The following is a 57,671-nucleotide window of genomic DNA, read 5'->3' as shown; positions in this document are numbered from 1 at the left end:
CGCGGCATCGTGCCGATCGGCGGCGAAGACGATCCGGTCGACTCGCGCCCACAGTGCGGAGGAAAGGCACATCGGACACGGCTCGCACGACGTGACCAGGACGCAGCCCTCGAGCGAGAAGTTGTCCAGCTGCTTGCAAGCGGCACGCATCGCGCTCACCTCGGCGTGCGCCGTCGGGTCCAGGTTCGCGGTGACCTGGTTGTTGCCGATCGCGACCACCTCGCCGGCCTTGGCGACCAGCGCGCCGAACGGACCGCCGCCGTTCGCCACGCTGTTGGTGGCCAGCCTGATCGCCTCGTTCAGCCAGGCGCGCTCGAGTTCCTGGACGCTCGTTTCTTGGGTGTGCGCGGTCATGGTTACTCCTTTTCGGGGACGGGTGGGGACTGCCCGGATGCTCTGCCCGTGCGGGACACCGCACCCGGGGCAACACGTGGGGCCCGCGGGTGCCGCCTTCAGATCAGCACTGCCGACGGCACCTGCGGGAGATCGTCACGGCTGGACGCCGCAAATGTGCTCCGGCTTGACAGGGGTGTGGGTCAGGTTCAGCCCCGTCGCATTGCGGATGGCGTTCACGACCGCCGGAGTGGCGGAAATGGTGGGAGGTTCGCCGACACCACGCACCCCGTAGGGCGAGTTCGGGTCAGCCCTCTCGATCACATCCACCGTCATCGGAGGCGTGTCCAGAATGGTCGGGATCAGGTAGTCGGTGAACGACGGGTTGCGGATCATGCCGTCCTTGACCTGGATCTCCTCCATCACGGCGAGGCCGAGCCCCTATGTGGAACCACCGTGGATCTGCCCGACGACGGCGTCCGGGTTGATCGCCTTGCCGACGTCCTGGGCCCAGTCCAGCTGCACGACCTTGACTGGGCGACCCGGTCGAGGACCACCTCACGGACGGCTTCACACGCGTTCCTGACGGCACCGCCGGTGATGTAGGTCTGCCGGGAGGCCGAACTCGACCCTGCGTCGCCGACGTTGGTGTCGGCCGGGTGGATGTTCACCCGTTCCACACCGAGTTCGCTGCGGGCGATCTGCTGCTGCACGGTGCTCAGGCCCTGCCCGACCTCGGCTGCCGCCGTGTGCACCGACGCGACCGGTTCGCCGCCGATGGCCTGCAACCGCACCCGCGCCGTGGAGTAGTCGTCGACGCCTTCCGCGTAGGAAACGTTCTTGATGATCACGCTGTAGCCGACGCCCCGCACCATGCCTTCGCCATGCGTGATGTTGGAGACGCCGCCCGGCATGTCCCGGACGTCCAGCGACATGGTCCGGTTCTCCGGCGGCAGCGGGATCCGTTCGAGCCGTTCCAGCAGCTCGGCGACCTCAACGTGCCGACCGGATAACGTCTCAGTCAAGGCTTTCTCCTTCGTACGGCGAGATGCCAGGAGGATCGAACGGCATGGCTGCAACTTGCCTTGCCCCTTTGCAACTTGTGTGAGGAGTACACAGCCAACTGAGTGGAGTCAGCCAGGAGTAAAAGACATGAAAGCGCCCGCAGGCACTTCGTAGACTTCTACTACCGCCGGTCAGACCTTCGGCTTTGGTCAACCCCATTGCTTCAGCGGTAGTTCGTCATCAGGCCGGCGGAGGTGTCGGCCCCCGGATGCGACTGCCCCGCTGGTTGTTGAGGCCCTTCAGGAATGGTGTGGCTGGCTGGAGGACCTGGCGGAACGGTTCGCGGACCCAGCCCCGCCGAGGAAGACCTCGGTGACCCCGATGGACCACTGGTACCGGCACGGCGGGCCAAAACAGGCATCGGACGATCCCTGAAACGACGAAGATCCCGCCCGATCTTTCGATCAGACGGGATCTCGGCACCATTCTTGAGCTGACTCAAGAACAGTCGTGTTGTGGACCTGAGGGGATTTGAACCCCTGACCCCCTCGATGCGAACGAGGTGCGCTACCAGTCTGCGCCACAGGCCCTTGCAACGAGTGAAACCTTAGCATCCCGATCGGGGTGCTTGGAAATCCGTTCCTCGCTGGTCAGCCGCGCCGGTGTTCCGCAGGCCCGGCGCCGCTCGCGCCGAGGGCCTCACTCGTTGGCCGCGCGGGGCCGGTCCTCGTCCGCGTACTGGTCGAAGAGCGGGGTGCGGCCGTGGTCACGGGAGCGGCGGGGTGGGGTGGTCCGCTGGCGCGGCGGGGCGGGCGGGGTGGGTTCGGCAGTGGAGGAGCGGGCCGAGCTCCAGGTCTCCGGGTCCGTGACATCGATGCCGCTGGTGGCGCGGGGGGCGACCGGGGCGGTGACGTACGTGGGGAGCGGGACCGGGACCGGGTCCCAGCTGTCGCCGCGGCCGGGGCCGGGGTCGCGCTGCTGGTCGACCCACTCCGCGTGGTCGGTCTGCTCGACGAGGGCGCGGCGGCCGGCCTCCTGCGGGGAGACCGCGGGTGGGGGTCCCCCCGGACGAAGTCTGGGGGAGGGTTCCGGCTCGGGGCGGTCCTGGGGCTCCTCGGCCGGTTCCGCGGCGGCGTCCGGCTGGCGGCGCGGGCGGTTCTCCCGCAGACGCTGCGCCGCGGCCTCCGCTCGACGCCGGTCCATGACGTACATGAAGCGGCGCCGCTCCTTCGCACGCAGATGCACGATGTACGCGCTGAGCAGGACCGCCGGGACGCCGGGCGCCCAGAGGAAGCCGAGCCCGCCGACCGCGGCGACGATCGCGCCGAGGGTGAAGGCGAGGAAGAGGATCACGGTGGTGCGCCGACGGCGGGCGAGGACCTTCGAGCGCCGAGCGCGCGCGGCGGCCGCAGAGCCGTTGGGCCGCGGGGCAAGCTCCTTGCGCGCCGGCACCGCGGCCGGCACCTCGAGCCGGGCCTCGGTACGCGCCGGAGGCGCGGCGAACTCCCGGACGTCGACGGAACTGAATCGGTCCGTCTCGGCATCCGGGTCGGCGTCGGCGGGCGCCTCGTCCTCCGCGGTGCGCTCCCGCAGCTCCTTGGCGTACCGGCGCTCCATTCCCGCCCGTCCGGACAGCAGCCGGATGGCGGTGCTGAAGCGTTCCGTCGGACGGGCTTCGTTGAGCTCGTCCTGCCTGCGGAGCCACATCGGCACCAAGTAGGCGGCCCAGGCCCCGACGATGACTGCGTAGATGAGGCCGCTGCTGCTCACGCTTCACACCGTAGAGGGGTTCGCACGAGGGCATCGGCCAATTGGCCCGGTGTGTCGCACGATCTGGCTGATATCACTGACTTTTTTTGTGATTCTTCAGATCACTGCGTGATCGAGCGCCGACCGAATTCGAACAATTATTTTATTTCTCATGCCGCGCGGGTCGTGCCTGGTGCCAGCGGCGCAGCAGACCCTCCGGGACCTCCTCGGCCGTGAGCGCGAACACCAGATGGTCCCGCCAGGCACCGTCGATGTGGAGATAGCGGGGGCGCAGTCCCTCTTCGCGGAATCCGAGTTTCTCGACGACTCTGCGGCTCGGCGCGTTCTCGGGGCGAATGCAGACCTCGATGCGGTGCAGCCCGACGGTCCTGAAGCAGTGGTCGACGGCGAGTGCGACGGCCGTCGGCATCACCCCGCGGCCCGCGACATCACGGTCGACCCAGTAGCCGACATGGCCCGAGCACATCGAGCCCCAGGTGATCCCGGCGACGGTCAGCTGGCCGACGAGCACTCCCCGGTACTCGACGACGAACGGAAGCATCCGCCCGGCGTTGGCCTCGGCCCGCAGATGGCGGACCATCTGGCGGTACGTGGGGCGCTGGGCGATCGGGCCGCCGGGCGCGGGCGGCGGGATGGTCGCCTCCCAGGGGCGAAGCCACTCCCGGTTGCGCCGGTTCACCTCGCGCCAGGGTCGTTGGTCGCGCAGCCTTATCGGGCGGAGGGTGACGTCACCGTCCGTCAGGACCACGGGCCAGAAGGGTGCGTTCAGTGGGGACTCCCCGCGGCGCCGGCAGGGGCAGCAGGGTCCGCCGGTCTGGGATGGTCGCCGCCGTGCATCTGGTCGACGGCGTGGGGCAGCAGCCGGGCCAGGACCGCGAGCCCGTCACGGACCCCGCCCGACGACCCGGGAAGATTGACGATCAGCGTGCGGCCCGCGATGCCCGCGAGGCCCCGGGACAGCGCGGCCGTGGGGACCTTCGCCAGTCCGTACGCGCGGATCGCCTCCGGGATGCCGGGGATCTCGTAGTCGAGGACCCGGCGGGTGATGTCGGGCGTGCGGTCGGTGGGCGAGATGCCGGTGCCGCCGGTGGTCAGGATGACGTCGTACGCCGCGGCCACCCCGTCCCTCAGGGCTGCCTCGACCGGGTCGCCGTCCGGGACCACCCGGGGGCCGTCGACCTCGAAGCCCATGCCCGCGAGACCCTCGGCGAGGAGCGGTCCGCCCTTGTCCTCGTACACACCGGCGGAGGCGCGGTTGGAGGCGGTCACGACCAGGGCGCGCCGAACCGGGCGGACGGGCTCCCCCCGCGGGGGCGGCGCACCGTGGGCGTGGCTGTGGACCTCGCCACCGCGCGGGCTCACTGCCCGGCCTCCGTGCGCGACCAGTCGCCGGACTTGCCGCCGGTCTTCTCCTCCACCCGGATGTCGGAGATGACCGCTGCCTTGTCGACCGCCTTGACCATGTCGACGACGGTGAGCGCGGCCACGGAGACCGCGGTCAGGGCCTCCATCTCGACGCCCGTGCGGTCCGTGGTCTTCACCGTCGCGAGGATCTCGACGGCGTCGTCGGCCACGGACAGGTCCAGCTTCACCCCGGAGACCGCGAGCGGGTGGCAGAGCGGGATCAGGTCGGGGGTGCGCTTCGCGCCCATGATGCCCGCGATACGGGCGGTGGCGAGGGCGTCTCCCTTGGGCACCCCCTCGCCCCGCAGCAGCTCGACGACGCGCGGCGAGACCAGGACCCGGCCGCTCGCACGGGCGGTGCGCGCGGTGACGTCCTTCCCGGAGACGTCGACCATGCGGGCCGCGCCTGCCTCGTCGATGTGGGTGAGTCCTTGCTGCGCGCTCATTGCTGTGGCTCCCGGTCACTGTGTGGTCAGACACGGTACCGCCACGGCACAGCACTCACCCGAGCAGGACCACCTCCGTCTCGGTGCCCGACTCCACGGAGGTGACGTCCTCGGGGACCACGATGAGCGCGTTTGCCTGTGCGAGGGCGGCGATCAGATGGGATCCGCTGCCGCCGACAGGGGTGACGGTGCCCTCTTCCGCATCGTAGGCACCACGCAGGAACTGGCGCTTCCCGGCGGGCGACGACACTGCCTTGCCGGTGGTGCGCAGCTCGGCGCGCACGCGCGGGCGGTGCAGATCCTTCAGGCCCATCAGGGCACGGATCGCGGGCCGTACGAACAGCTCGAACGAGACGTACGAGGAGACCGGGTTGCCCGGCAGGGCCAGCAGCGGCGTGTGGTCCGGGCCGATCGAGCCGAATCCCTGCGGCTTGCCCGGCTGCATGGCGATCTTGCGGAAGTCGATCCCGCTGCCGGGCTCGTCCTCGTCGCCCACGGAAGAGAGAGCCTCCTTGACGACGTCGTACGCGCCGACGCTGACGCCGCCCGTGGTGACCAGCAGATCGGCACGGATCAGCTGGTCCTCGATGGTGGCGCGCAGCTCGGCGGCGTCGTCGGTGACTGCGCCCACCCGGTAGGCGATGGCTCCGGCGTCACGGGCGGCCGCGGTGAGCGCGAAGCTGTTCGAGTCGTAGATCTGGCCCTTGCTCAATTCCTCGCCGGGCTGGACGAGTTCGCTGCCGGTGGAGAGGACCACGACGCGTGGACGGGGGCGCACGCGCACGGTGCCACGGCCGATGGCGGCCAGCAGGCCGATCTGTGGCGGGCCGAGGACCGTGCCCGCCGCCAGGGCGAGATCGCCGGCCTGGACGTCGCTGCCGCGCGCGCGGACGTGCGCACGGGGCTCGACCGGCCGGTACACCCGGATCTCGCCGCTCGCGCCCTCGGGGGCGGCACCGGCGGGCCGCATGGTCGTGGCCGCTCCCGCGCCGCTGCCGCCGTCGGTCCACTCGACGGGGACGACCGCCTCGGCGCCGGGCGGGAGGGGCGCGCCGGTCATGATCCGGGCCGCCTGACCGGGGCCGACCTCTCCGCCACCGGTCAGCCCGCCGCTGCCGGCGGCGACGTCGCCGATGACCGTGAGGACCGCGGGGAACTCCTCACCTGCGCCCGCGACGTCGGCGACCCGGACCGCGTACCCGTCCATCGAGCTGTTGTCGAACGGCGGCAGGGCGACCTGGACGGTGACGTCCTCGACGAGGACGCAGCCCTGGGCGTCGGGCAGCTGCAGGTCGATCGGCTCGAGCGGGTGGATCGCGCCGAGGATGTCCTCCAGGTGCTCGTCCACCGACCAGAGGGACGGCCGGCCGCCGGGCGCCGGGTCGCCGGACGGGGCTTCGCCGGCCGCCGGGTCACCGGCCGAGGCGTCGCCGGGTGAAGCATCGTCGGGCGAGGTGCCACGAGCCGAGGCATCGTCGGCCGCCGGGTCACCGGCCGGGTCGGCTGCGGCCGAGGCGTCCGCGACCGGGCGGACTGCGGGCGAGACGTCCGCGGCCGACGTGTCATCGCCCGAGGCGCCCGCGGCCGACGCGGCCGACGTGTCACCGGCCGGATCGGCCGCGGCACCGGCGGACGTGCCCCGCGACCGGGTGGACAGGTCCGGGCCCGGACCCGCGTCGGAGCCCGCGCCGGGTGTTGCCGTACTGCTCAATGTGCCACTTCTCCCGTGCTGCTCAAGTGCTACATCTCCTCGGCGACGTAGCGGCGAAGCCAGGCTCGGAAGTCCGGGCCCAGGTCTTCACGTTCGCATGCGAGTCTGACAATGGCACGCAGGTAGTCGCCGCGGTCGCCGGTGTCATAGCGTCGGCCCTTGAAAACGACCCCGTGCACGGGCCCGCCGACCTTCTCGTCGGCGGCGAGCTTCTGGAGGGCGTCGGTGAGCTGGATCTCGCCGCCGCGGCCCGGCTCGGTCTTGCGGAGTATCTCGAAGACGGCCGGGTCGAGGACGTACCGCCCGATGATCGCGTAGTTGCTGGGCGCCTCGGCCGGGTCGGGCTTCTCGACCAGGTCGGTCACCTTGACCACGTCGTCCTCGCCGGTGGCCTCGACGGCCGCGCAGCCGTAGAGGTGGATCTGGGAGGGCTCGACCTCCATCAGGGCGATGACGCTGCCGCCCTCGCGCTCCTGGATCTCGACCATGCGCGAGAGCAGCGGATCGCGCGGATCGATCAGGTCGTCACCGAGGAGCACCGCGAAGGGCTGGTCACCGACGTGCGGGGCGGCGCACAGGACGGCGTGGCCGAGGCCCCTCGGGTCGCCCTGGCGCACATAGTGCATGGTGGCGAGGTCGCTGGACTCCTGAACCTTGGCGAGCCGCTGGGCGTCCCCTTTGCGGGTCAGCGCCTCCTCCAGCTCATAGTTGCGGTCGAAGTGGTCCTCGAGGGGGCGCTTGTTGCGTCCGGTGACCATGAGGACGTCGGAGAGACCGGCGCCCACCGCTTCTTCCACGACGTACTGGATGGCGGGCTTGTCGACGACAGGCAGCATCTCTTTGGGAGTGGCTTTTGTTGCGGGCAGGAACCGGGTTCCGAGGCCTGCGGCGGGGATGACAGCCTTGCTGATCCTGGGGTGCGACTCAGTCATGCGGAGCACCATATCCGTTGCGTATGGGCGGAAGATTAGCCTCCGGTTAACTTTCTTCTCATAAAGGCGTATTGGCTGGGATTTGTGAGGTTGCTGTGGGTACCGACATGTCCGGAAAGAACGCGGTACGACGTGAACTGCTCGACGCACGACGCCTACTGTCCCCCGAAGACGTCCTGGAGGCCTCCACGGTTCTCGCACGGCGCGCGCTCGAGCTTCCGGAACTGGCCACGGCCCGTACGGTAGCCGCGTATGTGTCGGTGGGCCGCGAGCCGGGTACCCGCGCGCTGCTCGACGCGCTGCGCGCCCGGGGGGTACGGGTGCTCCTCCCCGTGCTCCTGGACGACAACGATCTCGACTGGGCGGTGTACGAGGGATCTGAGCATCTGGTGCCCGCGCGGCGCGGCCTGCGGGAGCCGGACGGGCCGCGGCTCGGCCACCGGGCGGTGCTGGAGGCGGACACAGTACTGCTGCCCGGGCTCGCGGTGGACGAGCGCGGTATGCGGCTCGGCCGCGGCGGCGGCTCGTACGACCGGGTCCTCGCCCGCCTCGAAGCGGCCTCCGCGAGCCCTGCCCTGGTGGTGCTCCTGTACGCGAACGAGGTGGTCGCGCGGGTCCCGGAGGAACCGCACGACCACCCCGTACACGCGGTGGTGACGCCGGAGGGCGTCCGCCGCTTCACGGCCTGACGGCGCGCTGCACGACACCAGTCAGGAGCAGCATCGTTCCGGAGCAACGTCAGCCAGGAGCAGCATCGGCCCGGAGCAGCATCGGCCCGGAGCAGCGGATTACGGCTTGAGCACCAGGGTGTCCTTCGTCGCGGCCGCCACCGCCTGCCGGCCGTAGGCCCATTCGAGCAGTTCGCCCTTGGCCCACTTGTCGGTCTGGTCGGTGTAGTGCGCGTTGTAGGCGTGCCCCGAAGCACCGGTCAGATTGATCCAGCGGGACTTGTCCCAGTCGCCGACATTGACGATCATCCGCATCGACGGGACCCAGATCACGTCGTAGCCGCCCGCCGCGTTCCAACCGGTCGCGTTGACCGCGGCCTCACCGCCGCCCAGGTTCCACGGCCCGCGGTTGAGCATCCACTGGAGGGCGCCGGGCCCCGAGGTGCCCAGCGTCTGGTTCTTCAGCGTCAGCTGGTGCAGCCGGCCCCAGCTCCAGCTGGAGACGTCCTTGCCGAGCTTGGCGGTGAGCTCCCAGCGGGCGTCCGCCATGGCCCGCTTGAGCAGGTCGTCACGGGTCGCGCTGCCGGGCGCCTTACGGCTCGGCGGGGCCTGCCACCACTCGCTGGTCTCGTTCTTCAGCAGCCCTCGGACCACCTCGTACCAGCGGTCACCGCCGTCAGGCTGGGCCGACTCGGCGTCCCGCTGGCCGCACTCGCGCACCAACCGGTCCAGATCGTCGACCGGGCCCGTGCTGTCGGCGGGACGGACATTGAGGCACTCGCCCTCGACGCGCAGCTCCTTGGGCAGCTTGTTGCCGAAGGCGAGCTTGAGGACGTTGCGCCAGACCGCGTTGAAGTAGGCCGCGGCGCCGGAGTCCGGCTCCTGGGTGTAGTCCCAGCCCTCCAGCAGCTTCTGCGCCTCGCGGACGTACGGGTCGGAGATGTCGATCTTCAACAGATAGGGCGTGAGCAGCTTCGCGATCTCACTGCTGTTGTCCATCTGCATGGTGCGCATGTCGTCCGTCGAGATCTTCCCGCCGTCCTTGGTCTTCGACTCGATGAGGTCGTTTATGCGCTGGCTGCGGGAGCCGTAGCCGTAGTCCTTGGTGATCAGGTACGGGTATTTGCCGGCGTCCACGACGGACTGGTTGGCGGTGACGATGTAGCCGCGCTTCGGGTTGTACTCGAACGGCAGCTCGTCGAAGGGGATGAATCCCTTCCAGTCGGACGTCGGGTTCCAGCCCGGGACCGGCATCGAGCCGTCGAAGCCCTTGGCCCGGACCGGGATCTTCCCGGGCGCCTGGTAGCCGATGTTGCCCTTGGCGTCGGCGTAGATCAGGTTCTGGGAGGGGACCTCGAAGTCCTTCGCGGCGGCCTGGAAGCCCTTGAAGTCCTTCGCGCGGTTGAGCTCGAACACCGCGTCCATGGACTTGCCCGGGTCCAGGGCGGTCCAGCGCAGCGCCACACCGTAGCCGTGGCCGCGGTCGGGGGAGGGGGTGGAGTTGCTGACGGGCGCCCGCTCGCCGACCCGCTCCAGCTCGTTGCTGCGGTCGGAGACCAGAGGTCCGTGATCGGTCTCCCGGACCGTGATGGTCTTGCTGGCACCGCCCGCGACCTTGATGATCTCGTTGCGCACCTTGAACGGCTTGGTCCTGCTGCCGGACAGGTACCCGGTGTTGGAGACCTTCTCCAGGTAGAGGTCGGTGACATCGGCGCCGAGGTTGGTGAAGCCCCAGGCGATGTCCTGGTTGTGGCCGATGATCACGCCGGGCATGCCGGAGAACGTGTAGCCGGCGACGTCGTAGCCGCACTTGGCGGAGACTTCACGGCAGTGCAGGCCCATCTGGGTCCACAGGGAGGGCAGCTGCGGCGCGAGGTGCGGGTCGTTGGCGAGCAGCGGCTTGCCGGTCGTCGTGTAGCGGCCGGAGACGACCCAGGAGTTGGAGCCGATGCCGTCGCCGTTGGGGCCGAGCAGCGCAGGGATCTGGTCGAGGGCACCGGAGAGGCCCGCGAGCTGCGTCTGGAAGCCCTGGTCACCACCGCCCGAGCCGTTGCCCGAGCCATTGCCCGCGGACCCGCCCGCCGACGAAGACGAGGAGGAGGAAGAAGAGGAGGAGGGCGACGAATCGGCGGCCGGGTCCCACTTCTTCGCGTCGGTGTTCACGCCGCCGCGCTGGACGATCGGCTGGTGCAGGTCGTACGGGTACGCCGGGTACAGCTCCTTGATCTGCTGCTCGCTCAGCCTGCTGGTCATCAGCGAGCGGTCGATCTCGTCCTGCATATTGCCGCGCAGGTCCCAGGCCATCGCCTTGAGCCAGGCCACCGAGTCGACCGGCGTCCACTTCTCGGGCCGGTAGTCGTTGGTGAAGCCGAGAGCGGCGTACTCGACGGAGATGTCCTTGCCGTCGCGACCCGAGAGATAGGCGTTGACGCCGTCCGCGTACGCCTGGAGGTTCTTCTTGGTCTCGGCCGAGAGCTGCTCGTCGTACTCCTGCTGCGCCACACGGCGCCAGCCGAGCGTGCGCAGGAACGCGTCCGTCTCGACCTGCCCCGAGCCGAACATCTCGGACAGCCGCCCTGCGGTCACATGGCGCCGTACGTCCATCTCCCAGAAGCGGTCCTGCGCGTGGACGAAGCCCTGGGCGCGGAACAGGTCCTCGTCGCTGTTGGCGTAGATCTGGGGGATGCCGTTCCCGTCACGCCTGACGTCGACGGGGCCCGACAGCCCCTTGAGCGTGATCGTCCCGGTGGTCTGGGGGAAGGAGGCGCGAACGGTGCTGACGCCCCAGTAGGCGCCGCAGCCCACACCCGCGACGAGCGCCAGCACCAGGGCGAGCACGATCAGACGGGCGCGTCTCCCCTTCTTCTTGCCGGGCTTCTCGGCGGAAGGGGCGCTTGTGTTGGCGGGCATCGCTGTCCTTCGAGGGGCAGGGTGGTCCTGGGAGTGCTGGAGCAACCATAGGCGCAGCGCTCAACGCGTCCGGACGCGGTATCAGTAACGCGATACCAACAACCGCCACTCGAACTGAAGATCGACCAAATCGAGTCGACGTAAAGAAGTCGTTAAAGATTAGGTAAGGTAACGAAGTGTCGCGTGCCGGAGGAACCGTCCGGCAGCAAATGCGAGGGGAAGGATCGGCCCGCTGACTGTCCACCAGCTCAATGAACTCCTGCTCATCTGCTCGCTCGTCCTGCTCATCGCCGTCGCGGCGGTGCGCATCTCCTCGCGAAGCGGGCTCCCGAGCCTGCTGCTCTATCTGGGCATCGGGACCGCCATCGGGCAGGACGGCATCTTTCACGTCAAGTTCGACAATGCCGGACTGACGCAGGTGATCGGCTATGCCGCACTTGTGGTGATCCTGGCCGAAGGCGGCCTGGGCACCAAGTGGAAGGAGATCAAACCGGCGCTGCCCGCGGCGGTCGCACTGTCGACCGTCGGCATCGCCGTGAGCGTGGGCGTCACCGCGGCAGGAGCGCACTATCTGGTCGGACTGGACTGGCGGCCGGCGCTCATCATCGGCGCGGTCGTCTCCTCGACGGACGCCGCCGCGGTCTTCTCCGTCCTGCGGAAGGTGCCGCTGCCCTCCCGCATCGCCGGCGTGCTCGAGGCCGAGTCGGGCTTCAACGACGCCCCCGTCGTCATCCTGGTTGTCGCGTTCTCGACAGCCGCTCCGGTGGACGATTGGTACGTCCTCGTCGGCAAGATCACCCTGGAGCTCGCGATCGGCGCCGCCATCGGACTCGCGGTCGGCTGGCTCGGCTCGTTCGGGCTGCGCCATGTGGCACTGCCCGCCTCGGGCCTGTATCCGATCGCGGTCATGGCGATCGCCGTGACGGCGTACGCGGCCGGCGCCATCGCCCACGGCAGCGGCTTCCTCGCCGTCTACCTCGCCGCCATGGTGCTCGGGAACGCCAAGCTTCCGCACTGGCCGGCCACCCGCGGATTCGCGGACGGTCTCGGCTGGATCGCCCAGATCGGCATGTTCGTCCTGCTGGGCCTGCTGGTGACCCCGAGCGAGCTGGTGCGCGACTTCTGGTCGGCGGTGATCATCGGGCTGGTGCTGACGATGGTGGCGCGGCCGCTGTCGGTCGTCGTCAGCCTGCTGCCGTTCCGCATGCCCTGGCAGGAGCAGGCCCTGATGTCGTGGGCGGGGCTGCGCGGCGCCGTACCCATCATCCTGGCGACCATTCCCCTGGTGCCGCACATCACGGGCAGCGAGCGGATCTTCAACATCGTCTTCGTGCTGGTCGTCGTCTACACGCTGGTACAGGGGCCGACGCTGCCCTGGTTGGCGAGGGCGCTACGGCTCGGCGAGGGCCCCGAGGCGGCGGACCTGGGCATCGAGTCGGCGCCGTTGGAGCGGCTGCGCGGACACCTGCTGTCGGTCGCTATCCCGGACGGGTCACGCATGCACGGCGTGGAGGTCGGGGAGCTGCGGCTGCCCGCCGGGGCCGCGGTCACGCTCGTCGTACGCGAGGGCAAGAGTTTCGTGCCGCTGCCCTCGACCGTGCTCCGGCGCGGCGACGAGCTGCTGGTGGTGGCGACGGATCCGGTACGGGACGCGGCCGAGGCGCGGCTGCGGGCGGTGGGCCAGGGCGGAAAGCTTGCGGGGTGGCTCGGGACCGGGGGGACGAGGAGGACCGGGGGCTCCAGGGGCGCCAGGGGCGCCGGAGGGACCAGGGGCTCCTGAGCATCCGGGGCTCCACCCGGGCTCCAGGGCTCCAGGGCTCCGGAAGCCACGGGAAGCGAAGCTCCGGTTAATCGCAGGTGCAGATCTGGATGCGTCGGCAATTTCACAGGTGGGGCCCGCTCCACCCCTGTACCATGAAGGCACACTGATCGACCAACTCTGCCTGACGCAGAGCTGGCGCGACCGTATGGCGGCCGAGCGTCCCCCCTCAGTGGGTCCCGGTATCTACCGCAGTTCCGCGCAAGAGGACAGCTCTCGGCGGCTCCCGACACCCAGGGGAGCGCTACCAGGCGGCAGAAAGGCAAGGGCCGTGGCGTCCACGGTCGCTTCTGGCACGTCTTCTGACACGTCCGGCTCCGGCACCTCCAGCACTGGGGCGCCCAGCTCCGGGGTGTCCGGCTCCGGCACGTCCGGACGGCGCCCTGGCTACGGACAGCTGCTCCGCACCCCTGGAGCCTGGACGTTCCTGCTTCCCGGATTCGCTGCCCGGCAGCCGTTCGCGATGCTCACCATCGGCATCGTCCTGCTCGTGCAGCACACCACCGGTTCGTACGGGAGCGCCGGCGCCGTCGCCGCCGTCACCGGTGTCTCCATGGCGCTCTTCGCCCCCCAGAGCGGAAAGCTCGCCGACCGCTTCGGCCAGCGCGCCGTCCTGATCCCCGGCGTCCTCGTGCACGCCGCTTCCGTGAGCGCGCTGACCGCGCTGGCGCTCGCGGGCGCTCCCCTGTGGGCGCTCTTCGCCGCGGCCGTGCCGACCGGCGCCTCCGTCCCGCAGATCGGCCCCATGGTGCGGGCCCGCTGGGCGGCAAGGCTCGGGGGATCGCCGCTGATGCCGACGGCCGCGGCCTTCGAGTCGGTGACCGACGAACTCACCTTCGTGGTCGGACCGGTCCTGGCCACCGCCCTGTGCACCGGCGTCCACCCGGCCGCCGGTCTGATCGCCGAGGCGGGGCTCACGCTGGCCGGCGGTCTGCTGTTCGCGGCCCAGCGCCGCACGCAGCCCGCGTACGGACGTCCGGCTGCTCATGAGCGCACGGAACACACCTCCGCGCTCTCCGTGCCCGGTGTACGGGTCCTGGCCGTGGCCTTCCTGGGCATCGGCTCGGTCTTCGGCGGCATGCAGGTCTCGCTGACCGCGTTCTCCGAGGAGATCGGGCAGCCCGGCATGAACGGACTGCTGTACGGACTCTTCGCGGCCGGCAACATGCTGGCGGGCATCGCCGTCGGCGCCATCGCCTGGAAGTCCGGTCCCCGCCGTCGCCTGGTGCTCGGCTACGCGGGCCTGACGGTCGGCGCGTCCCTGCTGTGGGCGGCGCACTCCGTGGTGCTGCTCGGCGCACTGGGTCTGGTCGTGGGCGTGTGCATCGCGCCCGCGCTGATCAGCGGCTTCACGCTGGTCGAGCCGCTGGTGCCGGCGTCGGCCCGTACCGAGGCCTTCACCTGGCTGACCGGCGCCGTGGCGCTGGGCCAGGCGGGTGCGGTGACGGTCGCCGGACGACTGGCCGACGCACACGGCGCGAGCGCCGGATTCCTGGTGCCGCTGGTGGGCACCGCGCTGGCTCTGGTCACTCTGCTGGCCCTGCGGTCGCGGCTCGCGCCGCGCGCGCAGAGCCGGACGGTCGCACGTGGTATCGGTCACCGAGTGCCCGTGACGGTGGACTGATCCGACGGAATACGTCACTATGGACCGTCGTTAGCACTCATCGAGTGAGAGTGCCAGGAGGAAGACAAGTGCCGACCTACCAGTACCAGTGCACCGAGTGCGGCGAGGGCCTCGAGGCGGTGCAGAAGTTCACCGACGATGCCCTGACCGTATGCCCGAACTGCCAGGGACGCCTCAAGAAGGTGTTCTCGGCCGTCGGCATTGTCTTCAAGGGCTCCGGCTTCTACCGGAACGACAGCCGCGGTGCGTCGTCGAGCAGCACGCCGGCGTCGTCGTCCGCGTCCGCCGGTTCGTCGGCCTCGTCCTCGGCGTCGGCGTCGTCCGCGAGCACGAAGTCGTCTTCGTCGGACTCGAAGCCTGCGGCGTCGAGCTCCTCTAGCTCTTCCAGCAGCGGTACGACGGCTGCCTGATTCTCGCTTGCCAGGGGCCCCATCGTCTTCGGACGCTGGGGCCCCTGGGCGTATTCCGGCGCCAGTTCGGGCGCGGCTACTGTGATCGCCATGGCCAACGCAGAGAGCGCGCAGCGCGCGGAAATCGGTGTGATCGGTGGCTCGGGTTTCTACTCGTTCCTGGAGAACGTGACCGAGGTCGAGGTACCTACGCCGTACGGCAGCCCCAGCGATTCCCTGTTCTTCGGCGAGATCGCCGGCCGCCGGGTCGCGTTCCTCCCCCGGCACGGACGTGATCACCGCCTCCCTCCGAGCCGCATCAACTACCGCGCCAATCTGTGGGCCCTGCGGTCCGTCGGTGTGCAGCAGGTGCTGGGGCCGTGCGCGGTGGGCGGGCTGCGTGTGGAGTACGGGCCGGGCACCCTGCTCGTCCCGGACCAGCTGGTGGACCGTACGAAGGCCCGCGACGACACGTTCTACGACGGTGAGCCGCTGGCGAACGGGGAGGTGCCGAAGGTCGTCCATGTGTCGCTGGCCGACCCGTACTGCCCGTCGGGGCGCTCGGTGGCGCTGGCTGCGGCGCGCGGGCGGGACTGGGAGCCGGTCGACGGCGGGACGCTGGTCGTGGTGGAGGGCCCGCGCTTCGGGACCCGCGCCGAGTCGCGCTGGCACGCGGCGATGGGCTGGTCCGTGGTCGGGATGACCGGGCACCCCGAGGCCGCGCTCGCCCGTGAGCTGGAGCTCTGCTACACGTCGATGACGCTGGTGACGGACCTCGACGCGGGGGCCGAGACGGGTCAGGGCGTCTCCCACGAGGAGGTCCTGAAGGTCTTCGCCGCAAATGTCGACCGACTGCGGGACGTGCTCTTCGACACGGTGGCCGGTCTGCCGGCGAACGGGGAGCGCGACTGCCTGTGCAGGAGCGCGCTGAACGGGCTGGAGACGGGGATAACGCTGCCGTAGCCGAGATGCCGCAGCGGGAACGAGGCATCGGCCGACGGTGCTGACCACCCGTCGGGGTGAGCCAGTTGTCCACAGGCCGGGGACTGTCCACAGGGCCGAGCGGGGCAGCGCGTGAGCGGGGATCGTGGGGTGCGTTCGGTGCGTGCGGGGCGTGCGGGCGTTCGGTGGGAGCCAATGGCGGCTCGCGCCGCTCGCACGACACCTGCGCCACCTACGTGTCCTACGACTCCCACGACTCCCACGACTCACGACAGGCGGTCACGACGATGTCGACGCTCTCTTCCTGCGGACATGCACGTTCCGGGCCGATGGCCCTTCCTGCGGCACCGGCCCCGGAGCCGCGCGGGGTACCGGCGTTCGCCCCGCTGAGGGTGCGGGGCGGGCGCCACTGGCAGCGGATGAGGCTGCGGCGCGTGATGCGGCGCAGGCGGCGCGCACTGGCGGCCGGGCTGGCCGTGACGGCTGCGGCGCTGGCCGCATGGGGGCCGCGCGCGCCGGTCGACGCGGGGGCGCGGGATGAGCCGGGCGCGCTGTCCCGGCACGCCTCGCGGCCGGTGGACTTCGTGTCCGCGCCGGTGCGTATCGCGGACGCGGAGACGGTCCGGCTGCTGGAGCCGGGCGACCGTGTGGACGTGATCGCGACCGCCAACTCCCCGGTGGGCGCGGGCTCCGAGGCGCACATCGTCGCGACGGGCGCCCGGGTGGCAGAAGTTCCCGGGGCGCGCAGAAGTTCTCCGGACCGCGAGACCTTGCCGGACGACATGGCTCCGCCGGACGGCAAGGCTTCCCGAGACCGAGAGGCTTTCCCGGACGGCACGACCTTCCCGGATCCCGGCAGCGAGGCTGCCCCGGACGGTGATGCTTTCGCGGACGGCGAGGCTTTCCCCGACGGAGGCGCGTTGATCGTGCTGTCGGTCCCCCGCCCCGTCGCGGCAGCACTGGCCGGCGCGGGAGCGACGTCCCGTCTGGCGGTGACGCTGTGCTGACACGCACGCGAGCGCGGGAGCGCGCAGGGATCGGGCTGCGGAACGCCCTTGCCTCACGGGCGGGCGGCCGGAGTCAGAGCGGGCGGTCGGAGTCAGAGGTGGTGCGGCGGCTTCTCGTCGAGGAAGCGCGCGAGATCGGCGGCGCTGTCGCCGCTGCTCGGAGGCCGCTCGCCCCACCCGCGGTCCGTATCGTCCGAGGACTGCTGGTCCAGCGGATCGTCGAAGATCAGCGCCGGCGTAGGAATCGGCTGCTGCCGGGGCTCCTCCGCATCGCGCGGTCCGGGGGTGGGGGCGGTGCTCATGCGTCAAGACTACGCCGGGGACAGCAGGGGTCACCGGTCCTGCGGATCGACCAGCCAGAGGCCGAGGACCACCAGGAACGACAGCACGAGGAACCCAGCACCCCACCAGGCGGTACCGGTGTCCCCCTTCATCCACTCGTCGACGATGACGGTCAGCCCCCAGAGCTGGCCGACGACGACGGAGAGGACCAGGGCCAGGCGTGCGGTGAGCTTCGACGAGCGTTCGGGTTCCTGCTCGGATCCGGCCCCGGGGCCCGGTCCGGTGTGCCGGATCCGCGGGTCGCCGTAGCCACTGGTGGGGCGGATCTGCGGGTAGCGCTCGCGGACGGGCCGGTTCAGCCGGGGCTGGGCACTGCCGGGACGATAAGGGGGCTGCGGCGGCGGCGCGGGGCTGCCGGGGGGCTGCTCAGGAGTGGTCATGTGTGGGTAGCCCTCTCCGCGACGCCGGGAACTGCGCCCGGACAGCCGAGCCTGGCCGCCATGTCCGGGCGGTCCTTGAGGAGTTGCCGGCACAGGCCTTCCTGGAGGGTCTCGCCGGAGCGGGTGGTGCCGACCGCCCAGACGCTGCCGTCCACCTCCTCGATGACGATCACCTTGGGCAGCGCCCTCGGCGGGGGACCCGCGGTTACCTCACCGGTACGGGCGTCGAAGATCCCTTCGTGGCAGGGGCAGTACAGCTCGCCCGCGCTCCCCCGGTCCGCGCGCCAGAGCACGGCACAGGCCAGGTGGGTGCAGACCGCCGAGTAGCCCACGAGGCTGCCGTCCCCGAGCCGTACGGCGAGCGCCCGGTCCTCGGGGCCGGGGTAGCGGAAGGCGACCGACTCCCCGGGCAGCAGCTGGTCGGCGATCCTCTTGGGATCGGGCGTTCCCTCGCTGTCCCCGTGTCGGTGCAGTACGCCTGCGGCGACGCCGATGCCGCCCACGGCGAGGCCGCCGGAGACCGTGGCGACGATGCGGAGGTAGTCGCGGCGGGTGGTGAGGGAGTCCGCGGCGATCCGGTCCTGGAGAGCCTCCTGGGCGGCGTCCGCAGCTGCGGGCTCGCCGGCCGGCGGCTGTTCGGTGACGCTCATCGGACGTCCACCCCGTTCACCTCCACCACGGGCAGTCCGCCGGGGACGGGCCACTGGACCTTGTCGACGGGTACGACCATGGCGACCCCGGTGCTAACGGTCGTACGCCCGAAGGTGAAGGAGTCGGCGACCTGGACGCCGGGACGTTCGGCCTGGAGCTCCTCGAGGGTGCCGTAGAAGAGGGCGCCGGTGGGGCAGACGGTGGCGCACATGGGGGCGAGGCCGTAGGCGGTGCGGTCGTAGCAGAGGTTGCACTTCATCTGCAGCTTCGCCTTGAGGTCGATCTTCGGGACACCGAAGGGGCAGGCGTTGACGCAGTTGGCGCAGCCGATGCAGCGGGTGGTGTCGGCCTGCTGCACCACGCCGTCCGCGGTGACCAGGATCGCGTCGGCGGGACAGACCTCGGCACAGGGGGCGACCGGGTCCTCGCAGTGCATGCACACCGTGGGAAGGGAGGCGACGGAATGACCCTCGTCGGGGTAGTCGAGATGGATCATCGATTTGCCGCGGTGCGAGTCGCATTCACGGCACGCGGAGACACAGGCCTGGCAGCCGATGCAGCGCCCCGGGTCGATGAAGATCGTTCTGCCCATCATGGCTCTCGTCAGCTCCTCTCCGCGGTGCCGCGGCCCTGCGGGGCGGTGGGCGGCCGGGGGTCGGTGCGGGACACCTGGACCTCCGGGTACGCACGGTGGCCGGGTGCGGTCGGGGGTTCGGGTACTTCGTCGATCTGCTCGGCGCGCTCGATACGGCAGGCGCAGACCTTGTACTCGGGGATCTTGGAGCGGGGGTCGAGGGCATCGATGGTGAGCGCGTTGGCCGCGGTGGGGACCGGCCAGTGGTACGGGACGAAGACGGTGTCGGGGCGGATGGCCTCGGTGACCAGGGCGGGGAAAACCGCGCTGCCGCGGCGGGTGACGACGCGGACCGGGTCGCCGGAGCGGAAGCCGTGGGAGGGGTGGATCTCGGCCCAGGGGCGCGGGGTCTGCTCGACGAGGGCGCCGAGCCTGCGGGTCTGGTTGCCGGAGAGGAAGTGGGCGACGGTCCGTCCGGTGGTGAGCGTCATGGGGTGCTCGTCGTCGTACGGGTCCATCGGCGGGTGCCATTCGACGACCTGCATATGGATCTTGCCGTCGGGGTGGTAGGTCTTCCCGTCCTCGAAGAGGCGGGGGGTGCCCGGGTGGTCGGTGGAGGGGCACGGCCAGGCGATGCCGCCGGTCTCCTCCAGGCGTTCGTAGGTGATGCCGTAGTAGTCGTTGACCGTTCCGGCGGAGGCGATCCGCAGCTCCTCGAACACCTCGCGCGATCCCGCGAAGGCGAACTTGTCGCCGGCACCCAGGCGCTGGGCGAGCCGGCACATGACCCAGGTGTCGGTCCGTACGCCGGGGGGCGGGTCCTGGGCCTTGTTGTGCTTGATGACCCGGGCCTCGGCGTTGGCCATGACGCCTTCGTCCTCGGCCCAGGTGGTGACGGGGAGGACGACATGGGCGTTGGCCGCTGTCTCGGAAAGGAAGAAGTCGGATTGGACGTGGAATTCAGTGGCGTCGTACCCCTCCTTGACCACGCGGTAGTTGGGGAGGGAGACAAAGGGGTTGTTGCAGATGCCGATCAGGCCGCGGATCTCGCGGCGCTGCATCTGCCAGATCATTTCCATCATCGAGGTGCCGGCGGGCGGGAGTTCGGACTCGTCGATCCCCCAGATCTCGCAGATCTGCCGCCGGTGCTCATCGTTCGTGATCGAGCGGCCACCGGGGAGGAGGTCGGACTTCTGGCCGTGCTCGCGGCCGCCCTGGCCGTTGCCCTGCCCGGTGATGGTGCCGTATCCGGCTCCGGGCTTGCCGATGTTGCCGGTGGCGACGCAGAGATTGATGACGGAGAGACAGTTCTCGACGCCCTGCGAGTGGTGCTCGATGCCCCGGGCGTGCCAGGCCATGGCCCTGGGGGCGCGGGCGAACACCCGGGCGACCTGGACGATCTGCCGCTCCGGGATGCCGCAGATCTCCGCGGCCCGCTCGGGGGGATACTCGGCGACTGTCTCGCGGACCTCTTCCCAGCCGGTGGCATGGGCGGTGATGAAGCTTTCGTCGTCGAGTTCCTCACGGATCACGACATGGAGGACGGAGTTGAAGAACGCCGAGTCGGTGCCGGGTTTGATGGCGACGTGGATGTCGGCGGTGCGGGCGATGGCGGTCTCACGCGGGTCGACGACGATCAGACTGGCGCCGCGGTCCCGCGCTCCCCACAGGTACTGCGTCATCACCGGAAAGCACTCGCCCACGTTGGAGCCCGCGATGAGGAGGCAGTCGGTCTGGAGGATGTCGGCGAAGGGGTTGCCGGCCCGGTCGATGCCGAAGGCAAGCTTGTTGGCCCCGGCGGCGCTGACCATGCACAGCCGGCCGTTGTAGTCGACGTGCCTGGTCTTGACGGCGACCCGGGCGAACTTGCCGACGAGATACGTCTTCTCCGTGTAGAGGCTCGCGCCCCCCAGCACCCCGACGGCGTCGTTGCCGTACGCGGCCTGGATGCGCTGGATCTCGGCGGCGGTGAAGTCGAGGGCCTCCTCCCAGGAGGCCTCCCGGAACGGCTCGTCGCGGGACCGTCTGAGCAGCGGAACGGTGAGCCGGTCCGGGTGGTTGACCTGCTGGTACGCGTTGATGCCCTTGGGACACAGACGCATCCGGTTGATGTCGTGATTGCGGGGTTCGACGCCGAAGACCTTGCCGCTGCGGTTGACGCGCAGATACATGCCGCACTGGACGCCGCAGAAGCAGCAATGGGTGGGGACGAGCGTCTCGCCGGTCTGGCCGGCGCGCCACTGGTCGGCGGGGATGCCCCCGGCGTCCCGGAAGTTACGGGTGCCGGGAGGCGCGAGGGAGGGGTCCAGCGGGATGGGCTGCTGCGTCACTTGAAGCCCTTCTTGACGTGGGTGAGGTAGGCGTTGCCGCGCAGCACCCGCTTGCAGCGCGGGCAGTACTCGGCCCAGTCGTCGAAGTCGAGCTTCAGATCGCGCATGGTGCCCTGCAGGTTCTCGACGTAGGGGGTGGTGTCGATGGGCTCCCCGCAGCGGCGGCAGGTGAAGACCTGCTCGTCCTGCCGGGCCGTGTATTTGAACAGCTGCATACCGACGGCAGCCGGTCGCTGGACGATGTGGAAGAACTTCCCGAAGGGCAGGTAGATGAGGGTGAAGACCACCGACACCATGTGCAGGATCGCCAGGAACTCGTAGCCGCCGCCGTGCAGGAAGATCGAGGAGAAGGTGAGGAGGAGACCGGTCACCGAGATCACGATCAGGGCGATCAACGGGACCAGGTCATAGGCGAACCGCTGGCCGGTGATCGCACCGCGGTCCTTCATCCGCCGCCACAGGAAGTATGTGGCTCCGGCGATGACGAGCACGGCGGCGAGGTCGAGGCCGTGGAACACGGCCCAGCCGAAGAAGCTGAGCGAGTCGAACCCGAGAACCTTGAGCCCCCAGATCCGCATCTCGTAGCCGGGGCCCGAGCCGGTGGACGAGGTGAAGGTGAACCAGCCCCAGGAGAGTGGGAAGGTGATCAGCGCGGCGAGGACACAGCCCCAGAAGATCAGCTGGTGGGCGGCCCAGCGGGCGTGGGAGCGGGCGCCGAGGAACTTCTGGAAGCCGAGATAGGTCGCGATCATCCTCGGCAGCGCGGTGGGGGCCCTGCGGAAGTTGCCGACCGAGAAGAAGCTGCGCCATCCCTGCCCGAAGAGCCGGCGGGCACCGGGAGAGGAGATCCAGACCGTGTAGCGGTAGGTGATGCCGAAGGCGAGGAAGACCGTGGCCACGGCGTACGGAAGGAGGGCGGAGTCGAAGTCGGTGAGGAGCCGGCTGCCGAAGACGATCGCGATGATCAGCAGTACGGAGACGGCGGCACCGGCGAGCGACGCGCGGCGGCGCACGACGCCGGGGGTCTCCTGGCAGCCGGAGGTCTCCCGCGGGCCGGGTGCCTCCGGGGGTGCGCCCGGTGCGGTGAGCGGTCTTTCCGGACTCTGTCGTGGCTCGGTCACGCCGCCACGCTAGGTGGTTTATAGGTGTTGGACCTGTTTTGATGCTCAGGGGGGTGAGGACTTCGCTCAGATGGCGTTCAGAGCGCGGCGGCGCATGAAGGCAGGCCCATGAAGACAGGGCTCATGGAGACAGGTGCGTCAAGACAGGTGCGTGAAGACAGGCTTATGAGGACAGGCTCATGAAGCCACGCCCGTCAGGACACGCCCATGAAGACGGACGAGAGTGCGCGTCTCGCCACCCCGCTCCGCTCGCTCTGATGTGCTGGACGCATGACCTCCACTTCCGCATCGGCCGCGGGCGGCGGCTCGAGGGCGGTGCGCCCCATGCGTGCACGCCGCCGCGACGAGGCGCACCGCGCCGCGACCCCGCTGGAACTCTTCTTCGACCTCTGCTTCGTCGTCGCCGTTTCGCAGGCAGGGATGCAGCTGGTTCACGCCGTGGCCGGGAACCACGCCGCGGACGGCGTGATCAGCTACATGATGGTGTTCTTCGCGATCTGGTGGGCCTGGATGAACTTCACCTGGTTCGCCTCCGCGTACGACACGGACGACGTCCCGTACCGGGTGGTGACGCTCATCCAGATCGCCGGTGTGCTGATCCTCGCGGCCGGGATCTCACGCGCCTTCCTCAACCAGGACTTCCTGGTCGTCTTCCTCGGCTATGTGGTCATGCGGCTCGCGCTGGTCACACAGTGGCTGAGGGCCGCTGCCTCGACGCGGGGCGCGGAGCGGGCGACGGCGCTGCGGTACGCCGTGGGGATCACCCTCTGCCAGGTCGGCTGGCTGGGACTGGTCCTGTTCCCCGAGAACGTACGGGTGTGGGTGTTCCTGGTGATGGCGGTCGCCGAGATGGCCGTACCGCCGATCGCCGAGCGTTCGCTGGCCACCAGTTGGCACGCTCACCACATCGCCGAGCGCTATGGCCTGTTCACCATCATCGTGCTCGGTGAGACGATCCTCGCTGCCACGGTGGGCGTGCGTTCGGCGCTCGACGAGAGCGACGAGCTGGGGGCTCTCGCGCCGATCGCGATGGGCGGGCTGCTGATCGTGTTCGCGGCCTGGTGGATCTACTTCGCCGTCCCCGCCCATGACCGGCTGTCCTCCAACAGGGAAGCGTTCCTGTGGGGTTACGGCCACTACGTGATCTTCGCGTCCGCCGCGGCCATCGGCGCGGGCCTGGAGGTCTCGATCGAGACGGCGATCCACAAGTCCCAGATCTCGGTGACGGCCGCGGCGGCCGCGGTCACCCTGCCCACGGCGGCGTTCCTGCTCACCGTCTGGCTGCTGCACGCACGCCACTTCAAGCGCGGCATCCTGCAGCAACTGACCCTGCCCGTCTCCGCACTGGCGATCCTGGCCTGCACCTTCGCAGGCGAGTGGGCGGTGCTCGCGGCCGGTCTGGTCGCGGCGGCCACCGTCGCGGCCGGCGAAACGCTGGCGCATCGCGCAAGCCGCCACCGGCCACCGGCCGTCACCGGCCCCTCGGCAGGGTGATCGATGCCACGGGCCGGCTCCGTCCGGGTCCGGTTCGCCGTACCGGCACGCGTGATACCCAGGGTCCATGGCAGACAAGGCACCGAACGACGCACTGACCGACGTGGCCGGCCTCCGGGTCGGTCACGCCCGCCTGTCCGGGGAGGGCTCCCTCAGCGGCACCACCGTCGTCCTCGCACCCGAGGGCGGGGCGATCGCCGCGGTGGACGTACGAGGAGGCGGCCCCGGCACCCGGGAGACCGACGCGCTCGACCCCCGCAATCTGGTGCAGCGCGTCGAGGCGGTGGTCCTGACCGGCGGCAGCGCATTCGGCCTGGACTCCGCGTCCGGCGTGATGGCGTGGTTGGAGGAGCAGGGCCGCGGTGTCCGGGTGGACCGCGAGCCCGGCCACGTCGTGCCGGTCGTCCCGGCCGCCTGTGTCTTCGATCTGGGCCGCGGCGGCGACTGGCGGGCCCGGCCGGACGCGGCGACCGGACGTGCGGCCGTGGAAGCGGCGGCGCGTACGGAGCCGGGCGCGCCGGTCGAGGAGGGCGGCGTCGGTGCCGGGACGGGCGCGGTGGTGGGCCGCATCAAGGGCGGCATCGGCACGGCGAGCACCGTACTGCCCGATGGGACCACGATCGCCGCGCTGGTCGTCGCCAACGCGGCGGGCTCGGCGGTCGACCCGGCCACCGGCGTGCTGTACGGGCAGCACTTCACGGGCGAGCGTCCGGTCCCGCCCTCCCCCGAGGTCCACGCAGCGGCCCTGCACCGACTCGCCGAGACCGCGGAGCTGGGCGCCCCACCGCTGAACACCACGCTCGCCGTCGTCGCCACCGATGCCGAACTCACCCGCGCCCAGGCGCAGAAGCTCGCCGGGACGGCGCACGACGGCATCGCGCGCGCCGTGCGCCCGGTCCATCTCCTCAATGACGGCGACACTGTCTTCGCCCTCGCCACCTGCGCCCGACCCCTCGACAGCCGTCCGCTCGCCCTCAACGCAGTCCTCGCGGCGGGCGCGGACGTCGTGACGCGGGCCATCGTGCGCGCGGTGCTCGCGGCACGGAGCGTGGCGGGGCCGGGCGGCGAGTTCCCCTCGTACGGAGAGCTGTACGGACGGGGCACGGACAAGGCGCAGGGCAAGGCCCAGGGCACGAACCAGAGTGGGGACTGACCGACAGCGCACGGGAGTTGTGAGGGCGCGCGCGGGCGCGCGGAAACGCGGAAACTTTGTGCCCGCGCCGTTCGTTTTCCCGAACCCCGGACGCGATGTCCGACCCAGGGACTACGTTAAGCAGTCACCAAGTGACGTATGGCAACGGCCTGGAGAACCATCTTGAACGATCCGTGCGAGACAACCGAGACGCACCTCGAGCGCCTCCTGGGTCGGGCACTGAACTCCTTCGATCTTCCCGACACCATGGTCGACCGGCTCGAATCCGCGCTGACGCATGCCAGTTCACTGCACTCCTCGCACCACAGCGCGGCCCTGCACCGCACGACCTACCGGCACACGTATCTGCTGGCCGACGGCTCCACCCTCACCCTCTGGGAGCTGGTGCACAACACAGGACGGGACGGTGTCCGGCAGCACGAGCTGTATACGGAGGAGGCGGAGGCGCGGCTCGCCGCGTCCCGGCTGCGCACCGCGCGTCAGGAGCGGCGGGACGGGGCGGACGGCAGCGGCTTCGACGACGGCCTCGACGCCGATCTGGAGCTGCTCGACCGGCTGCTGGCCCCTCCTCCCGTCGCACCCGCGCACAGATACGTCCCCGACGACTCCCCGGACCACGCCCGTCGGCTGTTGCGCCGCGCCGAGAACCCGGACCGGCCGGGCGATGTGACAGCCCGCCTGCTGCGCGCGGCGTTCGCGCACCACATCAGCCAGGCGTTCGGCCGGCAGTGCCTGGTCGACGGGCGGGACGCGGGGTTCACGCTCTACGAGCACGCATTCCTGCTGCTCGACGGCACGGAGCTGAGCCTGTGGGAGGTGGAGCACACGGCCACACCCGACGGCCGCCACATGTGCGAGGTGTACGCCGACGAACGCACCGCGCGCGAAGCGATGGAGCTTCGCGCGCGGGTGCGCTGACGGACGGGCCCGGGCGCCTGGGGCGCGGACTCGGACCGCCGCAGGCCCGGGGCGCGCCTCAGACCGCCGCGACCACCGTGGGCTTCTCGGCCGCGGCAGGGGCGGACTGAGCGGCCTCTGACGTCTTGCGCATGCCCTTCAGCAGGATGACGAGACCCGCGCTGACCGTGGTGCCGGCGAGGATGGCGAGCAGGTAGAGGAACGGGTTGCCGATCAGCGGGACCACGAAGATGCCGCCGTGCGGGGCGCGCAGGGTGCAGTCGAAAGCCATCGACAGGGCGCCGGTGACCGCGCCGCCCACCATCACCGACGGGATGACCCGCAGCGGATCGGCCGCGGCGAACGGGATCGCGCCCTCCGTGATGAACGAAGCGCCCAGCACCCAGGCCGCCTTGCCGTTCTCGCGCTCGGCCTTGGTGAACAGCTTGCCGCGCACGGTCGTCGCCAGCGCCATCGCCAGCGGCGGCACCATGCCCGCGGCCATCACGGCCGCCATGACCTTGAGGGAGCCGTCGGTGGCGTTGGCGAGGCCGCCGACGGCGAAGGTGTAGGCGACCTTGTTGAGCGGACCGCCCAGGTCGAAGCACATCATCAGGCCGAGGATCACGCCGAGGATGATCGCGTTGGCTCCGGTGAGGCCGTTCAGCCAGTTGGTGAGGGCCTGTTGGAGCGTGGCGAGCGGCTTGCCGATCACCAGGAACATCAGGAAGCCGACGACCACCGAGGAGACCAGCGGGATCACGACGACCGGCATGATGCCGCGCAGGACGTCGGGCACCTTGACCTTCTGGATCGCGAGGACGACGGCGCCGGCGAGCAGTCCGGCGGCCAGTCCGCCGAGGAAGCCCGCCTTGATGGTGATGGCGATCGCGCCGCCGACGAAGCCCGGGACGAGGCCGGGCCGGTCGGCCATTCCGTACGCGATGTATCCGGCGAGGACCGGGATCAGGAAGCTGAACGCGAGCCCGCCGATCTGGAAGAGCAGCGCGGCCCAGCTGGTGTGGTCGCCCCAGACGAAGACGTCGGCCACGGACTTGGCATTCGCGATCTCGTAGCCGCCGATGGCGAAGCCGAGGGCGATGAGCAGGCCGCCTGCGGCGACGAACGGGATCATGTAGCTGACGCCGGACATCAGCCACTTGCGGAGCTTGGTGCCGTAGCCCTCGCCGGGCTCGCCGCCGCGCTCGACGGGGCTGGGCTCCGCGGCGTCGGTCACCTCGCCGCGGGCGGCCTCGTCCCGGTGGGTAGCCTTGTCCCGTACCTCGGCGATGAGCTCGCCGGCCCGGCTGATCCCGGCCTTCACACCGACGTCCACGACGGGCTTTCCGGCGAACCGTTCCCTCTCCCGTACGGGAACGTCGTGCGCGAAGATCACTCCGTCCGCGCCCGCGATGACGGCGGGGTCGAGCCGGGTGAATCCGGCGGACCCCTGGGTTTCGACGGCGACCTCGACACCGGCTTCCTGGCCGGCCCGTTCCAGAGCTTCCGCGGCCATAAAGGTGTGGGCGATACCGGTGGGGCAGGAGGTGACGGCGACGATCCGGAACCGTTCGGCCGCTTCCGCCGGCCCCCCGGGGCCCCCAGTACCAACGAGGCCCTCCTGAGCCTCCTCCGCCGGCCCCTCGCCCTCAACGGCCGTGGTGGACGCCGCCGTTGGCGCCGCATCCGCCACCGCCGTGGCCGCCGCCTCCGCCGCCTCGGTGGCCGCCGCCTCGGACGGCTCGATGTCGCCGCGGACGAGCGCCGCGGCAGTGGTCGTCGAGGCCGTCGCGCGGAGGGCGGAGGTGAAGTCCGCGTCCATCAGGCGACGAGCGAGGGAGGAGAGGATCGTGAGGTGGGCGTCGTCGGCACCGGCGGGCGCCGCTATCAGGAAGATGAGATCGGCGGGGCCGTCAGGGGCGCCGAAGTCGACGGGGGTGGAGGGGCGGCCGAACGCCAGGGTGGGTTCGGAGACATGCGTGCTGCGGCAGTGGGGAATGCCGATGCCGCCGTCCAGGCCCGTCGGCATCTGGGCCTCGCGCGCGGCGACGTCGCCGAGAAAGCCGTCGAGGTCGGTGACGCGGCCGAGCGCGACCATGCGCTCGGCGAGCGAACGGGCCGCCTCTTCCTTCGTTGCGGCGGCCAGGTCGAGGTCGACCAGGTCCGCGGTGATCATGTCGCTCATCGCGGGCTCCCTTGCTCCATGAGTGCGCGGTCCAGGGGGACGTCCGCGGTCACCAGGACCGCGGCGGGATCGAGGTCGGACGGCGTGGGCATCACGCTGCCCGGAAGTTGCACGGCGGCGGCGCCGTGGGCGACCGCGGCGACCAGGGCGGGCACGCCCTCTCCGCCGGCCGCCAGAAAGCCGGCCAGGGACGCGTCACCGGCGCCGACGTTGCTCCGCACGGCGGCGACCGATGCTGCGCCGTAGAGGACAGCCGTGCCGGAGACGAGCAGCTGCCCGTCCGCGCCCAGGCTGGCCAGCACCGCTCCCGCACCGAGCGAGCGGAGCTCCTCCGCAGCCTTCACGGCGTCGCCGACCGTGGCCAGCGGGCGGCCGACCGCCTCGGCGAGCTCGTCGGCGTTCGGCTTGACGACATCGGGGCGGGCGGAGAGCGCGGCGAGCAGGGACGGCCCGGACGTGTCGAGGGCGATCCGCGCGCCCGACTCATGGGCGAGGGCGACCAGCTCGGCGTACCAGGAGGGGGCGAGGCCGCGCGGCAGGCTGCCGCAGCAGGCGATCCAGGCCGCGGAAGAAGAGTGTGCGGAGACCGCCGCCAGCAAGGACCGTGATTCCGCGGGCGTCAGTCTCGGACCCGGCGCGTTGATCTTCGTCAGGGTGCCGTCCGGCTCCGCCAGCGCAATGTTGGAACGCGTCGCACCCTCGACCTCCACCGGCGCGACCTCGATCCCCTCGCCCGCGAGCAGCTCCGCGACGAGCGCGCCGGGCGCTCCGCCGAGCGGCAGTACGGCGACGGTACGGCGCCCGGCGGCCGCGACCGCCCGCGAAACGTTGACGCCCTTGCCGCCGGGGTCCATGCGTTCGCCGGTGGCTCGCAGCACTTCGCCGCGCTCGAGGGCCGGGACCTCGTAGGTCCGGTCCAGCGACGGGTTCGGCGTGACGGTGAGAATCATGTACGTACTACTTCCGTGCCCACGGCTTCGATGGCCGCGGCGTCCTCGGGGCTGAGCCCGCTGTCGGTGATGAGGAGATCGACGTCGGAGAGGCCGGCGAAGCGGGCGAAGTGCTCCTCGCCGTGCTTGGCGGAGTCGGCGAGGAGCACCACGCGCCGCGCCGCCGAGACGGCGGCGCGCTTGACGGCGGCCTCGGCGAGGTCGGGCGTGGTCAGCCCGCCGTCCACCGAGAAGCCGTTGGCCCCGAGGAAGACGACATCGGCGCGGATCTCCCCGTACGCCCGCAGCGCCCAGGCATCGACGGCGGCGCGCGTGCGCTGCCGGACCCGGCCGCCGACCAGATGCAGGTCGATGCCGGGGTGGTCGGCGAGCCGGGCGGCGGCGGGCAGCGCGTGGGTGACGACCGTGAGCGAGCACTCCAGCGGGAAGGCCGCCGCCAGCCGCGCCACCGTGGAGCCGGCGTCGAGGATGACGCTGCCGTCCTCGGGCAGCTCGGCGAGCGCGGCCCGCGCGATGCGGTCCTTCTCGTCGGCGGCGGTGGACTCCCGCTCGGAGAGGTCCGGCTCGAAGTCGAGCCGCCCGGCCGGGATGGCTCCACCGTGCACGCGCCGGACGAGCCCGGCCCGGTCGAGCGCCTTGAGATCGCGCCGGATGGTCTCGGCGGTCACCTGGAACTCGTCGGCGAGAGACAGCACTTCGACCCGCCCGCCCTCACGGGCGAGCCGGAGGATCTGCTGCTGGCGCTCGGGAGCGTACATGTGGGTTTACGTCCATTCCATGCCCGAACCTGTGGTTTCTCCGCCAGACTACGCCCCGATTAGCGCAAAGTAAACAGACTCGGGCAACGGACGGACACATTCGGGCCCTGCACACGCGGCGACCCCGGCGTCCACTGCGGCCGCCGGCACCAGCACCGGCACCGGCAAGAGCGGCCCCCGGCACGGGCAAGGGCGGCTCGGCACACACGAGGGCCCGGCACCGGGGAACGTCCCCGGCACCGGGCCCTCGTCGCTGCGTGCGCTCAGTGCGTCAGCGCCGGCTCCCGCTCGCCCTCCGGCAGCTCGCCGTCCGGCGCCCCGGCCTCGCTGACGGCCGCTCCGCCCTCCAGGTGCTGCTTCGGCCGCGCCGGCAGCGCGAACATCACCACGAAGATCACCGCAAGCACCGCCACGACCCACCACAGCGAGCCCTGGAACGCGTCCGAGAACGCCGCACCGACCTCGCCCGGCGACGCCGGCCGCTTGTCGTCGATGACCCCGAAGAAGACCACCGAGACCAGGCCCAGCCCCAGCGCGTTGCCCATCTGCGTGGTGGTGTTGATCAGCCCGGACGCCGAACCGGCGTGCTCACGCGGGACATCGGACAGCACCGCGTCCGTCAGCGGAGCGACGATGAGCCCCATGCCGAGACCCATGATCACGAGCGGCGCGATCATCTGCCAGGAGTGGATCTCCGTGCCGTACCGCCCGGCCTCCCAGATGTAGACCAGCAGCCCGGCCGCCATGGTCAGCGCACCCGCCTGCAGCACCTTCCGCCCGAAACGCGGCACCAGCTTCTGTACGGACATCCCGGCCGCGAGCGACACGGCGATGGAGAACGGCACACCGGTCAGACCCGCCTTGAGCGGGCTCCAACCCAGGCCGACCTGCATGTACAGGGTCCAGACCAGGAAGAAGATGCCCATGACGACACCGAAGGTCAGCTGGACCGCGATACCGGCGGCGAAGCTCTTCACCTTGAACAGCGACAACTCGACGAGCGGCGAGCCGTCCTTGCGCGTCTTCCGCTTCTCGTACGCCACGAAAACGGCGAACACGAACGGGCTGCCCACCATGCACAGGTGGCCCCACAGCGGCCAGTCCAGCTCACGGCCGCGCGTAAGCGGGTAGATCAGCATCAGCAGGCCGAGCGTGGCGAGCGCGACGCCGACCAGGTCGAGGCGGAGTGCCTTCTCGGCACGCGACTCGGTGATGAACTTACGGCCGAGGAGGACGCCGGCGATACCGACCGGCAGGTTGATCAGGAAGATCGGCCGCCACTCCAGACCGAACAGGTTCCACTGGGTCAGCAGCGCGCCGAGCAGCGGACCGGAAACGGCCCCGAGCCCGACGATCGCGCCGAACATGCCGAAGACCTTGCCGCGCTCGTGCGGCGGGAAGGTCACATGGATGATCGCGAGCACCTGCGGCACCATCATCGCGGCCATCGCGCCCTGCAGCAGTCGCGCGGTGACCAGCATCTCGACGCCGGAGGCGAAACCGCACAGCGCGGAGGCGAACGTGAAGCCGGTGATACCGATCAGGAACAGCCGCTTGCGGCCGAAGATGTCGCCGAGCCGACCGCCCGTGATCAGACCGGCGGCGAACGCCAGCGCGTAGCCGGCGGTGATCCACTGGATCGCGCCGAACGAAGCGCCGAGATCGCGCTCGATCGACGGGATCGCGATGTTGACGATGGTGACGTCGACCAGGTCCATGAAGGCGGCCGTCATCACGATCGCCAGGGCTATCCAGCGGCGCCGGTCGGCAGCGGCAGCGGAGTCGGGGGCGGAGACGGGGGCCGTATCCCGTACGGCGTCGTGGGAGCTCATGAGGAGGAAGCTAATCGGGATATAGGTCAGCTGATGTCCTAGAAGGTGGGCAGTCTGGAACGTATGACAGACACACCGGCACGACTGCTGAATCTGCTGTCCCTCCTCCAGACCCCGCGCGAGTGGCCGGGCAGCGAGCTTGCCGAGCGGCTCCAGGTCAGCCCGCGGACGATCCGCCGGGACATCGACCGGCTGCGCGATCTCGGCTATCCGGTCGAGGCGACGAGAGGTGCGGTCGGCGGGTACCGGCTGGTCGCGGGCGCGGCCATGCCGCCGCTGCTCCTCGACGACGAGGAGGCCGTCGCGATCGCGGTGGGGCTCCGGGCGGGCGCCGGCCATGCGATCGAGGGCGTCGACGAGGCATCCGTACGCGCCCTGGCGAAGCTGGAGCAGGTGCTGCCGTCGCGGCTGCGGCACCGGGTGTCGACGCTCCAGAACGCGATGATCCCCTTCACCCGCGGCGACGGAGCGACCGTCGACCCGCACACGCTCACCGCCATCGCGGCGACGGTCACCGGCCGGGAGCGGCTGCGCTTCGGCTACCGCTCGGGCGACGGTGCGGAGACGAAGCGGCTGGTCGAGCCGTACCGGCTGGTCTCGACGGGGCGGCGCTGGTACCTGGTCGCGTACGACAACGGGCGCGACGACTGGCGTACGTTCCGGGTGGACCGGGTCAGCGATCCGTTTGCGACGGGGGCCCGTTACACGCCGCGCGAGGTGCCGGCCGGCTGGGACGCCTCGAAACTGCTCTCCCACTCCATGTCCCGGAAACAGCCGGAGCACGCGCTGGACGTGAGCTTCGAGGCGCCCGCGGAGTTCGTCGCCGCCCGCCTGCCGGACTACCTCGGCGCGCCCGAGCAGACCGGTCCCGGCACCTGCCGGCTGCGCACCCGGTCACAGGACTCGCTGGAGTGGCTGGCCCTGCGACTGGCGCTCGTCGACTGCGAGTTCACGGTCCACGGCCCGGCGCCGCTGTCCGACTACCTCACGGAGCTCGGAGCCCGGCTCACCCGGGCGGCGAGCTGCCCCCGGGGGCGTGACGATCGTGACGACCGTGCCGACCCGTGACGACAAGGACCCCGACACCGGGGGGGGAAGGGTGCCGGGGTCCGCTCGGGACGTGGGAGGCGAAGCCCCCCACCTCGTTAAGCCGCCGCGTCGAAGCCCGTGTCCCGGGCCATCCGCTTCAGCTCCAGCAGTGCGTGCTTCTCGATCTGGCGTATGCGCTCGCGCGTCAGGCCGTGCTCCTTGCCGACCTCCGTCAGCGTGCGCTCACGGCCGTCCTCGATGCCGTACCGCATGCGGATGATCGACGCCGTGCGGTGATCGAGCTTGTCGATCAGGTCGTCGAGCTCCTCGCTGCGCAGCAGCGTCATCACCGACTGCTCGGGCGACACCGCGGAGGTGTCCTCCAGCAGATCGCCGAACTGCGTCTCGCCCTCGTCGTCCACCGACATGTTGAGCGAGACCGGGTCGCGGGCCCAGTCCAGCACGTCGATGACCCGCTCCGGGGTGGAACCCAGCTCCTCGGCGACCTCGGCGGGCTCGGGCTCGCGCCCGTGCTCACGGTTGAACTCCCGCTGGACACGGCGGATCCGGCCCAGCTCCTCCACCAGGTGGACGGGCAGCCGGATCGTCCGGGACTGGTCGGCTATGGAGCGCGTGATGGCCTGGCGGATCCACCACGTCGCATACGTCGAGAACTTGAATCCCTTCGCGTAGTCGAACTTCTCCACCGCCCGCACCAGGCCGGCGTTGCCCTCCTGGATCAGGTCCAGCAGCGGCAGACCGCTGCGCGGATAGCGCCGCGCAACAGCCACCACCAGGCGCAGGTTCGACTTGATGAAGATGTCCTTGGCGCGCTCGCCCTCGGCGACCAGGGCCTCGAGCTCCTCGCGCGTGGCACCGGCGTCGCCCTCGCCCGCCTCGGCGGCGGCTGATGTCACAGCTCCGTCGAGAATCTGCCGGGCGTACACCCCGACTTCGATGGTCTGGGAGAGCTCGACCTCCTTGGCGGCGTCGAGCAGCGGTGTGCGCGCGATCTCGTCGAGATACATGCCGACCAGGTCGCGGTCGGCGATCTCCCCGCCCACGGCGCGAACACTGCTCGCCCCATCGGCCCCAGCGGAGGCGGACTGACGACGGGCGACGGCACGGGTTGCCATGCGTGCTCCCTTGCTGAGTAGGTCGCGACACCCTTACCGGGTGCCCTGCATCCGACGGAAACAACGACTGGAAACCGGACAGAATTCCCACGCGGTGCATGGATTTTTGTGATCTTGCAGTACCCTGTGCCGCCGCGACAGGAGGACGGATGCTGCCGGAGCACACGGAGGTGCAGGTCAGGGCAGGCTCGGGAGCCGATCTCCCGGCCTTGACGGAGCTCTACAACCACTACGTGCGGGACACGGCCGTCACCTTTGACACCGCCGTGTTCACCCCCGAGCAACGCCTCCCCTGGCTGCGCTCCCACCCTGAAGACGGCCCGCACCGCCTTCTGGTTGCTCAGGATGCCCGTTCCGGCCGGATCCTCGGTTACGCGACCAGCAGCGCCTTCCGCCCGAAGGCCGCGTACTCGACGTCCGTGGAGGTCAGCGTCTACTGCGCGCCCGACGCCGGGCGCCGCGGGATCGGCACGCTCCTCTACAAGGCGCTGTTCGAGGCCCTCGCGGACGAGGACCTGCATCGCGCCTACGCGGGGATCGCCCTGCCGAACGAGGCCTCGGTGAAGCTGCACGAGCGCTTCGGCTTCCGCCACATCGGCACCTACGGAGAGGTCGGGCGGAAGTTCGGCGAGTACTGGGACGTGGCCTGGTACGAGAAGAAGCTGACCGCGTAGCCGGACCGGGCGGCCGCCCGGTCAGTCCACCACCTTGTACAGCATCTGGCCGTTTCCCCACCCCACCAGACGCAGCGCCGGGTCGTCCGCGGGCAGACCGCCCTCGTTGCTCCACCGCAGCACCCACTCGGCGTTGTAGCGGTGCAGGATGCCGAGCCGCTCCTTGCGTGATGTGTCGTGGGCGAAGTAGCGCTCGACGGCGGCATGCCGTTCCTCCTGGTCCGGCAGGAAGATGTCGTCGAAGCCGGGGGCGACGGTGTAGATGCCGTATGCCGGAAGCATCAGACTGGTGCGGTGCTCCGTCATGACGGTGTCGCCGCGCTTCACATGGCGGGTCACCCACTCGCGGCCCTCCCAGGACGGCCAGGCCTTGGCCCGTACGGCCTCGGGCAGCGCCTCGCCGACGAAGACATAGCCGAGGGCGGTGGACTGGGTCCATGCCCCGAACAGCAGCGCGACGCCTGTGACCGCCGCGAGAGCGTTGCGGACGGCCTTGCTCCCGGCGTCCGCGATCGCCAGGGCGATGGCCAGCTGCGCGGGGATGATCGCCGCGGGCAGCGCCCTGCCCCACGACCAGTGGCCGGTGATACCTCCGGCCGCGACCATCAGCGCACCCAGGACGAAGAGGACCACCAGCGGGTCGCGCTTGTCCCGCCGCCACCGGAACAGCAGGGCGACGACCCCGATAAGGGCGAGGCCGAAGCGCGCGAACATGTCCTCGTACAGCGGCTCGTGGATGTCCTCCAGCCCCTCGAAGCCGAACAGCGAGAAGTACGAGTAGTACGGCCACACGGCGAGCACCACGACGCCGAGCACCAGGCCCGCCCCCAGCCGCAGGCAGGTCTCCTTGGCGGGCCACGGCCGTCGGGCGAGCAGCACTGCCAGCGCCCCGAAGGTCGCGACGACCCCCGAGAACTGGTGGCTGAGCATGATCACTGCCCACATCAGACCGAGCCCCAGGAAGGCCGTCCAGGACGCCGCCGTGCGCAGCGCCTTGGTGAGCAGTGCCCAGAAGTGGAAGGAGAGCGCGACAACGAAGGTGCTCGGGTACGAGATGACCAGCGCCAGTGAGCCGAGCTCCAGGAAACCGCTCCACGCCAGCAGCGGCGGGCCCCAGAGCAGCAGCAGGCAGAGCAGGGCCAGGGGAGGCGCGGCCCGGCGGGCGCTGAGCGTCCTGGTGAAGTGCGCGATACCGGTGAGCAGCAGAGGGAGCGTGATCAGGGCTGCGAACCGCAGCATCGTGAAGGTGCCGGCTCCGGTCGCCTTGGCCACCAGGGCGAGCAGCACGGTCCAGGGCGAGTAGTACGGGCTGTCGGTGTCGGCGTCGACCTGCGGGCTGCCCGGATGGAACAGATCGCTGCGCAGCCGGTCGATCGTCGCGGCGTGGAGGCCGAGGTCACCGTTCCACGGCAGTCGCTGGATCAGCAGCAGAAGGAGAACGGTCAGCAGCAGCACCGCGGACCACACGGCAGCTCGCGCTGCGGCATCGGCGTTCCAGCGGACGGGTTCGGCTTCCGGGGGGCGGACGAGAGCCGGGCGGGGGTTGGGGAGGTCGCAGGAGCGCTCTCGCCACCCCACGGCGGACGGCACCGCCCGTGACGCGGACGCGGCATCGGCTTTGGGGGTGGGGTTCACGCGTCTCTGCCCTTCACCGGATTCAGGTGTTTCGTCAGCTTGATCCGGTTTTTATCAGGCATTCGGCCCTCTCCCGGCCCCGCGGGAGACGTGTCGCGGCAGGCCACCACCGTCCGCGTGACCCTGGTCGGGTCCAGGTCCTGCCCGGGCGATCTTGCCGGGCGATCTCGGCGGGCTCCGGCCTGATCCGGAAGATCCGGCCCGATCCAGAAGACCGGGCTTGATCCGGCAGACCGGGCCGGGTCCAGAAGACCGGGCCGGATCCGGAAGACAGGCCCTAGCCGAACTGAACCGACCGTTTCGCCAGCCCCATCCAGAAGCCGTCGATGACACTGCGGCCGCTCGACAGGTCCCCCTCGGAAGCTCCGAGCGTCACGAAGAGCGGCGCGAAGTGCTCGGTTCGGGGGTGCGCCAGCTTCCCCGCCGGCGCCTTGCGCTCGAAGTCCAGCAGCGCGTCCACGTCTGCGGCGGCGAGCGCCCGCTGCCCCCAGTCGTCGAACTCGGCCGACCAGCCGGGCACACCGCCCGCGTGCCGCAAAGCCGCCAGATTGTGCGTGAAGAACCCACTGCCCACGATCAGCACCCCCTCGTCGCGCAGCGGAGCCAGCTTGCGTCCGATCTCCATCAGCCGCTGCGGGTCGAGCGTCGGCATGGAGACCTGAAGTACGGGAATGTCGGCGCCGGGGAACATCTCGACGAGCGGGACGTACGCGCCGTGGTCGAGGCCGCGGTCCGGGATGTCCTGCACGGGCGTACCGGCGCCGCGCAGCAGCTTCCGCACCGCGTCGGCGAGTGCGGGGGCGCCGGGGGCCTCGTACCGCACCTGGTAGTAGTGCTCGGGAAAGCCCCAGAAGTCGTACACGAGCGGGACGGTCCCGGTGGCACCGAGGGCGAGCGGGGCCTCCTCCCAGTGGGCGGAGATCACCAGGATCGCCCTGGGCCCGGGCAGCGACGCCGACCATTCGGCGAGCTGGCCGGGCCAGACCGGGTCGTCGGCGAGCGGCGGGGCTCCGTGCGAGAGATAGAGGGCGGGCATCCGCTCAGCGGTGGCGCCGGTGGTGCCGGTCGCGTCCGGAGTGTTCACGGGAGCCTCCCGGGCAATCAAGCTTGAACCTTCAAGTTCCTGTCCGGATCAGACTAAGCAGATCTAGTTAAACTTTCAAGAATGAGTCGTACAGTGGATACATGAACACGGCACCCAACGCGGGCGAACCCCGCTGGCTCACCGTCGAGGAACAGCACGTGTGGCGCTCCTACCTCCACGCCACCACGCTCCTCGAGGACAGCCTCGACCGCCAGCTCCAGCGGGACGCGGGTATGCCGCACATCTACTACGGCCTGCTCGTCCAGCTCGCCGAGGCACCGCGCCGCCGACTGCGCATGACCGAGCTCGCCAAGGACGCCAAGATCACCCGGTCGCGGCTCTCGCACGCGATCGCCCGTCTGGAGAAGAACGGCTGGGTGCGCCGTGAGGACTGCCCCTCCGACAAGCGGGGGCAGAACGCGTACCTGACGGACGAGGGACTCGATGTCCTGCGGAAAGCCGCGCCCGGCCATGTCGCGGCCGTACGGCAGGCGATCTTCGACCGGCTCACTCCGGAACAGGTGCGCCAGCTGGGCGAGATCACCCGCATCATGACCGAGGGACTCCAGCCGCACGGCACCGGCGCGGACCTCCCCTGGCTGCGTTAGGGCGCCTCACCCCCGGCATGACCGGACAGGGGCCCGAGGGCGACGCCCCCGGACCCCTGTCTCAGTGCGCGACTGTCTCAGTGCGCGACGACCGGGATCTTCACCTCGTCCTCGACACTCCCCTCCTCGGAGGACGCCACGGCCGTGGAGCCGGGCCGTCCGGAGTTGATGAAGGTGAACGCGATCGCGGCGGAGACCGCCAGGATGCCGACGGCCCACCAGATGGCGCTGGAGTAGCCGTGCACCATGCCCTGCAGCTGGAGCAGCTCCTGGGCCTCGGCGCTCGTCGCGCCCGCCGCGTGCGAGGTGATGTACGACGTGGTCGCGGACGCCGCGATGGTGTTCAGCAGGGCCGTGCCGATCGCGCCGCCGACCTGCTGCGAGGTGTTCACCATCGCGGAGGCGACACCCGCGTCCCGGGCCTCGACCCCGTACGTGGAGAGCGACATGGCCGGCATGAAGGCCGTACCCATGCCGAGGCCGAGCAGCAGCTGCGCCGGCAGGATCAGGCCGGCGTACGAGGATCCGACCTCCAGCTGCGTCAGAAGCAGCATGCCGACCGCGGCGACCAGGAAGCCCGGGCCCATGAGCAGCCGCGGCGGAACGCGGGTCATCAGCCGGGCACCGATCTGCGTGGAGCCCGTGATCATGCCCGCGATCATCGGCAGGAAGGCGAAGCCCGTCTTGACCGGCGAGAAGCCCTTCACGACCTGCAAGTAGTAGGTGAGGAAGAGGAAGAGGCCGAACATCGCGATGATGGCGAGACCGAGCGAGAGGTAGACACCGCCGCGGTTGCGCTCGGTCAGGACGCGCAGCGGCAGCAGCGGCGACTTCACCCGGGCCTCGACCGCGACGAAGGCGGCGAGCAGCACGGCGGAGGCGACGAACAGGCCGATCGTCGTCGCGTCCGACCAGCCGTCGGACTCGGCGCGCGTGAAGCCGTAGACCAGCGCCACCAGACCGAGGGTGGACAGGATGACGCCGGGGATGTCGAGCGGCGAGCGGTTACGGCCGCCGGCCGGCTCGCGGATGACGAAGTACGCGCCCGCCGCGGCGACGATCGCGAAGGGGATGTTGACGTAGAACGTCCAGCGCCAGTCCAGGTATTGGGTCAGGAAGCCACCGAGGATCAGACCGACCGCGCCGCCACCTCCGGCGATCGCACCGTAGATGCCGAAGGCCTTGGCCCGCTCCTTGGCGTCGGTGAACATCACCGCGAGCAGCGACAGGGCGGCCGGGGCGAGCAGCGCGCCGAAGGCACCCTGCAGGGCGCGCGACCCGAGCAGCATGGCCTCGCCGGTCGCGGCGCCGCCGAGCGCGGACGCGGCGGCGAAGCCGAGCAGACCGACGACGAAGGTGCGCTTGCGGCCCCACAGGTCGGCGATGCGTCCGCCGAACAGCAGCAGTCCGCCGAAGGCGAGGGCGTAGGCGGTGATGACCCACTGGCGGTTGCCGTCCGAGATCCCCAGGTCCTGCTGGGCGGAGGGCAGCGCGATGTTCACGATCGTCGCGTCGAGCACGACCATGAGCTGGGCCAGGGCTATGAAGACGAGCGCTTTCCAGCGACTCGGATCGGGGCGGACCGCGTCCGGGAGATGAGTCTCGGCCGTTTTTGACATGGAGGAAGCCACCTAAGGGTGCGAAGTGGTGAAAAAGGTCGTCAGTACGGGATGAACTGCCGTCAGTACGGCGCCGGCTGTCGTCGGCCGGGGGTGAACTGTCGTGAGTACGGGGCCGGCTGCCGTCAGCCGGGGGTGGGATGTCGTCGGTGCGGGGCGGGCCGGGGAAGTCGCGTACGACGGGTCAGGGCGCGCGCCGGGCCGCCGCCCGGGTCAGGGCTCGCGTCGCAGATCCTCCAAGGTCACGGCCGCGCCCGGGAGTTCGGAGCGGGCGGGCGCTTCGAGTCCGTCGAGGAACAACTGCAGATGGCGGTGGGTGAACTGGTCGAACTCCGGGCAACCGGTGCCCGGCAGCGGCCGGGTGAGCTGGGAGAGCGCCACCATCAGATCTCCGACGGCGATGTCCGTACGGAGCCGGCCCGCGGCCTGTGCGCGCCGGACGAGACCCTGGACGGCTCCTTCGAGCCGGTCGCGCTCGGCGAGCAGTTCGGGGTGGTCCCGGTCGAAGCCGCCGGACAGCATCGGGCACAGGGCGCCGATCCGCTCGTCGGCGGCGGCGTGGGTGAAGCGGCTCAGCGCGGCGAAGGGGTCCGCCTCCCCGGCGACCGCCTCCTCCGCCCGGTCCGTGGTGCGGCGCATGACGGAGAGGACGACCTCGTGGACGAGGGCGGCCCGGTCCGCGAAGTTCCGGTAGAGGGTCGCATTGCCGACGCCGGCGCGGCGGGCGACCTCGTCGAGCGGCACCTCGGGGCCGAACTCGACGAACATCTCGCGGGCCGCCGTCACGATCCGCTCCCGGTTGCGCAGCGCGTCGGCCCGCGGCCGGGATGCGCGGCGCACCGCGGTGTCGGTGGCGGAGTTCACGGCTCCACTCCCTCTCTGGCTCTCTGGTCATGTCGAGTCACAACACCCCCGCACAACCGGGGACCTCGTCCCCGGTTCGTGGGGACGCTCATGCAAACGGGGAGTCCCTCCCCGGATATTTCCCGGTCCCGAAAAGAATCCATGTGACCTGGGACATATTCGCCTGTCCGCCGTGTCGCACGATCGGCTCACCCGGCGCGCGCCCTTCCACCGCCCGAACCAGGCTGATCGAACGGAGCGCAGTGCGGGACCGGCCGGCTGCCGCGGACCCGAAGGCGGACGACGCATGCAGCACACCCGCCGCCGGATACGCAGACCGGGCGTGCTCGGCGCTGCAGCGGTGCTCTCCCTCGCCGCGCTGACCTCGGCGAGCTCGACCCTCCCAGGTCCTTCGCGAGCCCAGGCCGGACCGGTGGCCACGGCCGAGGAGTCGGCGCTCGGCCCGTGCCGTATCGCCGCCACCACGGGTGTGCAGATGTCGGAGGGCGTACCGACGCCGCCCGGCTACGCACGCTCCACGGGTGAGGTCCGCGCGCTCAACCTGATGATCGACTTCCCGGACGCGGAGGGGGCGGGCTCCGCCCTGGACCGCTTCGGGGAGTTCTTCCCGCAGACCGAGCACTGGTACGCCACCAGTTCGTACGGGCGTCTCGTCTACCGTCCCGAGGCCCCGCTCGCGCACTGGCTGCGGATGCCCATGCCGTTCGCCGCGTACGGGATAGAGCGCGGCGCACCGTACGAGCCGGGCTACCGCCAGCTCGTGCAGGACATCGTGGCCGCCACCGACCACCAGGTGGACTTCAGCTCGTACGACCTGGTCAACATCCTTGTCACGCCGAACGCGGGTCCTTCGGCGCTGGACACCGTGCTGTCCGTGACCTTCTCCGGCAACCCGGACGCGCCCTACGCGGACGGGGTGGCGCTGGGGAACACCTCGTTCGTCTACAGCCGTCAGGACGACGGCTCGGGTACCTACTCCGAGACGGGCTACCGGGTGCTGCCCCATGAGAACGGCCATGTCTTCGGCCTGCCCGACCTCTACACCTCGGAGGGCGGCGGCGCGGTCGGCCACTGGGACATCATGTCCGAGGACTGGGGCGCCAACAACGATCTGCTCGGCTGGCACAAATGGAAGCTGGGCTGGCTCGACAACAACCAGGTCGGCTGCGCCTCCGAGCCCGGCAGCAGCGAGTACGAGCTGACCCCGCTGGCCACCAGGGGCGGCCGCAAACTGGTCTTCGTCCCGTTCGCCGCCGACTCCGGCTACGCCGTGGAGGTCCGCACCCGGGCGGGCAACGACGAGGCCGTCTGCGAGCCGGGGGTCCTCGTCTACCGCGTCGAGACGGACATCGACACCGGTCAGGGGCCGGTGTCGGTCGTCGACAGCGACAAGGACAGCGGCGGCTGCACCCGGCGGCCCAATGTGCACGCCGAACTGTCGGACGCCCCGTACCGGCCGGGCGAGTCGTTCACCGACCGGCGCAACAAGATCCGGATCACGGTGCTGTCGGAGAGCGCGAAGGGCACCTACCGGGTGCGCGTCACCCGTTCCTGACGTGCCCGGTCACCCGTTCCTGACCTGCCCGGTCAGCCGCTCCCGGCTGCTGCCCCGGTCAGCCGTTTCGGACTGCTGCTCGGTCAGCCGTTCCCGGGCCGCTGGGTCAGCTTGTGCCGGGCCGCTGGGTCAGCCCTTGCCGAGCCGCTCCGCGAGCGGCCCGCGCAGCTCCCGCTTGAGGATCTTGCCGGTGGGATTGCGGGGCAGCGACTCGTCCCTCACGACGACATGTGCCGGCACCTTGAACGCGGCGAGGGTCCTGCCGACGTGCGCCCGCAGTTCACCGGCGGTGACCGTGGCGCCCGGCCGGCGCTGGACCACGGCGGCGACCTCCTCCCCGAGGACGGGGTGCGGAACGCCCAGGACGGCGGCGTCGGCCACGTCCGGATGGTCGTGCAGGGCGGCCTCGACCTCGACGCAGTACACGTTCTCGCCGCCGCGGACGACCATGTCCTTGAGCCGGTCGACGATCGAGACCCGGCCGTCCCGTACGGTCGCGACGTCACCGGTCCTGAACCAGCCGTCCGGCGTGAACGCCTTCCGCGTCGCGTCCTCGTCGCCCCAGTACCCGCGCACCAGGGACTGCCCGCGCAGCCACAGCTCACCGGCCTCGCCCTCCGGCAGTGCCTCACCGTCCGGCCCGGCGATCCGCACCTCGGTGGCCGGGGTGGGCCGCCCCGCACTGTCGGGGAACTGCCGGTACTCGGCACCGAAGTTGGCCGTCACTCCCCCGCTGGTCTCGGTCAGCCCGTAGCCGTTGCGGGGCTCGATCCGCTGCCCGTAGCGGGCGGTGAGCCGCGCGACGAGACCGGGCGGCGCGGCGGCCCCGCCCGTGTTGAGGTGCGTGAGGGTCTCCAGCGCGGCATCTTCGCGTTCCGCGGCGTCCAGCAGCTGGAGCGCGGTCGTGGGCACCCCGGAGTAGTGCGTGACGCCGTGCTTCTCGATCAGCGCGAGCGCCTTGCCGGCGTCCCACTTGCGCATGAGGACGAGCGTCCCGCCGACGGCCATCACCGAGTACAGCGTGGTGAAGGCCGCCACATGGAAGAAGGGGAAGGTCATGAGGCTCACCGGCGCGGGCCCCTGCCCGGGGAGGACGCCCCGCGCGAGCGCGGAGGCCGCCGCGGTGTAGCGGGGGTTCATCGCGGCCCCGGCCTGGGCGAGCTGGGTGGCGACGGCGCCCTTGGGCCGGCCGGTGGTCCCGGAGGTGTAGATGATCGTGGCGTCGTCCTCGGCGCGCACCTCCACGTCCGGCGGCGCGGCGGCAGGGTCGGGGGCAGGGAGGTCCTCGTACCGCTCCACGCCCTCACCTGCCGGCCCGTCGTGGTGGAAGACGACGACGGGTACCCGCCCATGCGCCCACTTCTGCACCCTCGGCAGCCGCTCCCCGTCGACGAGCAGCACCCCGGGCGCGCAGTCGTCGAGGGCGTACGCGAACTCCTCCTCGGTCCACCAGGCGTTCAGCGGTACGGCCACCAGACCGGCCAGCTGCGCCGCCCAGAAGGCGATCTGCCATTCGGGGTGGTTGCGCATCGCCACGACGGCCCGGTCGCCGGGCCGCAGCCCGTACACCTCGACGAGCCGCCCTGCCAGCGACGAAGCGGCCGCGAAGAACTCCCCGTACGTGTACGTCCCGCTCTCCGCCACCAGGAACGGCCGCTCCCCGAACGCCCAGGTGGCCTCGACGAACTCGCGCAGCGTGCGCGGCCCGGACGCGTACACCCCGTCCACGGCGGCGAACGGCGCCCCGGGCGCGGTGAGGAGACCCGCGTAGTCCTGGACGAGACCTGCGGAGTCCTGGGGGTGCGGCACGTTCGGTTCCCTCCCTAAGCGCTTGCTCAGCAGGGGCCGACGCTATGTTCCGCCCCGCACCCCGTCAAGGCCGGTCCATGGTCCCAAGGTCGTGTCCTCAAAGTCCCGTCCGGTGGATCTCGCCGGCGGCCTGATCCACCGGGCAGGCGCTACGTGGCCGGCGGCTCGATGTCGGAGTCGAGCCGCATCCAGTCCTTCACCGCCCGCGTCGTCGGGTGCTCCGGCCCCATGGTCGCCCGCGCCCGCGCCAGCGCGTCCTCGTGCAGCGCCCGCGCCTCCTCCACCTCCCCGGAGTCCCGCAGATCGATCGCGAGGTTCGACGCGCAGCCGATCGCGTCGTAGTGGTCGGCGCTGAGTATCCGGACGAAGTCGTCGTACGCCTCGCGCCCCAGCCTGACCGCGCCCTCGAGATCACCGTCCGCGACCAGATCGGTGGCGTGGTTCATCATGCTCGTCAGGGTGTACGGATTGTCGCGGCCGAGCACCTCCCGGTACTGCTGCAGCGTCCGGCGCGACAGCGCGACGGCCGCCTCCCGCTCGCCCGTCAGCCGCAGATAGACGGCCAGGTTGTTCGCACACGCCAGGGCGAACGGATGCCGCTCGCCGAGCTGGGTCCGGTGCCGGTTCAGCGCCTCCCTGGCGAGATCCCGCGCCCCCTGCGCGTCCCCCGTGGCGACCAGGGCACAGGCCAGGTTCGTGGCCGCCGAGAGCGTGTCCGGGTGGTCGGGGCCGAGCACGGACATCGAGATGTCGTAGTTCTCGGTGCTGAGCGCCCTGGCCTCCTCGTACCGGCCGGTGCGACGCAGCACCGCGGAAAGGTTGCGAGCCGCCTGCAGGGTCTCGGGATGCCGGTCGCCGGTCTTCTCGCGGAACGCCTTGACCGTCTCCTGCAGCAGCCGCAGCGCCTCGTTCACCGATCCGGTCTCGCGCAGCCCGCGGGCGTAGTTGCTGGCCGAGGTGAGCGTGTACGGATGATCCTTGCCGAGGACCTCCTTGCGGGTCTCCCACACCTCCCGGTCGAGGTCACGGGCCCCCCACCGGTCACCGACCAGGAACAGCGAGACGGCGAGATTGTTGGCGGCCATCAACAGGCGCTCCTCACCGGCGTCGTAGACCCGCCGGCTCACCGCGTACGTCTCGCGGTCGATGTCCCGCGCCTGGCTGTAGGCGCCCTTGCCGCGCAGATCCGCGCCGAGGTTCGCGGCGGCGACCAGGGTGTAGTAGTCGTCGGGGCCGAGCACCTCGCGGGCGCGGCGCAGCGCCTGCTCGTCCATCGCGTACGCCTCCTCCAGCCGGCCGCTGGAGCGCAGCGCGTTGGCGTACTGGGTGCGCAGATAGATCACCAGCGCGTCGTCCTCGCCGAAGACCGGCTCCCAGACGGCCAGGGCGCGCTCCGCCGTCTCCACCGCGGCGCTGTGGTTGGAACGCCGCCACAGATAGCGCACGGAGTCGGCGATCCAGCGGCGCACCGCGTCGTCCTCGCTGGCGAAGGCGCGCGACGGCTTCATGTGCGGCAGCAGCGAGGCATGCCGGTCCCAGGAGGCCGGATCCTCCATGTTCCGCGGGTTGGCCTCGGCGAGGATCGCGTGGACATGGGCGCGCATGACGGGCCACCGCTCGCGCGGCAGCTGGGCGCGCAGCACCTCCTGCACCAGCCGGTGCACACTGATGGTCTTGTCGCTCTGGTTGGTGCGGGCGAGTCCGTACCGGTTGATCTCGGCGAACAGGGCGCCCATCCGGACCGAGTGGACCAGGCGCCGGTCGTGCCGCGCCAGCAGCTCCGCCGTCTTCTGCCCGTACAGCGTCCACATCGGGATGGGGTCCGGGCCGAAGAACGCACAGATCTCCAGCAGTTGGGCGGCCGCCGGCATCGATTCGCGGACCTTGGCGAGCGCCAGCAGCCAGGTCGCCGCCGCGGACCGCGGGTAGGTGGTGGCCGGCTCCTGCTCCAGCATCGTCGCGAGCTGGGTGCTCAGCAGCTCCAGATAGGTCTCCACCGGCATCGCGGACTGCTCCAGCCAGGCCGCGGCCTGGGCGATGGCGAGCGGCAGATCGCCGAGCGCCTCCGCGACCTGCCCGGCGTCCGCCTCCGGCAGATCCGGGTTCTGCCGCTGCAGCAGCCGTACGGACTCCTCGCGGGCGAACACCTCCACCTCGACCTGCGAGGCCCGGTCCGCCCAGGCCCGGTTGCGCGAGGTCACCAGCACATGCCCGGTGCCGGCCGGGATCAGCGGGGCGAGCTCCTCAGGGTGCTCCGCGTTGTCGAAGACCAGCAGCCAGCGCCGGTACGGACGGCCCTGCCGCAGCGCGTCCAGCACCCGGTTGGACGTGGTCTCCACGTCGTCGCCCGACGGCAGCCCCAATCGGGCGGCGAGCGCGGCCAGTTCCTGCCGTACGAGGCTCGACTGGCCGGCGTTGATCCACCAGACCACGTCGTAGTCGGCGGCGAAGCGGTGCGCGTACTCGATGGCGACCTGGGTCTTGCCCACCCCTCCCATGCCGAACACGGCCTGCGGCGGCCCGCCCAGGGGACCGCCCGCCGCGAACCCGTCGCGCATCTCCTCCAGCGTCCGCCCGCGCCCGGTGAACGCCGCGTTGCGGGTGGGCACATGCCACACCGGCGGCGGCGTGCCGGGGTAGCGCGGCCCCTGGTCGTCGTCCGCGCCCGCGGGCCGTACGGGCTCACCGGCCAGCGGGTCGGGCCGCCCCACCGCCGCCAGCAGCGCGGCCTCCGCCTCGCCCTGGTCGTCGCGCTCGACGAGATCGACGGCGACCAGATCGCCGAACGGCACGGGCAGCGGGGCCGGATGGATGCGGACGGGGATCAGCATCCGCTGCGACGCCTCCGGGTCACGGGCCGAGACGGACTTCCACACCTCGTGCGCGTGCGGCAGCCGCACATAGTCGGGAGAGAGCAGCACGACGATCCGCCCCGATCCCTCCAGCGCGCGGCGCACCTCGGTCTGCGCGTCGGAGCCGGCGTGCTCGGCGGCGCCGCTCATCACCGTCTGGTAGCCGAGTGCGCGGAGCCGGGCGGCGATCCACTCCGCCCACATCCGGTCGGCCGGCGCGTAGCTGAGGAACAGGTCGGAGGGCACGGGCGGTTTGGTCCGCTCGTACAGGGACAGCAGCGCGCGCCGCCGGGTCTCCGGCATGGGCCGCTGACGGGTCACCCGGCCGCCGGTGAGCCGCCCGGTGAGCCGCTCCGACGCGGCGAGCAGGCTGGTGCCCTGGTGCGGCCGGTCCCCGACCGGTGCGGGGATCTCCTCGTACGCGAAGAACGGCCGGTACGGGATCTCCACATCGCCCCAGTAGCGGTCGCGTTCGTCCCTGCTCATGCCGTCGAGGAACGACAGGAAGCGGCTGCGCGCGAGATCGCGGCCCGCCTCCAGCTTCTTCTGCTCCGCGTACTCGACGCGCATCGGCGCGGGCAGGATCCGGACCGGCCGGTTGGTGACCTGGGCGCGGACGGACTCGGCGACGGCCGCTGCGCCCTGGATGGACTGGGCGCTGAGAGTGAAGCAGACGGTGACGACGTCGGGCAGCAGGACCGTACAGATGCCGGCCGTGTCGGACAGGCCCGTGCGGCTGTCGATCAGGACGTAGTCGTAGCGGCCGCGCAGCTCGTCGCGGAGCGCGGTGAGGAAGGCGGCGCCGCGCAGCCGGGTGTAGAAGTGGTCCCAGTCGAAGGTGGACACGGCCGCCGAGTAGCCGTCGTCCTGGAGGCCCGCGGGCAGGAAGTCCAGCCGCCCGCCGTCGGGGAAGTCCTCCCGGACGCCGACGATGCACCGGTCCACGTCACAGCGCTCGCGGAACCACCGGGCCCGGTCCTGCTCGGCTGTCCTGTCCCCGGTCCCGCCCGGCCCCGGACCCGGCTCGTCCGCGCGCATCGCGTAGTCGCGGATGAGGTCGATGACACCGTCGGTGGAGCTGAGCTCGGGGTCGGTGAGCAGGGGGTGGAAGTAGCGGTGCAGTCCGGGCGCCTCCAGGTCCCAGTCGACCATCAGCACCCGCAGCCCGTTGCCGGCGAGGATCCAGGCGGTGTTGACGAGCGCCATCGTCCGGCCCACTCCGCCCTTGAACGAGTAGAACGTGACGACCGTGCCGGGCTCGTCCCCGGCCGCGGTGGCGGGCGCGTCCGTGCCCGCGGTGCCGGGCTCGCGTGTGCCTGCGCTCTTCATCGTCCTGGTCCTCCCTCACGGCGACGGCCGAGCGGATCATGCGAGCTGTGCGGATACGGGTACGGGTACGGGTCGTAGGCGTACGGGTCGTACGGAATGTGCGCGCGACCACCGGACCAGCGGGGCGGGCGGGTCGCGGGCGTACCGCTCCCGGTCGTACCGCTCCCGGTCGTGCCGCTCCCGGTCGTGCCGCTTCCGCCGGACGGAGTGCCGCCGCCCGCCCGGGCCCCGCCCTTCGGGCCGCTGCTGGGGCCGCGCAGGATCGGCCGGACGGCGGTCGCGCCGCCGTCCCCGTCGTCACCGGGCGGCGGGGCGGCGTGCCGCTTGCGGATCAGATTGTTCTGCGCGGCGGACACCATCTGGCCCAGCGCCTTCTTGAAGTCGTCGAAGCAGACGCGGAGCTGGAACTGCCTGTCGTGCATGCCCCGGGACGACTTGCGCTCGAAGACCTCGGAGACCTTGATCCACAGCTCGTCCCGGTCCCGCTCCTCCCGGGGGTGGCACGGCACCAGGACGCCCGTCGCGGGATGCTCGGTGCGGTCGAACTGCTCCAGCGGCTGACGGTAGGGCGCGTCGGGCGCGCTCCACGCGTCCACGAGCAGGATCGTCACCTGGTCGTCGCGCCAGGCCTGGTTGAGCTGCCGGGTGAGGCCGGACCCCACCTCGCGGTAGGCCGTCCCGTACCCCTGCGCCGTCACCAGACGCTGGGCCTGCTGGTAGAGCGGGTACTCCTGCTGCGGGTGGTACGGATTCCAGTCCAGCCCGGCGGGGCCGTAGTAGGGCGCGCCACGGCGGTGCCCGGGGGCCGTGTCGGCGGTGCTCGCGGCGACGAAGAACTGCACGGTGCTGCCCGGCCTGGTCGGCTCGGTCCGCGGCTGGAACGACAGCGGCTCCTGTGCCAGCCGCACCGGCTGCTCGGGCACGGGCAGCTCCTCGTTCTGGGCGACGTCCAGCACGCGCTGGGCGATCAGCCGGACCGCGCCCCTGTAGTCCTCTCCCGTGGGCGCCCGCTGGAGGAGGCGCTGCAGCCCGGCGTCCGCGTACCAGGAGCCGAAGCCGTCGGTCAGGTACTGGATGTGGGACACCTCCTGCGGTACCTCGACGGGCTGCCACAGCACGGGGATCAGCGCCGAGGAGCCCCGCTGGGTGCGTGCGAAGTACTGGCCGGCGCGGCGCATCATCACGCCCGCCTCGCGCGAGCACCACATACTGCGGAAGTAGGCCGGGGAGTAGAGCGCCACCATGGAGTGGCAGCTGCCCAGGGCGATCTCCAGCTGCTCGCTCCAGTGCTCACCGATCCGGATCGAGCTGTTGTCGCGGAATCCGATGGGGACCTGGGCCGCGCTGTTGGAGAGCTCGATGATCTGCGCGCAGAGGTCGTCGTAGAACTGGTGCACGTACGCGTCTTTGTCGTCGTCCCTGGCGTAACTCAGGAAGAAGTACGGCCCCACCGGCTCCCCCATGACTCCGGCTGCTCAACGCAGACTCACAGCGCCCCGGCAGGGGCTCAATACCCTTTGGGTTTGCTGGTTATTGCCCTCTGCGCGGATCCGCTAAGCCGCCCGTCACGTTCTGGCCAGAACTCGCCTACCGGTCGGTGCGGTTCCGGCTACCACTCGATGAGCGTCCGGCGCAGCTCTCCCACGAACTCCCGCCCGTCGTCAGTGAGTTCACCGCTGCCCAGGAGGGTGGCGGCGGCTTCGAGGGTGCGGCCGCGCCAGTGCGCGTACTGCTCCGCGGCGCCCGCGCCGGGCTCGCCGCGCCAGAAGTCCGAAACCCCCAGATGCGCGTACGTCCCCTGGAGCAGCGCCCCGGCCGGCCGGGGATCGGGCCGCCACGGCGCGTCGTACCGGGCCCCCGAGTCCGGCCCGTGCAGCGGTACGAGATCGAGCAGCGCCCCGAGCTGGATGTGCAGGAACTCGTGCACCAGGGCGAGGGCGAGCCGCTGCGGGTCGGACGGCAGCGACACCCCGACCGCACCGTAGCCGCGCCGTACGGCCGAGGACACGGAGGTCCCGTCGGGCCCCGGCAGCAGCGGCACCAGGGTGGACAGGCCCGCGCCCACCGCCTCCGCGTACCAGGGGTGCCGGTGGGCGAGCAGCCGCCACGCCTCGGCGAGCAGCCCCTCCCACACGCGCAGCTCGTCCGGGTCGAGCGGCCCGGGCACGGGCTCCCCGTGCGCCTGCCGGTACGGCCCCCGGTCGTCGATCCGCAGGCTGAGCCGGTGTCCGGCGGCCTCCAGCCGTACGACGGGCCCCGGCGCCCGCAGGAACTCCGCAAGCCCCCGCAGCTGCGGCTCGCCGTCCTCCTCGCCGTACAGCCTGCGCAGACAGCCCGCGGCCCACAGGTCGAGATACGGCTGGAGCAGCACCGCCTCCCAGCGCTCGCGGGACCGCTGCCCGATCCGCCGGAACTCCTCGTACGTCTCGGCGAGCCGCGCCTCACGGGCCGCCCCGGGCCGCCGCTCCTCGGCGACCCTGCGCACCGCGCTCAGCAGCAGCCGCCGCTTGCTCAGCTGCCCGGCCCGCAGTACGGCGACGGCGTCCGAGCCGCCGCGCCCGCGGGCGAGGGCGAGGAAGGTCCGGCGCGGGATGATGTGCGGGGAGGTCAGGGTCACCGGGCCGTCACTTTCCGGGTGGTACGCCGTTCGGCTCGGAACGCGGCGACGTCGGCTTCCAGGCGCCGCCGGATGTGCTCGATGAGGACGGCCATGTCGTGGCAGTACACGGTGGGATGCGCGAAGGGGTCTTCCGCTCCCGGCCGGTGGCGGTGCGCGTACAGCCCGCCGCCGCACACCCCCGAGAACGAGCAGCGTGCACAGACGGGCGCGGCACGCGGCGTCCGGAAGGCCGGATGCCGGGCGGCCTCGGCGAAGGAGTCCCTGAACACGCCGAGCCCCGTGAACGCCGCCCCGTCGTACGCCACCTTCAGACTGTCGGCCAGCTCCAGCGACCCGTCCGTCTCCACGACCACGAGGTCCGCGGGCCCCGTCCCCACCATCTCGCTGCTCGCCCGGCCGCCGAGCAGAAGCATGATCAGCTCCTCGAACAGCCGGATCCCGGTCTCCCGGCGCGAGGCACCGTACCAGCGGTCGAAGACGGCGCAGAGCCAGTCGGCGTACGGGGTGTCTGTCTCTTCCGGCCCATGTTCCGGTGCGGGGTTCTTCAGGAGCTGCGGTGCTGGATCGGGTACGGGATCCGGTACGGGCGGGGCGGTCGGGGGCACCCGGCCCCGCAGTCCGGGCGGCGGGTTGCCCCAGGTCCCGTGCGGCAGCAGCAGGTCCATCCGGGGCGGCGCGAACTCCAGCAGCGCCTCGTAGGCCGCCACCGGGTCGGTCGTCGGATCGACCGTGCACAGCACCCCGCTGAACAGTGCCCGGTTCTCCTCGGCCCCGAGGATCCGCAGCGCCTGCGCGACCGCCGCGTGACTCCCTCGCCCGTCGGCGAACCGCCGGTAGCGGTCGTGATCGCCGGCGGTCCCGTCCACACTGACCCCGACGCGCACGCCGTGCCGGTGCAGCACCCGGAGCAGCTCCGGGTCGTCCCGTAACAGCACCCCGTTGGTCTGCACCCCGTACGCGACGCCCCCCGCGGTCCCGTCCAGGGCGCCTCGCAACAGGGTCAGGGTCTCGTCGAGATGCCCCGCCCCCACGAGCAGGGGCTCCCCACCGTGCAACGTGACGGCGATCCCGGACGCACTCCCGGCCGTCTCCGCGCTCCGCCGGTACTCGGCGATCCGCCCGGCCACCTGCCGTACGGTCGCCAGTTCCATTCGACGGGGCTTCGCACGCCAGCTCCGGTCGGCGGCCTCGTACACGTAGCAGTACGTGCAGGAGAGATTGCACCGCCCATGCAGCTTCAGCAGGTACTGGCGGAACGTCACAACAGGTCTCAGGGAACCTGATTGAGCGCCGACGTGAAGGCGGACACGGGCTCGCCGGAGGGATGCAGCACGTCGTCCCTGAGCCGCGACATGATGGCGCCGAACACGGTGTCCGGCAGCTCGGCCAGCTCTGCGTCGCTCAGCTCACTGACATCCGCCAGGACGGAGACCAGTGGGGCGGAATTGGTCATCCACGATCCCCTTACCTACACGTTGCGGCGGACTATATAACACAGAGTCATTGATCGTTTGCGCATCCAGCCCTTCCCTCACCCAGCCGCGCCGCCCCCTCACCCACCCACCGCCAGCACCGCGCGGCCCCCATCCGCTACCCTGTGCACGGCTGCCCGCCACGCCGGTCGGCCACGCCTCCGTAGCTCAGGGGATAGAGCACCGCTCTCCTAAAGCGGGTGTCGCAGGTTCGAATCCTGCCGGGGGCACCAGCGCAAAGGCCCCGGACCGATCATGGTCCGGGGCCTTTGACATCAGCTTTTGACATCAACGGGGGCGGTCACTGACGACCGGGGCGCCTCTTGAGCAGCCGGTCCATGTGGCTGATCGCCTCGCGCTGGGTGTCGTGGACGACGTGCGTGTAGACGTCCATGGTGATGCTGATCTGACCGTGCCCGAGGATCTCCATCACGACGCGGGGCGCGACCCCGGCCGCGGTGAGCAGGGTGGCGCAGCCGTGCCGGGCATCGTGCAGCCGGACGACGCGGAGGCCGGCTGAATCGGCGACCCGGGTGAAGGAGCGGTACACGTTGCGCGGCTCGACCGGGCGACCGGTGCGGGTGGTGAAGACGTGGCCCTTCTCGTCCCAGGACTCCCCCGCGCGCTGCTTCGCGGCCGCTTGACGCATCCGGTGCCAGCGCAGCGGCGGGATGCACATCGCGGGGAGCGGCAGCGCGCGACGGCGGCGGTTCTTGGTCTCGTCGTCGTAGAGGACTCCGCGCCGTCGCTGGGTCTGCTGTCGGACGTAGATCACGCGGTTGTCCGGGTCGACATCGGTCCAGCGGAGACCGACGATCTCGCCCCGGCGGAGGCCCATGGCGATGGCGAGCACGAAGGCCGCGTACAGCGGGTCCTTACGGGCGGCGGCCAGGAAGTCCAGCGTCTCGTCGAGCGACCAGGGGCTCAGCTCCCGCGGCTTGGCACGCGGGGGCTCGACAAGACCGGCTACGTTCCGGGTCACCAGTTCCTCGCAGCAGGCGGCGGTGAGAGCTGTCCGAAGGACACGGTGCGACTCCTTGGCGGTGGCCGCAGTCGTCTTGTTCTCCAGCTGGACGATGAAGCGCCGGACGTCGGCGACGCCGAGGGCTTCCAGCCGCTTCGAGCCCAGCATGGGTACGAGGTACAGCCGGACATGCGCTTCGTACTTGTCATACGTGCTCAGCTTGCGCCGAAGCTTGACGATGTTGTCCAGCCAATACGGCAGCCACTCAGAGAGCTTGGCCGAGCGGGCCTCCTATGCTCCTGTACATGAGTACGGGTTCTCCGCAGCACAAGTCAACGCCACTGCACTCCGTGTCCGTGGCGGGAGCCGTCATGCGGGAGGACGGCCGGCTACTGGCGATCCGCCGGGCCGACAACGGGACTTGGGAGCTGCCGGGCGGAGTCCTCGAACTCAGCGAGGCCCTGGAGGAAGGCGTAGGCCACGGCCTCGGCCGCGTCGGGCATGCCCAGCACCAGACGGCGACGGACATCGGCCTCGTACTGCTCGATGATCGCCTCGATCAGACGGCTCGCGGCCTCGTATACGTCGGTGTACCCGAAGCCCGGGTGATAGCCGGTGCTCAGATGGTCGCTGTCCAGGGTGCGCAGGGCATGCTCGACCTCGGCCGCCGTCCCCTCCTGAAGGGCGGTTAGTTCGGCACGGGCACGCGGGGCGAGCAAGTGGACGGCCAACTGGTCGGCTTCCGCGCGCAGTTCGGGCCGAGCATCCAGCAGCCGGTCCAGCACCGCGGCCTTCTCCACGGCGGTGAGTGCGTCCAGGGCTTCGCCGGGGGCACAGGGGGTGTCGTCGACGGGTGCGGCGTGCCAGGGCAGGCGCCGTTCGACGGCGTGCAGGGCGAGTGCCACGGCATGCCGGCACAAGCGTCCTGACGCCAGGGCGCACGGGCCGTCGCATTCCGCCGTCAGTTCCCGACCTACGACCTGCACCCATACACCGCGAGCGGCGCCCGAGCCGTCCCGCACCAGGCCGCCGATGCCGCGGGGCTCGCTCTCCGCCTCGATCACCGCCCCGTCGGCGAGCAGGGTCCGTCCCTCGGTGACTCGGTGTCGTCGGCGAACGCGTACACCGTCCCCTCGTCCATGACCACAGCCATGCGGTCATTCGAGCGCAACCCCGGGAGAGTGGGCGAGCGGGCGGCCCTGGCCACTACGCTCGGTGCGGAGACGGCAACACCTCCGCGAGCATGAGGTACGGCAGTGGGCAAACGCAACCAGGAACGACGGCGTGCGAAAAAGAAGCAGCGCGATGCGCGGCAACGTGGCCGGGCGGAGCAGGAACGGGCCTTCGACGCCGCGTCCGGGTTCGGCAGCTGCGACTGCGGCGATCCCTTCTGCGGGATGGGCGACGGGGCGTCCGTACCGCGTCCGCGCGGCCCGCGCACTGTCGCCGACCTGCTCGACGAGGCCATGGACGAGGTGTGTGCCATCCCGCCCGCGGACACGGCACGCCGCGAAGCCGCGCTGGGGCGGGCCGCCGCCCTGTTCACCAAGGCGGGCATGGGCCGCGCGGTGCTGGCGGCAGGCAGTGAGGTACTGCACGCGGTGTGGCACCGCGGCTGGCAGCCCGCCGATGTGGTGCGCGCCGCCCGGCGTGAACTCAAGGCGCGGCACGGGCGACTCGCGGCCGATCTGATCGCCGCCGAACACCGCGCGTACCCGACCCCGACCCCGACCACGGGCCTGGACGCGCGCTGGGCAGCCCAACTGGCAACCCTGTCCGCCGACGTGTGGTGGGGCGACGACGACGCGTACCTGGCCGGTGCGGCGGCTCGCGAGAAGTGCCAGCCGACCGTACTGGGGCGGGCATGGGTGGAGCTGCTGGACCTGCTCAGCGGCCTCCCGGAGATTCCGCAGCTGATGCCGCCCCCGTGCGAGGCCGGTTCCGGCACCGCCCCCGGCGGCAGCGGTGCGGAGGCTCCGGTGCTGGCCAAGGTCCGCGGGCTGCTGGCGAAGGCCGAGTCCACCGAGTTCCCCGAGGAGGCCGAGGCTCTTACTGCCAAGGCGCAGCAGCTCATGGCCCAGCACAGCATCGACGCGGCGCTGCTGGACGCTGAGCAGGACACCCGGCAGGTGCCGGGGGGTGTGCGTGTCGGGGTGGACACCCCGTATGAGGAACCGAAGGTGCACCTGCTGCAGGCGGTGGCAGAAGCCAACCGCTGCCGCACAGTGTGGTCGCGGAACCTGGGCTTCTCCACCGTGGTCGGCTTCGCCGCCGACGCCCGGGCAGTGGAGCTGCTGTACACCTCGCTGCTGGTGCAGGCACAGTCCGCGCTCCATGCAGCCGGAAGCCGAACCTACCGTGACGGAGCGTCGCGCACCCGCTCCTACCGGCAGTCCTTCCTGACGGCCTACGCCACGCGGATCGCCCAGCGGCTGAGCCGGGCGACCGGACAGGCCACCAAGGCGGCAGGCGAAGACCACGGGCCCAGGCTGCTGCCGGTGCTGGCTTCCCGGGCCGAGGCGGTGGACGACCAGGTGGACGAATGGTTCGGGGAACTGTCCTACAACCGCAGCCAGACCCACGCCCCGGACCGGGAGGGCTGGGCGCACGGTACGGCCACCGCGAACCGCGCGCAGCTGCACCGCCAGGCCGACGCGCTCCGCTGACGCGCGCCGTGGTGACGTGGACACGTCCGCACGCGCCCTGAGGCCGCCGGCTCGATGACAGTTGCAGCCTTCCGTCCAGCTCCCGCCATACCTGACAGGCGGCCGGGGCGCATCACCTGTCCGCCGCGGGCTGACTGCAGGGAACGGCTGCGACGTTCGCGACCAGCGAGACAGCGATGCCGGTTCGAAAGCTGGCGGGTTTGGCACTTCAAAGGTCAAGACGGCCTCCACGGTGATCCGCGATCGCAGTGACCACCGCACACCACCCCCGCCCACCTAGCCCCGATCCCTGCCCTCGCCCGTCCGGGGCCAACGCCGGGCACGCACGCCGAATGAAAGGCGCTCTTGAATAAGCCCAGACATAATAAGCGCACCTATCCATATAGAGGTGTGCCGTGGACAAACCTGCCGAGATGTTCGACCGCGACTTCGAGTGGGCCGAGCTGACCCGCTTCGCCGCCCTACCCGGCCCGCGCGCCACCCTCGGCGTGGTCTCCGGCCGCCGCCGCCAGGGCAAGACCTTCCTCCTGGACGCCGTCACGCGGGCAAGCGGCGGCTTCATGTTCACCGCCACCGAGACCACCGAAACCGACGCCCTGCGCCAGTTCGGCGAAGCCCTCGCCCGCCACCGCGACCAGCCCACCCCGTTCCGCTTCACCCACTGGGACGAGGCCGTCACCGAGCTCATGCGCATCGCCGACAGGGGCGACCCCACCATCGCGGTCATCGACGAGTTCCTCTTCCTCGCCAAGGCCTCCCCCACCCTCCCCTCGATCATCCAGCGCGCCCTCGACCCCGCCGCCCAGCACACCAACACCCCCGTACGGCTCCTGCTGTGCGGCTCCGCCCTGTCCTTCATGGGCGGACTCCTCGCCGGCAACGCCCCGCTGCGCGGCCGCGCCGGCCTGGAACTCGTCGTCCCCACCCTGGACTTCCGCCTCGCCGCCGAATTCTGGGAGATCACCGACCCGCGCACCGCACTGCTCACCCACGCCATCGTCGGTGGCACCCCCGCCTACCGCCGCGAGTTCACCCAGGGCGATACCCCCGCCGGGCCCCACGACTTCGACGCCTGGGTCACCCGCGCCGTCCTCAATCCCGCCCGTCCGCTCTTCCGCGAGGCCCGCTACCTGCTCGCAGAGGAACCCGAACTCCACGACACCGCGCTCTACCACTCCGTCCTGGCCGCCATCGCCGCCGGAAACACCGCACGCGGCGGCATCGCCGACTACCTCGGCCGCAAGTCCACCGACCTCGCCCACCCACTCAGCGTCCTCCAGGACGTCGGCATGATCACCCACGAGGCCGACGCCTTCCGCCGCAACCGCTCCGCCTACCGCATCGCTGAACCTCTCATCGCCTTCTACCACGCGGTCATGCGCCCCGCCTGGGGCGATCTGGAACGCCCCGGACGCGCCCCCGCCGTCTGGCGCCGCGCCCAGTCCACCTTCCGCAGCAAGGTTGTCGGCCCGCACTTCGAACAGGTCTGCCGCGAATGGGCCCGCTGGCACGCATCCCCTGCAACCCACGGCGGGCAGGTCACAAGGGTCGCCAGCGGTACCGTCAACGATCCTGCCGCGAAGACCAGCCACGAAGTCGACGTCGCGGTCCATGGCGAGACCGACAACGGTCGCGAAACACTACTCGCCATCGGCGAAGCCAAATGGAACGACGTCATGGGGAAGGGCCACCTCGAACGTCTCCAGCACATCCGTGCTCTCCTCACCGCGCGCGGCACCGCCACCGATGTCACCCGGCTGCAGTGCTACAGCGGCACCGGCTTCACCGACGAACTGCGCCACCTCGCCGAGAACGACCCCGCCATCCAGCTGATCGATCCAGTTCGCCTCTATCACGGCGACTGACCCGGTCGCAGTCACCGTCCCTGTACGGGGAACATGGCCTCCACCGTTACCCGCGTGTGCCGGAGAGCCGCAGCTCACGCCCATCCCCGGTCTGCCGCCCTACGTCGCCTGCGGGCAGGCCCGTTCGCGGCAACGGAACCGTCGGACGCAACTCGACCACCACGGGTGGACCGCCGACCGCGCTGTCAGCGAGCCGACGTACGTACCGGCTGTGCACCCGGGCAGATGCCGTCCCACAGGCGGGGCCACACCGCCCGCTCCGC

The 57,671-nt window shown here is 70.9% G+C and carries 45 protein-coding genes, 2 tRNA genes and 3 pseudogenes (1 of these 50 running past the window's edge); 17 read left to right on the top strand and 33 right to left on the bottom strand.

What is annotated here, in order from left to right; genetic code table 11:
- From ACZ6ZQ_RS05260 to galU, 9 genes and pseudogenes are all read right to left on the bottom strand, one after another.
- A protein-coding gene (locus ACZ6ZQ_RS05260; protein WP_469767190.1) for a nucleoside deaminase crosses the window boundary here: on the bottom strand, positions 1–354 show its 5' portion. Its footprint begins 150 nt before the window's first position; only the first 354 of its 504 coding nucleotides appear in the window; it begins with the start codon at positions 352–354; its stop codon lies off the left edge, out of view.
- A gap of 135 nt (positions 355–489) precedes the next feature.
- Positions 490–1,325, bottom strand: a pseudogene (locus ACZ6ZQ_RS05255) (xanthine dehydrogenase family protein molybdopterin-binding subunit); the annotation flags it as partial.
- Between the two features lie 529 nt (positions 1,326–1,854).
- Positions 1,855–1,928: transfer RNA gene (locus tag ACZ6ZQ_RS05250), tRNA-Ala, on the bottom strand.
- A 109-nt stretch (positions 1,929–2,037) separates the two neighbouring features.
- The gene (gene sepX / locus ACZ6ZQ_RS05245; protein WP_469767189.1) at positions 2,038–3,108 is read right to left on the bottom strand and encodes a divisome protein SepX/GlpR; all 1,071 of its coding nucleotides are present in this window, start codon (positions 3,106–3,108) and stop codon (positions 2,038–2,040) included.
- A gap of 142 nt (positions 3,109–3,250) precedes the next feature.
- Positions 3,251–3,856 (bottom strand): GNAT family N-acetyltransferase, encoded by a 606-nt coding sequence (locus ACZ6ZQ_RS05240; protein WP_469767188.1) that lies wholly within the window; start codon positions 3,854–3,856, stop codon positions 3,251–3,253.
- A 17-nt stretch (positions 3,857–3,873) separates the two neighbouring features.
- Entirely contained in the window at positions 3,874–4,470 is a 597-nt protein-coding gene (locus ACZ6ZQ_RS05235; protein ID WP_469767187.1) for a MogA/MoaB family molybdenum cofactor biosynthesis protein, read from the bottom strand.
- Entirely contained in the window at positions 4,467–4,958 is a 492-nt protein-coding gene (gene moaC / locus ACZ6ZQ_RS05230) for a cyclic pyranopterin monophosphate synthase MoaC (protein ID WP_469767186.1), read from the bottom strand. Before moaC ends, ACZ6ZQ_RS05235 begins: the two co-directional genes overlap by 4 nt.
- A gap of 55 nt (positions 4,959–5,013) precedes the next feature.
- Entirely contained in the window at positions 5,014–6,306 is a 1,293-nt protein-coding gene (glp, locus tag ACZ6ZQ_RS05225; protein WP_469767323.1) for a molybdotransferase-like divisome protein Glp, read from the bottom strand.
- Positions 6,307–6,698: 392 nt separating this feature from the next.
- Positions 6,699–7,601 (bottom strand): UTP--glucose-1-phosphate uridylyltransferase GalU, encoded by a 903-nt coding sequence (gene galU / locus ACZ6ZQ_RS05220; protein WP_469767185.1) that lies wholly within the window; start codon positions 7,599–7,601, stop codon positions 6,699–6,701.
- Positions 7,602–7,708: 107 nt separating this feature from the next.
- On the opposite strand from galU, the gene ACZ6ZQ_RS05215 reads away from it, so the two are divergent.
- Positions 7,709–8,290, top strand: coding sequence for a 5-formyltetrahydrofolate cyclo-ligase (locus ACZ6ZQ_RS05215; RefSeq protein WP_469767184.1), 582 nt, complete (start codon positions 7,709–7,711; stop codon positions 8,288–8,290).
- 99 nt (positions 8,291–8,389) lie between these two features.
- On the opposite strand, the gene ACZ6ZQ_RS05210 is transcribed toward ACZ6ZQ_RS05215, so the two are convergent.
- Entirely contained in the window at positions 8,390–11,179 is a 2,790-nt protein-coding gene (locus tag ACZ6ZQ_RS05210) for a penicillin acylase family protein (protein ID WP_469767183.1), read from the bottom strand.
- Positions 11,180–11,402: 223 nt separating this feature from the next.
- Here ACZ6ZQ_RS05210 and ACZ6ZQ_RS05205 point away from each other — a divergent pair, with 223 nt between their 5' ends.
- From ACZ6ZQ_RS05205 to ACZ6ZQ_RS05185, 5 genes are all read left to right on the top strand, one after another.
- The gene (locus ACZ6ZQ_RS05205; protein WP_469767322.1) at positions 11,403–12,959 is read left to right on the top strand and encodes a potassium/proton antiporter; all 1,557 of its coding nucleotides are present in this window, start codon (positions 11,403–11,405) and stop codon (positions 12,957–12,959) included.
- Between the two features lie 391 nt (positions 12,960–13,350).
- Complete coding sequence (locus ACZ6ZQ_RS05200; RefSeq protein ID WP_469767321.1) at positions 13,351–14,622, top strand: MFS transporter; 1,272 nt, start codon at positions 13,351–13,353, stop codon at positions 14,620–14,622.
- 68 nt (positions 14,623–14,690) lie between these two features.
- Positions 14,691–15,032, top strand: coding sequence for an FmdB family zinc ribbon protein (locus ACZ6ZQ_RS05195; RefSeq protein ID WP_469767182.1), 342 nt, complete (start codon positions 14,691–14,693; stop codon positions 15,030–15,032).
- A gap of 90 nt (positions 15,033–15,122) precedes the next feature.
- Positions 15,123–15,974, top strand: a complete 852-nt coding sequence (locus ACZ6ZQ_RS05190) for an S-methyl-5'-thioadenosine phosphorylase (protein WP_469767181.1) — start codon at positions 15,123–15,125, stop codon at positions 15,972–15,974.
- A 308-nt stretch (positions 15,975–16,282) separates the two neighbouring features.
- A complete protein-coding gene (locus ACZ6ZQ_RS05185; RefSeq protein ID WP_469767180.1) occupies positions 16,283–16,960 on the top strand; it encodes a hypothetical protein in 678 nt (225 codons plus the stop codon).
- A gap of 92 nt (positions 16,961–17,052) precedes the next feature.
- Here ACZ6ZQ_RS05185 and ACZ6ZQ_RS05180 read toward each other — a convergent pair whose 3' ends face one another.
- The 6 genes from ACZ6ZQ_RS05180 to ACZ6ZQ_RS05155 are packed head-to-tail and all read right to left on the bottom strand — an operon-like array spanning position 17,053 to position 22,358.
- Positions 17,053–17,262 carry a hypothetical protein gene (locus tag ACZ6ZQ_RS05180; RefSeq protein WP_469767179.1) on the bottom strand — a complete coding sequence of 70 codons (210 nt, stop codon included), beginning with the start codon at positions 17,260–17,262 and terminating at the stop codon, positions 17,053–17,055.
- Positions 17,263–17,292: 30 nt separating this feature from the next.
- On the bottom strand, positions 17,293–17,682 hold the full coding sequence (locus ACZ6ZQ_RS05175) for a hypothetical protein (protein WP_469767178.1): 390 nt from the start codon (positions 17,680–17,682) through the stop codon (positions 17,293–17,295).
- Complete coding sequence (locus tag ACZ6ZQ_RS05170; protein WP_469767177.1) at positions 17,679–18,332, bottom strand: QcrA and Rieske domain-containing protein; 654 nt, start codon at positions 18,330–18,332, stop codon at positions 17,679–17,681. Before ACZ6ZQ_RS05170 ends, ACZ6ZQ_RS05175 begins: the two co-directional genes overlap by 4 nt.
- Complete coding sequence (locus ACZ6ZQ_RS05165; protein WP_469767176.1) at positions 18,329–18,928, bottom strand: 4Fe-4S dicluster domain-containing protein; 600 nt, start codon at positions 18,926–18,928, stop codon at positions 18,329–18,331. The genes ACZ6ZQ_RS05170 and ACZ6ZQ_RS05165 overlap by 4 nt, the downstream gene beginning before the upstream one ends.
- Before the next feature lie 8 nt (positions 18,929–18,936).
- The gene (locus ACZ6ZQ_RS05160; protein WP_469767175.1) at positions 18,937–21,237 is read right to left on the bottom strand and encodes a molybdopterin oxidoreductase family protein; all 2,301 of its coding nucleotides are present in this window, start codon (positions 21,235–21,237) and stop codon (positions 18,937–18,939) included.
- The gene (locus ACZ6ZQ_RS05155) at positions 21,234–22,358 is read right to left on the bottom strand and encodes an MFS transporter (RefSeq protein WP_469767174.1); all 1,125 of its coding nucleotides are present in this window, start codon (positions 22,356–22,358) and stop codon (positions 21,234–21,236) included. The genes ACZ6ZQ_RS05160 and ACZ6ZQ_RS05155 overlap by 4 nt, the downstream gene beginning before the upstream one ends.
- A 270-nt stretch (positions 22,359–22,628) precedes the next feature.
- Between ACZ6ZQ_RS05155 and ACZ6ZQ_RS05150 the strand changes: the two genes are divergently transcribed.
- The 3 genes from ACZ6ZQ_RS05150 (at position 22,629) to ACZ6ZQ_RS05140 (ending at position 25,923) form a co-directional block, all read left to right on the top strand.
- Positions 22,629–23,852 (top strand): low temperature requirement protein A, encoded by a 1,224-nt coding sequence (locus tag ACZ6ZQ_RS05150; protein ID WP_469767173.1) that lies wholly within the window; start codon positions 22,629–22,631, stop codon positions 23,850–23,852.
- Between the two features lie 67 nt (positions 23,853–23,919).
- Positions 23,920–25,005 carry a P1 family peptidase gene (locus ACZ6ZQ_RS05145; protein ID WP_469767172.1) on the top strand — a complete coding sequence of 362 codons (1,086 nt, stop codon included), beginning with the start codon at positions 23,920–23,922 and terminating at the stop codon, positions 25,003–25,005.
- 162 nt (positions 25,006–25,167) lie between these two features.
- A complete protein-coding gene (locus ACZ6ZQ_RS05140) occupies positions 25,168–25,923 on the top strand; it encodes a DUF6227 family protein (RefSeq protein ID WP_469767171.1) in 756 nt (251 codons plus the stop codon).
- Positions 25,924–25,981: 58 nt separating this feature from the next.
- On the opposite strand, the gene ACZ6ZQ_RS05135 is transcribed toward ACZ6ZQ_RS05140, so the two are convergent.
- From ACZ6ZQ_RS05135 to ACZ6ZQ_RS05120, 4 genes are all read right to left on the bottom strand, one after another.
- The gene (locus ACZ6ZQ_RS05135; RefSeq protein WP_469767170.1) at positions 25,982–28,087 is read right to left on the bottom strand and encodes a PTS fructose transporter subunit IIABC; all 2,106 of its coding nucleotides are present in this window, start codon (positions 28,085–28,087) and stop codon (positions 25,982–25,984) included.
- Positions 28,084–29,037 (bottom strand): 1-phosphofructokinase, encoded by a 954-nt coding sequence (gene pfkB, locus ACZ6ZQ_RS05130; protein WP_469767169.1) that lies wholly within the window; start codon positions 29,035–29,037, stop codon positions 28,084–28,086. Before pfkB ends, ACZ6ZQ_RS05135 begins: the two co-directional genes overlap by 4 nt.
- Positions 29,034–29,795, bottom strand: coding sequence for a DeoR/GlpR family DNA-binding transcription regulator (locus tag ACZ6ZQ_RS05125; RefSeq protein WP_469767168.1), 762 nt, complete (start codon positions 29,793–29,795; stop codon positions 29,034–29,036). Before ACZ6ZQ_RS05125 ends, pfkB begins: the two co-directional genes overlap by 4 nt.
- 263 nt (positions 29,796–30,058) lie before the next feature.
- A complete protein-coding gene (locus ACZ6ZQ_RS05120; RefSeq protein WP_469767167.1) occupies positions 30,059–31,627 on the bottom strand; it encodes an MFS transporter in 1,569 nt (522 codons plus the stop codon).
- Between the two features lie 63 nt (positions 31,628–31,690).
- Here ACZ6ZQ_RS05120 and ACZ6ZQ_RS05115 point away from each other — a divergent pair, with 63 nt between their 5' ends.
- Entirely contained in the window at positions 31,691–32,695 is a 1,005-nt protein-coding gene (locus ACZ6ZQ_RS05115) for a helix-turn-helix transcriptional regulator (protein WP_469767166.1), read from the top strand.
- A gap of 77 nt (positions 32,696–32,772) precedes the next feature.
- On the opposite strand, the gene ACZ6ZQ_RS05110 is transcribed toward ACZ6ZQ_RS05115, so the two are convergent.
- Positions 32,773–33,792, bottom strand: a complete 1,020-nt coding sequence (locus ACZ6ZQ_RS05110; RefSeq protein ID WP_469767165.1) for a sigma-70 family RNA polymerase sigma factor — start codon at positions 33,790–33,792, stop codon at positions 32,773–32,775.
- Between the two features lie 149 nt (positions 33,793–33,941).
- Here ACZ6ZQ_RS05110 and ACZ6ZQ_RS05105 point away from each other — a divergent pair, with 149 nt between their 5' ends.
- Positions 33,942–34,466 carry a GNAT family N-acetyltransferase gene (locus ACZ6ZQ_RS05105; protein ID WP_469767164.1) on the top strand — a complete coding sequence of 175 codons (525 nt, stop codon included), beginning with the start codon at positions 33,942–33,944 and terminating at the stop codon, positions 34,464–34,466.
- Between the two features lie 21 nt (positions 34,467–34,487).
- Here the strand turns inward: ACZ6ZQ_RS05105 and ACZ6ZQ_RS05100 are convergent, their stop codons facing one another.
- Positions 34,488–36,101: a hypothetical protein gene (locus ACZ6ZQ_RS05100; protein WP_469767163.1), complete on the bottom strand. Its 1,614-nt coding sequence runs from the start codon at positions 36,099–36,101 to the stop codon at positions 34,488–34,490.
- Positions 36,102–36,378: 277 nt separating this feature from the next.
- A complete protein-coding gene (locus ACZ6ZQ_RS05095) occupies positions 36,379–37,137 on the bottom strand; it encodes a dioxygenase family protein (protein WP_469767320.1) in 759 nt (252 codons plus the stop codon).
- Between the two features lie 149 nt (positions 37,138–37,286).
- Here ACZ6ZQ_RS05095 and ACZ6ZQ_RS05090 point away from each other — a divergent pair, with 149 nt between their 5' ends.
- The gene (locus ACZ6ZQ_RS05090; RefSeq protein ID WP_469767162.1) at positions 37,287–37,793 is read left to right on the top strand and encodes a MarR family winged helix-turn-helix transcriptional regulator; all 507 of its coding nucleotides are present in this window, start codon (positions 37,287–37,289) and stop codon (positions 37,791–37,793) included.
- 77 nt (positions 37,794–37,870) lie between these two features.
- Here ACZ6ZQ_RS05090 and ACZ6ZQ_RS05085 read toward each other — a convergent pair whose 3' ends face one another.
- Both ACZ6ZQ_RS05085 and ACZ6ZQ_RS05080 read right to left on the bottom strand, forming a co-directional pair.
- A complete protein-coding gene (locus ACZ6ZQ_RS05085) occupies positions 37,871–39,412 on the bottom strand; it encodes an MFS transporter (RefSeq protein WP_469767161.1) in 1,542 nt (513 codons plus the stop codon).
- 213 nt (positions 39,413–39,625) lie between these two features.
- Positions 39,626–40,276 (bottom strand): TetR/AcrR family transcriptional regulator, encoded by a 651-nt coding sequence (locus ACZ6ZQ_RS05080; protein WP_469767160.1) that lies wholly within the window; start codon positions 40,274–40,276, stop codon positions 39,626–39,628.
- 286 nt (positions 40,277–40,562) lie between these two features.
- Between ACZ6ZQ_RS05080 and ACZ6ZQ_RS05075 the strand changes: the two genes are divergently transcribed.
- On the top strand, positions 40,563–41,831 hold the full coding sequence (locus tag ACZ6ZQ_RS05075; RefSeq protein WP_469767159.1) for a M6 family metalloprotease domain-containing protein: 1,269 nt from the start codon (positions 40,563–40,565) through the stop codon (positions 41,829–41,831).
- 129 nt (positions 41,832–41,960) lie between these two features.
- Here the strand turns inward: ACZ6ZQ_RS05075 and ACZ6ZQ_RS05070 are convergent, their stop codons facing one another.
- The 6 genes from ACZ6ZQ_RS05070 to fxsA form a co-directional block, all read right to left on the bottom strand.
- The gene (locus ACZ6ZQ_RS05070) at positions 41,961–43,640 is read right to left on the bottom strand and encodes a class I adenylate-forming enzyme family protein (RefSeq protein ID WP_469767158.1); all 1,680 of its coding nucleotides are present in this window, start codon (positions 43,638–43,640) and stop codon (positions 41,961–41,963) included.
- A gap of 149 nt (positions 43,641–43,789) precedes the next feature.
- Positions 43,790–47,821, bottom strand: coding sequence for an FxSxx-COOH system tetratricopeptide repeat protein (fxsT, locus tag ACZ6ZQ_RS05065; protein ID WP_469767157.1), 4,032 nt, complete (start codon positions 47,819–47,821; stop codon positions 43,790–43,792).
- A complete protein-coding gene (locus ACZ6ZQ_RS05060; protein ID WP_469767156.1) occupies positions 47,818–49,284 on the bottom strand; it encodes a TIR-like protein FxsC in 1,467 nt (488 codons plus the stop codon). The genes fxsT and ACZ6ZQ_RS05060 overlap by 4 nt, the downstream gene beginning before the upstream one ends.
- Before the next feature lie 146 nt (positions 49,285–49,430).
- Positions 49,431–50,438, bottom strand: coding sequence for an aKG-HExxH-type peptide beta-hydroxylase (locus ACZ6ZQ_RS05055; RefSeq protein WP_469767155.1), 1,008 nt, complete (start codon positions 50,436–50,438; stop codon positions 49,431–49,433).
- The gene (locus tag ACZ6ZQ_RS05050; protein WP_469767154.1) at positions 50,435–51,703 is read right to left on the bottom strand and encodes a radical SAM protein; all 1,269 of its coding nucleotides are present in this window, start codon (positions 51,701–51,703) and stop codon (positions 50,435–50,437) included. The genes ACZ6ZQ_RS05055 and ACZ6ZQ_RS05050 overlap by 4 nt, the downstream gene beginning before the upstream one ends.
- Positions 51,704–51,711: 8 nt before the next feature.
- On the bottom strand, positions 51,712–51,894 hold the full coding sequence (gene fxsA / locus ACZ6ZQ_RS05045; RefSeq protein WP_469767153.1) for an FxSxx-COOH cyclophane-containing RiPP peptide: 183 nt from the start codon (positions 51,892–51,894) through the stop codon (positions 51,712–51,714).
- Between the two features lie 176 nt (positions 51,895–52,070).
- Between fxsA and ACZ6ZQ_RS05040 the strand changes: the two genes are divergently transcribed.
- Positions 52,071–52,146: transfer RNA gene (locus tag ACZ6ZQ_RS05040), tRNA-Arg, on the top strand.
- 68 nt (positions 52,147–52,214) lie between these two features.
- On the opposite strand, the pseudogene ACZ6ZQ_RS05035 reads toward ACZ6ZQ_RS05040, so the two are convergent.
- Positions 52,215–53,162: pseudogene (locus ACZ6ZQ_RS05035) on the bottom strand (tyrosine-type recombinase/integrase); the annotation flags it as partial.
- Positions 53,163–53,170: 8 nt separating this feature from the next.
- Here ACZ6ZQ_RS05035 and ACZ6ZQ_RS05030 point away from each other — a divergent pair.
- Positions 53,171–53,354: pseudogene (locus ACZ6ZQ_RS05030) on the top strand (NUDIX domain-containing protein); the annotation flags it as partial.
- On the opposite strand, the gene ACZ6ZQ_RS05025 reads toward ACZ6ZQ_RS05030, so the two are convergent.
- Positions 53,267–53,941, bottom strand: coding sequence for a hypothetical protein (locus ACZ6ZQ_RS05025; protein ID WP_469767334.1), 675 nt, complete (start codon positions 53,939–53,941; stop codon positions 53,267–53,269). The pseudogene ACZ6ZQ_RS05030 and the gene ACZ6ZQ_RS05025 overlap by 88 nt on opposite strands.
- A gap of 192 nt (positions 53,942–54,133) precedes the next feature.
- Here ACZ6ZQ_RS05025 and ACZ6ZQ_RS05020 point away from each other — a divergent pair, with 192 nt between their 5' ends.
- Both ACZ6ZQ_RS05020 and ACZ6ZQ_RS05015 read left to right on the top strand, forming a co-directional pair.
- Positions 54,134–55,543: a DUF2786 domain-containing protein gene (locus ACZ6ZQ_RS05020; protein WP_469767152.1), complete on the top strand. Its 1,410-nt coding sequence runs from the start codon at positions 54,134–54,136 to the stop codon at positions 55,541–55,543.
- Between the two features lie 413 nt (positions 55,544–55,956).
- Positions 55,957–57,408: an AAA family ATPase gene (locus ACZ6ZQ_RS05015; protein ID WP_469767319.1), complete on the top strand. Its 1,452-nt coding sequence runs from the start codon at positions 55,957–55,959 to the stop codon at positions 57,406–57,408.
- Positions 57,409–57,671: the final 263 nt, after the last annotated feature.

This window comes from Streptomyces sp. NPDC053673 (assembly GCF_055585225.1).
The sequence above is the reverse complement of the archived record's forward strand: the minus strand, read 5'-3'. Positions and strand labels throughout refer to the sequence as shown.

Bases quoted from the DNA above. Each gene is read 5' to 3' on its own strand.
- moaC (WP_469767186.1), bottom strand. From the start codon at position 4,958: ATGAGCGCGCAGCAAGGACTCACCCACATCGACGAGGCAGGCGCGGCC.
- galU (WP_469767185.1), bottom strand. From the start codon at position 7,601: ATGACTGAGTCGCACCCCAGGATCAGCAAGGCTGTCATCCCCGCCGCA.
- ACZ6ZQ_RS05215 (WP_469767184.1), top strand. From the start codon at position 7,709: ATGTCCGGAAAGAACGCGGTACGACGTGAACTGCTCGACGCACGACGC.
- ACZ6ZQ_RS05210 (WP_469767183.1), bottom strand. From the start codon at position 11,179: ATGCCCGCCAACACAAGCGCCCCTTCCGCCGAGAAGCCCGGCAAGAAG.
- ACZ6ZQ_RS05190 (WP_469767181.1), top strand. From the start codon at position 15,123: ATGGCCAACGCAGAGAGCGCGCAGCGCGCGGAAATCGGTGTGATCGGT.
- ACZ6ZQ_RS05185 (WP_469767180.1), top strand. From the start codon at position 16,283: ATGGCCCTTCCTGCGGCACCGGCCCCGGAGCCGCGCGGGGTACCGGCG.
- ACZ6ZQ_RS05180 (WP_469767179.1), bottom strand. From the start codon at position 17,262: ATGAGCACCGCCCCCACCCCCGGACCGCGCGATGCGGAGGAGCCCCGG.
- ACZ6ZQ_RS05175 (WP_469767178.1), bottom strand. From the start codon at position 17,682: ATGACCACTCCTGAGCAGCCCCCCGGCAGCCCCGCGCCGCCGCCGCAG.
- ACZ6ZQ_RS05170 (WP_469767177.1), bottom strand. From the start codon at position 18,332: ATGAGCGTCACCGAACAGCCGCCGGCCGGCGAGCCCGCAGCTGCGGAC.
- ACZ6ZQ_RS05165 (WP_469767176.1), bottom strand. From the start codon at position 18,928: ATGATGGGCAGAACGATCTTCATCGACCCGGGGCGCTGCATCGGCTGC.
- ACZ6ZQ_RS05150 (WP_469767173.1), top strand. From the start codon at position 22,629: ATGACCTCCACTTCCGCATCGGCCGCGGGCGGCGGCTCGAGGGCGGTG.
- ACZ6ZQ_RS05145 (WP_469767172.1), top strand. From the start codon at position 23,920: ATGGCAGACAAGGCACCGAACGACGCACTGACCGACGTGGCCGGCCTC.
- ACZ6ZQ_RS05135 (WP_469767170.1), bottom strand. From the start codon at position 28,087: ATGAGCGACATGATCACCGCGGACCTGGTCGACCTCGACCTGGCCGCC.
- pfkB (WP_469767169.1), bottom strand. From the start codon at position 29,037: ATGATTCTCACCGTCACGCCGAACCCGTCGCTGGACCGGACCTACGAG.
- ACZ6ZQ_RS05125 (WP_469767168.1), bottom strand. From the start codon at position 29,795: ATGTACGCTCCCGAGCGCCAGCAGCAGATCCTCCGGCTCGCCCGTGAG.
- ACZ6ZQ_RS05120 (WP_469767167.1), bottom strand. From the start codon at position 31,627: ATGAGCTCCCACGACGCCGTACGGGATACGGCCCCCGTCTCCGCCCCC.
- ACZ6ZQ_RS05115 (WP_469767166.1), top strand. From the start codon at position 31,691: ATGACAGACACACCGGCACGACTGCTGAATCTGCTGTCCCTCCTCCAG.
- ACZ6ZQ_RS05110 (WP_469767165.1), bottom strand. From the start codon at position 33,792: ATGGCAACCCGTGCCGTCGCCCGTCGTCAGTCCGCCTCCGCTGGGGCC.
- ACZ6ZQ_RS05105 (WP_469767164.1), top strand. From the start codon at position 33,942: ATGCTGCCGGAGCACACGGAGGTGCAGGTCAGGGCAGGCTCGGGAGCC.
- ACZ6ZQ_RS05095 (WP_469767320.1), bottom strand. From the start codon at position 37,137: ATGCCCGCCCTCTATCTCTCGCACGGAGCCCCGCCGCTCGCCGACGAC.
- ACZ6ZQ_RS05090 (WP_469767162.1), top strand. From the start codon at position 37,287: ATGAACACGGCACCCAACGCGGGCGAACCCCGCTGGCTCACCGTCGAG.
- ACZ6ZQ_RS05085 (WP_469767161.1), bottom strand. From the start codon at position 39,412: ATGTCAAAAACGGCCGAGACTCATCTCCCGGACGCGGTCCGCCCCGAT.
- ACZ6ZQ_RS05075 (WP_469767159.1), top strand. From the start codon at position 40,563: ATGCAGCACACCCGCCGCCGGATACGCAGACCGGGCGTGCTCGGCGCT.
- fxsT (WP_469767157.1), bottom strand. From the start codon at position 47,821: ATGAAGAGCGCAGGCACACGCGAGCCCGGCACCGCGGGCACGGACGCG.
- ACZ6ZQ_RS05060 (WP_469767156.1), bottom strand. From the start codon at position 49,284: ATGGGGGAGCCGGTGGGGCCGTACTTCTTCCTGAGTTACGCCAGGGAC.
- fxsA (WP_469767153.1), bottom strand. From the start codon at position 51,894: ATGACCAATTCCGCCCCACTGGTCTCCGTCCTGGCGGATGTCAGTGAG.
- ACZ6ZQ_RS05015 (WP_469767319.1), top strand. From the start codon at position 55,957: ATGTTCGACCGCGACTTCGAGTGGGCCGAGCTGACCCGCTTCGCCGCC.